The organism is Ideonella flava (genome assembly GCF_051857595.1).
In the GTDB taxonomy this organism is placed as follows: Bacteria; Pseudomonadota; Gammaproteobacteria; order Burkholderiales; family Burkholderiaceae_C; genus Ideonella.
On record NZ_JBPZHD010000002.1, the window covers coordinates 449,333 to 504,986 of the forward strand.

Genomic DNA, 55,654 nt, shown 5'->3' on the forward strand with positions numbered 1-55,654 from the left:
GAGTGGAGCAGGAGGGCCACGTGGCCGGCGGCGGCGAGGTGATCTACGTGGACACCGGTGCCGGGCCCGGCAGCCTGGTCGAGATCATCGAGCTGCCCGCGGCCACGCTGGACTTCTTCGCCGGCATGCGCGAGGCCTGCCGAGTGTGGGACGGCCGCGAGCCCGTCCGCAAGCTGGGTTGAGGGGCGCCGATGAACCCGACCGCACATCCGAAACGCATCGACTGCGTGCTGATCGCCTCCGGCAAGTACCACGACATCGACTTCGCCCGGCTCGAGCTGCTGAAGCTGCTGGGCGAGGACGAGCGCATCCGGGTGCGCGTGTTCGAGGACTACTGCCACCTTGAGGCCCTCCGCGCGGCCGACTTCCTCGTCACCTACACCTGCGACGTGGTGCCCAGCCTCGCCGAGCAGGAGGCGCTGCGGGCCTGGGTGGAGCAGGGCGGCCGCTGGTTCGCGCTGCACGGCACGAATTCCATCCTGCGCTTCCTGGACAACGGCCTGGTCGATTCGCCTGCCTGGGCGCCGCACTTCATGCAGATCCTGGGCACCCAGTTCATCGCCCACCCGCCGATCGCGCCGTACCGCGTGGAAGTGGCCGACCCGACGCACGAGCTGGTGCGAGGCATCGAGCCCTTCGAGACCACCGACGAGCTCTACCTCAGCGACACCCACGCCGACCTGCACGTGCTGCTGGACACCGAGTTCGAAGGCGACGCCACCGGCTTCGTGCGCTCGCGCTGGCGCCATGCGCGCCACCCGGTGATGTACCTGCGCGAGCTGGGCCAGGGCGCGGTGCTCTACCTCACGCTCGGCCACTGCCGCGGCCACTACGACCTGCAGCCGCTGATGGACCACTGGCCCACCGTCGACCGCTGCGCCTGGGACCTGCCCGTGTTCCATCGCCTGCTGCGGCGCGGCCTGGCCTGGGCACAGGCGTCTTCCAAGCCGGCGGGTTGATCCGCCGGCCCCTTCATTTCCCACAGGAGAGCCCCATGGACCTCGGACTACGCGGCAAGAAAGTCATCATCAACGGCGGCGGCCGCGGCATCGGCCGTGCGGCGCTGGAGCTCTACGCGGCCGAAGGCTGCGACATCGCCTTCTTCTCGCGCGATGCCAAGCGAGTGGACGAAACCATCACCACACTCTCGGCCAGCGGTGGCAAGGTCTACGGCGATGCGCTGGACATGAACGACAGCGCCGCCTACCAGGCCTGGCTGCTCAGTGCGGCCGATCGCCTAGGCGGCTGCGACGTCTTCATCCACAACGCCAGCTCGTCCGGCGCGCAAGGCACGACCGACTGGGACCTGACCTACCGACTCGACATGATGGGCGCCGTCAAGGGCTGCGAAACCCTGGAGCCCGCGCTCGAAGCCTCGGGTGGTGGTTCGGTGATCCTGATGAGCAGCACGGCGGCCGTCGAGACCTTCATCTACCCGCAGGCCTTCAACGCCATCAAGGCGGCCGTCATCACCTACGGCAAGCAGCTCTCGCAGCTGTGGGCACCGAAGAAGATCCGCGTCAACTGCATCAGCCCCGGCCCCACCGCCTACCCGGGCGGCAACTGGGAAATGATCCAGGGCGCGATGCCGGAGCTCTACTCGAAGACGCTCGGCGAGATCCCCCTGGGCCGCTTCGGCGCGCCGGCCGACATCGCGCAGGCCATGCTGTTCCTCTCCAGCCCCATGGCCTCTTACATCACCGGTGCCAACCTGGTGATCGACGGCGGCTACACCAAGCGCGTGCAGTTCTGAGGTGGGCCGTGCCATGAAGCTCTACACCTCCATCGGCCCCAACCCGCGGCTGGTGCGCATGTTCCTGGCCGAGAAGAAGGTCGAGCTGCCCGAGGTGCAGGTCGACATCCTCGCCGGCGAGAACCGGCGCGAGCCCTACCTGGGCCTGAACCCGGCCGGCGGCACGCCGCTGCTGATCCTGGAGACCGGCCAGGCGCTCGCCGAGACCACCGCCATCTGCGAGTACATCGAAGAGCTGCAACCCGGCCCGCCGCTGATCGGCGCCACGCCCGAGGCGCGTGCGCTCACCCGCATGTGGACGCGCCGCGTCGACCTGTTCATCGTCCAGCCCCTGACCCACGGCTTTCGCGGCGCCGAGGGCCTGGGCCTGTTCAAGGATCGCGTGCACTGCCTGCCCCAGGCTGCCGACGACCTCAAGGCCACCGCCCGCGAGGGCTTCGCCTGGCTGGACAAGCAGATGGCCGATGGTCGACCCTTCATTGCCGGCCTGGCGCTGACGCTGGCTGACTTGATGCTCTACAGCTTCGTGGAATTCGGTGCTCTCGTCGGACAGGGCCTGGACCCGGCGCTGCAGCACCTGGCCGCGTGGCATCAGCGCATGGCCGAGCGGCCCAGCGCACAGGCGACTGCATGATCTGGAGCGACGAACTGCTGCTCGGCCACCCGGCCATGGACGCCGAGCATCGCGAGCTGGTCGCGCTGATCGGTGCCTTGATGAGCTCCAGCGATGCGGCGCTGGGTGACCGGCTGCAGGCCTTCGTCGCGCACGCGAGTTCGCACTTCGCCGACGAGGACAGTCAGATGGCCGAGAGCGACTTCCCCGCCGCCGGCTGCCATGCGGACGAGCACGCCAAGGTGGTCGCGTCGGCGCGCGAAGTCATCGCGATGGTGGAACAGGGCGACGTGGCCATCGGCCGGCGCTTTGCGCAGGAGCTGGCGCGCTGGTTCCCCGGGCATGTGGCGCATCTGGATTCGGCGCTGGCGCATTGGCTGGTCAAGCGGCGGCATGGGGGTGCGCCGGTGGTGCTGCGACGGCATGTTTGCGCTGACCATGGGTAGTCAGCCGCCCGCCCAGGACCAGCTTCTTCATCGTGCCCGAGACCGTGCCCACGCGTGGCGACACGATCTCGGCAGAGGCCTGGATCGCCAGGGCTCAGGGCCGATCAAGCGGCCTGTCGCGTGCGTCGACCGCGAGCTTCGGTCGCATCGATGACGCTTGCGGACGCTTCCTCGACCTGGCGGGTCATCGCGGCCTGACCCTGGCTCCACATCGCCATGCCACTCTGGCTGAGTTCGGCGAGGAACTCGGTGTAGTTCTTGAGCATGCCCTGAAACAGATGCATGAAGGCACCCGACTGCATGAGCTTCATCGCCGACTCGCTGGCTTGCTGGAACAACTGGCTGGCGTTGGCGCTGGCCTGCGCGGTGACCTCGGGTGAAGTCGAGAATCGGGTCAGCAGCTCCATGTTGGCCTGTGCCAGCTTGACGAAGGGTTGGGCCTGGGTTTGCATGAGGGTGTCTTGCATGGTGCTTCCTGGAATGGGACGCAGGCAGGGTTGAACAACGGGATGTTGCGGACCTGCGTCTGAGGGGGTGCCATCGGTCTGCGAACGCCCTCATGGAGAGGCCGGACACGAGCTGGAAGGGCACCAGACGACAACTCGGGAGCCGAGTTGCCGGGCGATGGGTTGTCTGCGCACGGGCAAGACAATCGAGCTCAGTATGGCAGGTTGCATAGCCCTACGGGTATATGACTGCAATAGAGTGCAACCCGAGGCCGACGGGAAGTGCCCGTGCAGAATGCCCTGCATGAAAAGGCGATCACGCACGTCCTCCTGGGCCAAGAGCTTCGAGCGCAGTTTCGTGGCGATGACACGCACGGCCACTGCGTCCGGTGCCCAAGTACTCGCCAAGACCTTGAAGCCGGTGGTGGCCAGGCGCACACCGCCACCGGGGGCCGGTGCGTGGATCCCCGGCGTCGCGATGGGCGCGGCCGGGGTCAGGCGCTTCCGGCTCTATCGCCCGCCAGGGGTCCAGTTCGGCGAGCGGCTGCCGCTGATGGTGATGCTGCATGGGTGCGGCCAGGATGCCAACAGCTTCGCTGCGAGCACGCGCATGAACCGCCTTGCGATGCGCGAACGCTTCCTGGTGCTCTACCCCGAGCAGGACCGTCTGGCCAATGGGCAGGGCTGCTGGAACTGGTTCGACACGAGCAGCGGCCGTGCCTATGGAGAAGCCGCCTTGATCATGAGGGCGATCGACCAGGTCTGCCTGCTGCATCCGGCGGACAAGGCGCGCGTCGCCATCGCTGGCCTGTCGGCCGGTGCGAGCATGGCGGCCTTGCTGGTCACCCGCCACCCGGGGCGTTTCAAGGCGGTGGTGATGCATTCCGGCATCCCGCCCGGCACTGCGCATTCCACCCTGTCGGCGCTGGGCGCCATGCATGGCCTTCGCCCGACGAAGCCCCTGGTCGCCACGCCGGGCACCATGCACACCGATTGGCCCCCCCTGCTGGTGATCCACGGCGATGCGGACGCCGTGGTCTCGCCCCACAACGGCCATGCCGCGGCGCAGGCGTGGGCTCGCGCAGCAGGGGCACGGGCGGGCCAGGTTCGCAGCGTGCGCAGAGGCCGGCGCTACCCGATGTCGATCACCGATTTCAAGCGCCAGGGCAGCACGGTGGCCACGCTGGTCGCTGTGCAGGGCCTGGCCCACGCGTGGAGTGGTGGCGCCGCGAGCAAGGCTTTCAGTGACGGCCAAGGTCCGGATGCGTCGCGCATGGCGTGGGCCTTTGCGGCCAGGCAGTTTCGCGCCGAGGGGTGAGCCTGCGAAGCGCACCTGCTCGCCTCGGCTGTCGCCGGGGTGGCCAGCAAAACCGACTGATCTAGGGGTGCGAAGGGCCGTCGCACCCCCTGAGCTGGGGATATCGGGATGTTCCGATCGGTCGCAACGATCCGGCTCCCGTCAACCAGTGGGGGTAGATCATGTCCAGTCAAGGCTTGATGGTTCTTCGGCGCGCGGCGCGCGCCCTCCCGTGGATCTTCACGGCGGCCGGTGCAGCCCCTGCGCTTGCGCAGGACTCGGCACCTGCACAGCCCGACGAACTCGACTTCCAGCCGCCCATCCTGCAGAAGGTGGACGTCACCGGCAGCGTCAATGCGCAGGCCACCAACCAGTACATCACAGCGACGATCACGCTCACCGACAACCTCTCCGGCGTCGCTTCGTTCGTCGTCGACTTCAGGTCGCCGTCCGGCATGCATCACGTGACGCGCCAGAAGAGCATTCCCTTGCCGCGCACCAAGGTGCAGTCCGAGATCTCGATAGGCGCTTCGCCGTTCTCGGAGCCGCCGTTCCTCAGGTTTGCCGAACCCGGCACCTGGACCATCTACAGCCTGACCGCCTCGGATGCAGCGGGCAATTCGGTGTCGTACAACGAGTCGCAGTTGAACGCCATCGGCGGCTATCACCGGTTCCAGGTGAGCAACAGCGGCGGCTACGACATCGTCCCGCCGGCGCTCGCCAGCGGCACGATCCAGACGCCCATCGTGCGCCTGTCGAAGGAGCCGAAAGGCATGCCGCCAGGCACGCCGCCCTTCGTGAACGCGCGCATCAGCATGACCGACAGCGGCAATGGCGCCATCTCCGGTTCATACAGCGGGCGCCTCATGTTCTGCCTGGCGGGCAGCGGCAGCTGCATCGCCGGCAACACGAATACCTTCACCATGAGCGGCATCAGCAATCGCGCCGGCCTCACGGCCAGCACGCTGACCGTGGGCACTTCGCTGGCGACCAATCAGGTGCTGGGCAACTACCTGATCTATTCGCTCGAGATGGTCGATGCGGCGGGCAGCCACAGGAAGCTGATCAGCACCGACTTCGGCGGCGGCAACACCGATTTCCACCCCTATTTCCCACAGGGCGTGGCCGTCTTCGTCAACCAGTGATCGTCTCACCGCGCGCCCGCCTGGGAAGGCGGGCGCGTGATGCGTGCGCTGCGGGCGACGCCTCGCCCCGGCAGGTCCGGTCCACAGGAGGATTTCAAATGTCGCGGCTGTTTGCAGGCTTGATCGTCCTCTTCCTCAACTTGGCGGGCGCGGCCTTCGCCCAGCCACCGAACATCGTCTTCATCCTGACGGACGACCTCGATGCGGCTGCGGCGGCCACCATGGAGCAGGTGCAGGCCTTGATCACCGACCACGGCACGCGCTTCGATCGACATTACGTGAACGTGTCGTTGTGCTGCCCGTCCAGGGTCTCGACGCTGCGCGGCCAGTTCGCGCACAACTCCGGCATCATCAGCAACTATCCCCCGGACGGCGGCTTCGAAGGCGCCTATGCCAAGGGCGTCGAGTCCTCGACCATCGCGACCTGGCTGAAGGATGCCGGCTACCGTACCGCGCTGTTCGGCAAGTACCTCAACGGCTACCCGGACACGGCTCCTTCGCCGAACTACGTGCCACCCGGCTGGACGGAGTGGTACGCGGCCAATGGCGGGTTTCCGTACAAGGGCTTCAACTACACCCTGAACGAGAACGGACAGACCTTTGCCTACGGCGGCGCCGAAGCCGACTACATGACGGACGTACTCTCGGCCAAGGCCACGAGCTTCATCAGCCGCACGGTCCGGGAGCATGCCGGCCAGCCGTTCTTCGCCTATATCGCCACCTTCGCGCCCCACATGCCGGCCGTGCCGGCGCCGCGCCATGCGGATGCCTTCCCCGGCATCCACGTGCCGCACACGCCCTCGTTCAACGAAGCCGACGTGAGCGACAAGCCCGCCTGGGTGCGCCATCTCCCCGTGCTGAACAAGCAGCAGATCGCCGAGGTCGACCTCGCCTACCGCCATCGGCGGCAATCGCTGCTGGCGGTGGAAGACCTGGTCAAGAGCGTGATGGACACCCTGCAGGCCACCGGCCAGCTGGACAACACCTACGTGTTCTTCAGCTCCGACAACGGCTTTCACCAAGGGCAGCACCGCCTGCCCCAGGGGAAGATGTCCGGCTTCGAAGAGGACATCCACGTACCGCTGAGCGTGCGCGGGCCAGGCGTGCCGATAGGGCGTGTCGTCGATGCGTTCAGCGCCAATGTCGATTACGCCGCCACCTTCGCCGAACTGGCGGGCGTCGCCGTTCCGCCTTGGATCGACGGGCGGTCGCTGGTGCCTTTCCTGCGCGGCCAGACACCCGTTCCCTGGCGGCAGGTGATGCTGCTGGCCCACCAGGAGGTCACGACCACTCCCCCGTTCAGGGAAGGCCATCGCGAGCCGCCGGACGCACAGGAAATCGCCGCGGTCGCGGTCACCAACTTCACCGGCCTGCGCACCGCGGACGGCCACACCTACATCGAATACCGGACCGGCGAGTTCGAGCTCTACAACGACTTGGTCGACCCGGATCAATTGAAGAACCGCTATGCCGGTGCCAACGCGAAGCTCAAGGCTCGCATGGCTGCGTGGTTGGGCGCGTTGCGCAACGCTTCGGGGGATGCCCTGCGCAAGGCCGAGGAGCGTGCCCCCTGATCGGGTCTCACACGGATGCCGGCGTGAGGTCTTGCATCGGGCACGTCGCACATGGCGCTACAAACGGTCCTCCTACCCATCCGAGGCGATCGCCATGACCAACATCTACGACGAGCTGCGCGCCAGCCACGCGAAGCAGCGACGTCTGTGCAGCAGCATGGTGCGAACGCTGGCCGGCAACCCCGCCAAACGCGAGGCCCTGTTCCGCGAACTGCGCATCGAGCTGGCCGCGCACGCAGCGGCGGAGGAGCGATACCTCTACGTCCCGATCCTGATGTTCGACATGGGCCTGAACAGCGCCCGCCACGCCCTGGCCGAGCACCATGACATGGACGAACTGGTCGAAGACCTCCGCGCGCTCGATTCCTCCGGCGAGGCCTGGGGCCCCAAGGCCAGCGAGCTGGTGCACAAGGTGCGGCACCACCTGAAGGAAGAAGAGACCAAGTTCTTCCAGGTGTCGGGCAAGCTCCTCAGCGACGCGCAGAAGGTGCGGCTGGCGGCGCAGTACCGGAAGGACTACGAGAGGATGGTGGGGGTGGCGGCGCAGCGGTGAGCGCGGTGGAGGATCGAAGGCGGCCCTGGTCATCCTCGAAAGCCCAGCGCTGGTCCTGGCTAAGTGCTTCTCCTACTTAGTTCGTGCGACGCATGAACGAATAATTCGGGTCGCCACCGCGTTGAAGCTTTCGTTTGCGCAGAGGAGCCAGCCACCAGCCGCTGCTCCCCTCAACTCCGGTGACCTCCAGGTCAACGGCGCGGACGACCGACGGCAACCCGCTGCGAAAGGGGCGCGTCTCGTGGTGCTCGGGCCACTGGCTCTGCCCGTGACGTGGCCGATTCGAAGAATGCGTTGACGTTCTCCAGGCTCACCGCCAAGCGCTGATACGCCGCTCACCGCCAAGTCGAGGAGGGAAAGAGAGATGGAGGGGGAAGGCCTGATGCGAGTCGCTGGTGCGACCTTGGAGTCGCCACGAGCACGCGAAGAGGAGGCACTCCACTCGCAGGCCTCTCGAGACTCAGCGGTCCGCTTCTATCGCCCTGAACTGGACGTGCTCCGCTTCATGGCGTTCATGTTCGTCTTCGTGGCGCACCGAAACGATCTGGCGCCGTTTGGTCGCAAGGAGCACCCATGGCTCTACGCGATTTCGCAGATCGGTGTTTATGGCGTTCCGGTGTTCTTTCTCCTGAGCGCTTTCCTGATCACCGAGTTGCTGGAGCGCGAGCGGGTGATGACCGGTGGCATCCAGGTTCGCGCCTTCTACGTGAGGCGGATATTGAGGATCTGGCCGCTGTATTTTCTGGTGTTTTTCGGCCTGGTCTTTCTGAATAATTTCCTGCCCGGAGCCGGCGCCGATTCTGCGACAAAATGGCTCTTCTTCATGCTGTTTGCCGGGAATTGGTACATCACCTTCCACGGGTGGATCGAGTATCCCGTCAATCCGATGTGGAGCCTGTCGGTGGAGGAGCAGTTCTACATCGTCATCCCTTTCCTGGCCTTGCTCGGACGCCGGGCGCTGGTGGCGGTCAACCTGGCCGTGCTTGTCGTTTCGTACGGCGTCATCATCTACTACGCGCAAGGCTTTACCCCCACCTCCGGTTTCAGTGGGCAATGGACCAACAGCTTCGTTCAGTTCCAGTTCTTCGCCGGCGGCATGTTGCTGGCCCTGCTCCTGCGTGGCCGGCAGCCTGATTGGCATATCGCGGTCAGAGTCGGCCTGCTGGCCCTCGCGGTCGCCCTGTGGTTGGTCGCATTCCTTGTCTTCGGGATCAAGGCCGATTTTCCCAGGTCTACCGTGGCCCAGAGTCTGGCGGGCTGGCCCTTGGTCCTGGCCGGTGCGGCGCTGATGTTGATCAGCCTGCTGGGTACGCCAAGGCGGTTTCTGCCAACGCCGCTGATCTATCTCGGTCGTATCTCGTATGGCCTCTACCTGATCCATATTTTCTTCTTCTGGCTGGTGTACGACCAATTCAAGCCGCAGCTGACCGAAGCCGCCGACGCCCTGGGTATAGGTGGCTGGCGGGACCATTTCGGCGCGCTCGTCGCCTTTGCCGCCACGGTGTTCTTTGCCTCGCTGCTGTATCGTGGTTTTGAAGAACCGTTCTTGCGGGTGAAGCGGCGCTTCACCTTCGTTCGCTCCCGCGATTGAGAGCATGGTGCGATAAGTCAGTGCTTCCTTCCATGAAAAAGCCAGCCTCGTTGCTTCGTCTTGCGTTCTTCATCGCTGCCTTGCTGATGCCCTGCACCCAGGCCGCGGCACAGGATCTGCCCGGAACGCGCGATTCACTTTACTCGGGCCTGTTGAAAGAGGAGCGCGTCTTCCAGGTGCTTTTGCCGGAGAAATACCGGCCCGGCTCGGAAGAAAAATACGACGTGCTCTACATCCTGGATGGCGATTCGAACCTGAAATCCATCTCCGCGATACAGCAGTTTGCCCAGGCCGAAGCGCATCTGCCGCCGATGATCATGGTGGCTGTTTTCAACACCCACCGAGATCGCGACATGCTGCCCGCGACCGCGACCGCAGCCTCGAGCGGCGCGGCCCACTTCCTGTCGTTCTTCAAGAACGAACTCATCCCCTACGTCAACAGGTCGTATCCGTCCAACGGCAACAACATCTTGTTCGGACACTCCTTTGGCGGCGTGTTCGCCATGTATGCATTGCTTGCCGAGCCGCAACTGTTCAATGCCTACCTCGCCATCGACCCGAGTTTCTGGTGGGGGGATGGTTACATGAAGAAGTTCGCCAGCGACAAGCTGGGCGCCGTGTCTCAGCCCGGCAAATCGCTTTTCATCGCCGGGCGTGAGGGCGAGGGTCTCCAGCAGATGGGGATTGCCGACATGGAATCCCTCCTGAAGGCCAAGGCTCCCAAGGACCTGAATTGGAAGGTCGCGGCCTACTCAGGCGAGACCCACGGCTCCGTCAGGCTCAAGGGCATCTACGATGGCCTGAGGTATTTCTACGAGGGTTACAGCGACCAGGCGGTCGAGTTCCACCCGATGAACGGCATCGTCCTCAAGGATCAGCCCTACAAGATCTACTACGTGGGCTCCTCCGATTTGGTGCGCTATACGACCGACGGCAGCGAACCCACACCGGCGTCGGCGAAGATGCCGCAAGAAATCACGCTGACGAACAGCGCACAGGTCTCAGCCAAGGTGGTGGGCCGCCATGACCGGCACAACAGGACGACGGTCGGCCGGTTCGAACTCCGGAATGCGCCCCGCCCAGGTGCCCCGCCCCATGATGCCAAGCCGGGCGGTTTGCACTACTCGTATTTCGAGGGTCAATGGGACGCGCTGCCCGATTTCGGTGGGTTGACAGCCGTCCGATCCGGCGCGGCAGACAAGGATTTTGCCCTCGACAAGCTTCCGCGCCAAACCGACTTCGCCTGCCTCTTCGAGGGTTTCATTGAAATCCAGAATGCTGGCTATTATGTCTTTGCGCTGGACTCGGACGACGGATCGAAACTCTTCCTTGGCGACCAGTTGCTCATTTCGTACGACGGCTTGCATGGCGGCGGAAACTCCAAAAGCTACTTGATTCCCCTGGAGAAGGGCTTCTACCCGATCCGCATGGAGTATTTTCAGAAGGCGGGCGGCGCGCTCTTGAACTTGCGATATGTCGTTCCAACCGACGAAACAGAGAAAGTGGTCCCCGTGCCGCTTGAACGCCTGTATGGCAAGCGTTGACCTGCGCAGCGGCCAGCAAAGGCGTCCATGGGGGCGCGCCGTTGTCGAACAGGTACCCGCGAGAGCAAACTGCGGCCCGTATGCCTCATGGAGGTTCGCATGCCGCGACTCATTTCCAACGGCGGGTACTGGCGGCTCCTCGGCCGCTCGGTCCTCGGACTCGGCGCGCTGATGCTGGGGTCCGGCGTCTTGGCCGGAACGCTCAAGCTGGAGGTGCTGTTTTCGCTGGCGCACCCTTACGAAGATGCCCAGCGTACCGGGCGGGCTGCGCAGGGGGGCGATGACAGGATCTTCTTCTCGTTTTCCGCCACGTCCTCGCTGCCCTGTGGCGTCTTCCTGGTGTTCGACCCGCGCGACGGCAGCTTCACGCCGGTGAATGCCGGCGGTGCCATCGGCTGCCATCCGTCGACCTTGATGGTCGACGAGCAGGGCGTGCTGTGGGGCAAGACGGATTCGTATGGGGCGCACAACCGCGGGACCTTGTTCCGCATTCCTGTGGGCGGACAGCCCGAAGTCGTTCATGCCTTCACCGAAGCCGAAGGCTATGCCGGCTTCGTGCCGCCGGTGCCTTGGCCGGGCGGCGGGATCCGGGTGGCCCGGTACTTCACGCCGCAAAGCGACTACGGGCAGATGGAACGCTATGAAGCGCCGGATTACGCGGGCGAGATCTACGGCTGGTTCGACGGCATCTTCGCCTACCCTCAGGCCTTGGCCGCGCGAGGCGACGGCTTCGTCTATGGCCTGGCCCATCACCTCGTCGATCCGGTCGGCCAGGCGCTGTTCCGAATGGACGAGACCGGCAGGCTCGAGGTCCTGCAGGTCTTCAGCGATCGCGACGTGAACCTCGACATGGTCGTCGGCAGCGATGGCTACATCTACCTGACGAACCGATGGAAACGCCACCAGGGCACGGGCAGCGGAGACCGCGTGATCAGGGTCAGTCCGGGCGGGGAGGTGACGGACGTGCACCGGTTCTTCTGCCGCCTGGGCTGCTGGCCGGAGACGGCGCCCATCCTGGCCACCGATGGCTGGCTCTACGGGATGGCCTTTGGGGGCCAGGACGAGTTCGGCGTCATCTACCGCGTTCGCCCGGATGGGAGCCTCTACGAGAAGCTGTTCAATTTCGTGCGTCACAGCAAGCAGGGCAGCTTCCCGCGCGACGGCCTGTTCCAGGCGCGCGACGGCTACATCTACGGCCGCACGGCTGACGAAGGCCAGATCTTCCGCTTCGCGCCGCCGCCCTGATCAGCCCGCCTTCAGCAATCGCTGTCCAGCGATGACATCGGCGAGTTCCTGCAGCAAAGCGGCCTTCATGCCGGCTGACCGGTTCCACGGGATGGCGGTCGCGTCCTGGCCGGCATCGAGCCAGCGCAGCCCGCGTGCCCGAAGCGGCTGGGGGCAACCTCCAGCGGCATGGCCGGGCCCTGGCGCGGTTCAGCGGCCTTCCCGGGGGGCTGACTCCACCAGCGAAGTGATGGCCTGCGACTGGAAAGTCTCCGCCAAGGTGATCAGGCGCTCGGCGAACGAGGCGTAGCGCGCGTCAAGAGTCCTGAGCAACTCCGCGCGCTCTCGAAGCGACTGCATGTTGCCGATGGTGGCGAGTTCGCGCAGCGCCTGCATCTCTTCCGGGGGCGGGTACTCGAAGTTGTTGCGATCCTCTTCGCCATCGCCGGGCCTTCTCGTGGTGCTGTGCACGCCGTAAACCCACGAAAGGCCCATCAGGCGCCCCAAGGTCTCGAGCAGGATGGCCCGATCGATCGGCTTGGGGACGAAGGCGTCTGCGCCCGCCGTGTGAAAGCGTTTCTCGACCTCGCGGGTGGGGCTGGCCGAAGTGGCGATGATCCGGACGTGGGCCAGCGCCGGCAACTGCCTGAGGCGCCGGGTCGCCTCGAAGCCGTCCATCACCGGCATCATCGCGTCCAGCATGATGAGATCCGGCCGGGTTCTGCCGGCCACCTCGAGGCCCTCCTGGCCATCGCCGGCTTCGAGGACTTCGAATCCCACCGCATTCAGCAGATCGAACAGCATGGCGCGGTTCTGCGGCACGTCGTCGACGACCAGCACCCTCCTGCGTGGCCCTTCATAGCCCGTCGGCGTGCCGCGCCCCAGGGCCAAGGGGGCCCGCGGCTGCGCTGTCGGCAGCTCGAGCTCGAACGAGAAGATGCTGCCTTCGCCCGGCCGGCTTCGCACCTGCACATCGCCGCCCATCAGGCGCACGAGCTGCCGGCTGATGGCCAGGCCGAGGCCGGTGCCACCCTCGCGCCGCGGGCTGTCGCCGACCTGCTCGAAGGGCTGGAACAGGCGTGCCAGTTGCTCTTCGCTCATGCCTATGCCGCTGTCCTGCACCTCGAAGCGCAGCCGCACCGTCGCCGGCGCACTGTGGGCATCCCGCCGCAACCTCGAGCTTGTCCCCAGTGCGCGCACCTGCAGCGTGACCTCTCCGCTGTCGGTGAACTTGATGGCGTTGGACAGCAGGTTGAGCAGCACCTGGCGCAGGCGCTTCTCGTCGGCCCGCACGGCGGCCGGCAACCTGCCGGCGGTGCGGTAGTTGAACAGCAGGTTCTTCTGCTCGGCCCTCACGCGGACGATGTCGCACACCGCCTCCAGGAACCTCGGCAGGTCGATCTCGCTCGGGTTCAGGCTCAGCTTGGCGGCGTCTATGCGCGCCATGTCCAGCACGTCGTCGATGAGGCTGAGCAGGTGCAGTCCGCTCTCTTCGATGATCTTCACCGCCCGTGCCTGGCGCGGGTTGAGGGACTGGTCCCGCTGCAGGATCTGCGCGAAGCCCAGGATGCCGTTGAGCGGCGTGCGCAGCTCGTGGCTCATCTGCGCCAGGAACTCGCTGCGCATGCGAGCCAATCGCTGAGCCTCGGCCAGCGCGGTCTCGCGGGCGGCCTCGGCCGCCTTGCGCTCGCTGATGTCGCGGGCCACGCCGACCGTTCCCAGCACGGTGCCGTCCTCGTCGAGCACCGGGGCCTTGAAGGTCTCCAGCCAGAGGGTGCCGCCCGGCAGGCTGTGGGCTTCTTCCAGGGTCTTCTGGCGGCGCGAGCTCATGACCTCCAGGTCGTCCGCGCGGTAGGCGTCGGCCTGTTCGCGCGGCGACACATCGTGATCGGACTTGCCGACGAGTTCGTCCGGGCTCTTGCCGCGGGTCTGGGCCGCGGCCTGGTTGACGGCCAGGAAGCGGCCTTCGGTGTCCTTGAACCAGGCCCACATGGGCAGCATGTCGATCAGCGTGCGAAGGTAGCGCGCCTGCTGGCGCAGCTCGGCCGTGCGAGCCTGCACGCGCTGCTCCAGCGTCTCGAACGATTGCTGCAGCTCGCCGAGCATGTCGTTGAAGGCCCGGGCCAGCGCACCGACCTCGTCCGGGGCCTCGATGACGACGTGCTGCAGCCTCTCCAGCACCTGCTGCTGCGGGCCCTCTTCGAGCCGGTTGCGGGAGGTGATCTCCTTCACCGCGGAGGTCAGGTTGACGATGGGATCCATGAAGCGCTTCACCCACCACAGGCCCACCGCCACGCTCAGCAGCATGGTGGCGCCCGCCGCCAGCAGGATGGCCACGACCGTCTGCCGGATGTTGTCGAGCGTGCTGTCTCGCGGTGTGGCCAGGGCCAGCAGCAGACGCGGCTGGTTCTCGAACTGCCAAGGCAGCAAGGCGACGTAGAACGACTTTTCGCCGACAGTGACCGAGCGCTGCAGGGGGCCCGACGCCTGGGGAAAAAGCGTGGCCTGGGCTTGCTGCAGCATCTCCGGCGGGATGACGGGCTGGTCGTCCAACTGCTGCCTGTGATGGCCGTCCGGCGACAGCAGCACCGGCGACTTGCCGGTCTTCTGCGTCACGTTCTCCAGCATCGCGCGGCCGATCACCTTGCGAAAGACGACCACGGCCACGATGCGCGACGTTCTGCCTGGCGGGGGCGCGGCCTGGCTCGCCGCGGCGGGATGTTGCGGTCCCGGTTCACCGCCCACCGACAGTTCCGAGAAGAAGCGCACGACCGGGGCGTGCAGGGCATCGGTCAGCACATCGTCGACGTAGCCCTGCACCGGTACCGCGATCTCCATCACCGACTCCCCAGGCGCGGGAAAGACGAATGAAACGCCGGGCCGCCCGGGCGACGCGTCGAAACGAGCGTCCGCCATCGGGAATGGCGGCAAGGGCGCTTCGCTCCAGGCCGGCCAACCCTGGAACGGAATGTCGCCTTGGGCGTTGGCCGTCGCGGCGGTCCATGCCTGGCGACCGTCCTCCCGCGTGACGCTCATGCCCGCATCGACTGCCGAGATGACATGGCTCAGCTGCCCCCGGGTATAGACCGCGATGCTGGAGAAGCCGCCGGTGCGCAACGCCAGTTGCAGGCGATTCAGGGCCACTGTTTTCCGGTAGCCGAGAGTCCTCGCCATCTCTCGTCGCTCGGCGGCCCGGGCGGGGTCCGCGAGGTTGAACTCCAGCGAACTGAGCTCGCCGAGCTGGTTGAGAATCGCCGCGTCGCCGACCGTGGCGAGCGCAACGCCCTTCAGCTGCTGGGTCATGGCCTGCAGATCGCTCTGCCACGCCTGCAGATCGTTGCTGAGGCTTGCAAAGGCCGCCTGCTCGTTCTGCCGGTTCGTGAAGAAGGAGGCGAGCAGCGCGTTCAGCGCCGTGCTGAGCGCCAGAACGCCGACCAGCACGAGCAGTATCTTCTGCTTGATGCCGAACTTCATGACTCGGCCCGGGCGATGGCGATGACGATGACGATGGTGCTCCGCGCTGGCCGCGTCATTTCGAATACCCGCGGTTGGCCGCGATGTCTTCGTCGATCGTGTGAGCGGCACGGGTCAGCTCGGTCTGCACGTCAGCGCCGGCAATGATGGCGCCCACGGCCGTCGCAAACGCCTTGCTGATCGTGCCGTAGCCCGGCGTTGCCGGACGCGGGAATCCGTGACCCATGAAGAGCTGCTGCGCGAACACGTTCAGCGCGCCATGGCTGCCGGTGAGCTTGGACCGCGGGAGCACCGACTTGCGGGCGGGGACTGCACCGATGGCATCCGAAATGCGAAGCACTTCGTCCGCTGACATCAGATAGGAAAGAAACGCCCACGCGCCGGCCGGCTCCGGGCAGGTGCTCGTGATGCTCCAGCCCCACGAGCCCATGCCGGTCTTGAGCCCGTGCCCGAAGTCGGGCAAGGGCAGCAGGATCAGGTCGTCGCCCAATGCCGCGCGGAAGGGGGTGTACCGCCAATGCCCTGTCCATGCCAGGGCCGTCTTGCCCTTTTCAAAGTCGTCGTTGCGATCGACCGCACGAGCCCAACCCTCGCGGAACCAACCCTGCAGGCGTGTCATTGCCGCGACCGACTGCGGCCCGTCGAGCACGCCGCCGGCCTTGGGGTAGCTCGCGCGGTCGATGAAGTCGCCTCCGAAGCCGGCCAGTATCGGCAGGTAGGCGTAGGCAAAGAACTCGCTCGCTCCTGTGTAGACGGCGAGGTCGAGTGGATAGTCCACGCCATCGACCCGGGCGAGCTTGTCCATCGCCTGCTCGAACTCCGCCAATGTCCACGGCTGGGCGACGGTGGGGATGCGCACGCCGGCGGCCCTGAGGTAGCGGCGGTTCGCCCAGAGGCCGAGCCCGGAATCGCGTTGTGCGAGGCTGTACAGGTGTCCGTCGTAGGTTCCCTGGGCCAGGATGGATGGCAGCAAGTCGCTTCGCATTTCGGGCGAGACGAACTTGTCCAGCGCCTGCAGATAGCCTCGCCAGGCGAATCCGGCGACGAACGGCCCGTCGACTTCCAGCAGGCACGGCAGCGCTCCGGAGACGGCTACGCTCTGCACCCAGTCCGCATAGTTTTGGTAGTTGGCCGCATACAACTCGGCCCTGTAGTCCTGCTGCGCACTGTTGAAAGCAAGTGTCGCGGCCTTGAGCAAGCCTCGCTGGTCGGTACTGCCCGACCACACGGCAATCGTCTTCGGGGCGGCCACGGCGACGTTCACATCGGCGGCCATCAGCAGGGTGAACAGGAGGAGGCTGCGGCGCCATGGACGGAAAGGGAGGGTGTGAATCATTGCTTGCAAGCGACCACCGTCCCGGTCGGTGGCTACCGCGAATATAGAGCCGCGCAATGCACCAGGTTCTACTCGATCAGCGTGATGTCGCCATGGCGGTGGATGGACTTGTCCGGCGCCGCGGCCGTCATCCAGCCGGCAGGGCCTGCGCCCAGGATGACAACGCGGCCCTTCAGAACTCGTAGTTCAGACCCAGCACCACGGCGCGCCCGTTGAGGACACCGCCTGTGCCGACCGGCAGCCCATTGATGGTGCCGTTGGCCTGCAGGCTGGCGAGGCTGCTCTGGTTCAGATGGCCGTCGGCCAACAGCTTGTCGAACAGGTTGTGCACGTTCAGGTCCACGGTGGCGCCGGGCATGAATCTCCAGCTCATGTTCATGTTCACCAGCACCTCGGCCGGGGCAAAGTACTGCGAGCTGGTGTTGACGTTGCTGCGCCCGCGGCCGACGATCATCACGCCGCCCATGAAGTCGCCGATCCGGTAGCTCGGCGCGAGCATGTACATCAGGTCCGGCACGCCCGCGGGCCGGTTGCCGACGCCAGAGGAGACCAGGTTCTGCGGATCGGCGCCCTGGGCGTTGGCGGTGACCTTCGCGTCGGTCCAGGTCATGCTGGCCACCATCGCGAAGCCGCCCGACCTCAGCGAGCCCTCCAGTTCCACGCCGGTCGACTCGTAGGCGCTTTGGTAGTAGGTGCCGGTCGGGCCTTGCGTCAGGTCGAAGTTCGAGGATCCATAGCTGCTGTGGAACAGCGTGGCGTTCGCGCTGTAGGCCAGTTCGCCGAACTGCCCGCGGTTCTTCACGCCGATCTCCTGCTGCTTGACGTGGCTGACGACCTTCTGCCGGCCGGAGTCGTTGAGCGAGCCATCGGGGTTGGTGTAGCCGGACAGGATGTTGCGGTCGACGTTGAAGCGGCCGCCGCGGCTGACGCGGCCGAACACGCTGGTGTCGTTGTTCACCGCGTACAGGGCGCCCACCGAGTAGGAGCTGTAGCTCGCGTCGTAGTGCAGCGCCTCGCGGGTGGCCGGGTCCAGCACCGAACTCGACACGAGCGAGCCGTCGATCAGGCTGGTCTGCGTCGTTGCCGCGCTGGCGGACTCGGCCCAGCCGTTGACGCGCAGCATGTCGTGGCGCACCCCCGCGTCGAGCTGGAGGGCGCCGCTTTCCCAGTTGGCGGTCAGGTAGGGCGCGGTGTTCGCGGCGCTGAGGTCGTAGGTGCGGTTGACCCCAGGGCCCCGGGCCGTGTTGAAGCCGGACACGCCGTTCAGCGTCAGCAGCTGGCCCGTGGTGCTCAGCAGATCCAGGCCCGCCGGGTTCACCCCCTCGAGCGTCTGGTAGTGCGCGTTGATGTGCCAGTCCTGCGCGATGTGCTGGTCCATGTAGAAGAGGCCACCGGTGACGCTCGTCTTGCCGCCCGCAAGGTCGAAGGTCTTGCTCGCGTTCAGGTCGTTGGCCCTGCTACCCATGTCGCTCATGCGCGTGAAGGTCTGCGTGCCGGTGTTCAGGTAGCTGCCGGTGAACGCCTGGCCCTTGGACGGGCCGTTGGCGTAGACGATGCTGCCCACCGTCTGGCCGTTGACCGTCGATCCGATGATGCTCGACGGCATGGCCAGGCCCATCGTGTTGTTCGAGAAGGTGCCGCGCATCTGCGTGTAGCGGAACTTGTCGTCGATCGTGAAACCGCCCCCCGGTGTCAGGTGCAGCTGCAAGCCGTAGGCGTTGGCCACGGGATGCAGGCCGTCGGTCCTCCGCCGGGTCAACTGGCCCGTCGTGCTGTCGACGACGTTGATCACTTCGTTGTACACGCCTACCGTGGAGCCGGTGCGGGCATCGAAGCCCGGGAACGGAGACAGGCCGGTGAAGCCGCTCGAGCCGGCATGCACGAGCGACGGGTACGACGTGTAAAGCGGCTCGGTGTCGTCGAGCAGCTTCACGTTGAAGCGGACATAGCCGAGCGTGCCCAGGTCCTTGGTCAGGTTGGCCTTGATCTGGTAGCCCTTCTGCGCGTCGAACCCCGGGTCGCGCAGGCCGCGGCCTTGGATGACGAAGCCGTCGGCATGGAAGTGCAGGCCTTCAGCGAGCGCGCCAGCCGCGGTGAAGTAGCCCTTGGTCGCGTTGTAGTTCAACGCCGATTCCAGCCCGACGGAGCCGCCACCGACCGTGCCGGTGTCGGACACGAAGTTGATGACCGCGCCGGGGGCGCCCGACGCCAGCACCGAGGCCGAGCCTCCGCGCACCGCCTCGATGCTGTTCGAGCGGTTGAAGCGGATCCAGTAGTCGTTGTTGCCGAAGTTCATGTCGCCGAAGAGCACTGTCGGCAGGCCGTCTTCCTGGATCTGCACGAACGGCGAGCCGCCCGTGGTGACCGGCAGGCCGCGCACGCTGATGTTCGCGTTGCCGCCGGGGCCGTTGCCGCCTTGGTCGATCATGCCCGGGATGAGGCGCAGCACTTCGGCCTGCGTCTGCGGGTTCATCGCCCTGACGAGGTCGTCGTCGATGGTGGTCACCGACAGAGAACTCCTCAGCTTGGACCTGGCCATCGACGCGGTGGTCACAACGATGCGCTCGAGGTTCAACGAATCGGCCTGCCGGGCGGGCGTGGGCGGGGCCGCGGCGGTGTCCGGCATCGGCGCGGAGGCCGCAGCGGCAGCGGGCGCGGCCGCGGTTTGGGCGATCACGGGCCCTGCGAGGAGCGCCGCGAACGACGAGGCGGCGAGCCTGGCGGCCAGCGGGGTGAGACGGGGCTGCCGGAGCGAGCCGAGGAGAGCGTGATGCACAGTGCCTCCTCTCGAGGGGGCTTCAATACTCTGCCGTCCGTCGGGCCCGGTCAAGCTCCTCAACCCGCGTCAGCGATGTAACGCGGACGGTCTCCAGCGACTCCTCGGCCCGACCTCCTCGCCGGCGATGCGGTGGGGAAAGCGCCGTCGACCTTCATGCCGGCGCCCCTGGCGGGTACAGCCCGTGCACGCGGGCAAACAGCCGCGTCAGGCCCAGCAGCGCGTCGATGTTCGGGATGGCCAGGCCCAGCCGTTGGCCGATCTCCTGCACGGCGCCGACGATGGCATCGAGCTCGATCGGGCGACCGGCTTCGGCGTCCTGCAGCATCGAGGTCTTGAAGGCACCGAGCCTGGCGGTGACCAGGTGCCGGTCCTCCGGCGTCTGCGTGATCGGGCAGCCGACGCGCTCGCCGATGAGCGCCGCTTCCGCCATCGCGGCAGAGCAGAAGGCACGAACGAGCGGATCGGCGAGCACCTGGTCGATGGTGGCACCGGTCATCGCGGACACCGGGTTCATCGTCAGGTTGCCCCACAGCTTGAACCACATGTCGTCGCGGATACGCTCGGAGTGCGTGACGTCGAAGCCCGCTTGCTGCAGCAGCTCGCAGATCCGCCCGGCCCGGGCGCTGTGGCCGCCCAGGGGCTCGCCGACGATCAGCCCGCGGCCCATCCTGTGCTGCACGAGACCCGGCTCGGGCGACGAGGTGCTGGCATGAACGACCGCACCGACAACGCGCTCGAAGGCGATGCCCTGGGCGATGCGGCCCTCGGGATCCAGCGCCTTCAAGGGCGTGCCACTCAGGGCAGGAACGCCTTCCACGAACCACCACGGCACGCCGTTCATGGCGGGAAGCACCACGGTCTGCGGGCCGAGCAGAGCCCGGATCTGCTGCGCCACCTGGGCGAGCGCGGGGCCTTTCACGGCGATGATGACCAGGTCCTGCGGCCCCAGGTCGCTCGGCTCGTCGCTGGCCCTGGCCGGCGCGCGAACCAGGCCTTGCTCCGTCTGCAGGCGCCAGCCGTGTTGCTTCAGTGCCGCGAGCGTCTGGCCGCGCGCCAGGGCGGAAACGTGGACGTGTCCGGCCGCCGCCAGCCGCGTGCCGATGAAGCCGCCGATGGCGCCGGCGCCCACGATGCAGACCTTCTTCATGCCGCTTCGCCTTTCGCCTGGCGCAGGTTGCTCTTGAAGCGCTCGGGCACGCGTTCGTCGAAGCCCAGCGCGACGCGTCGAACCTCGGGCGAGTCGGTGGGCGCATGGCCCACGCCCAGCGCGCTCGCGCGCGGCGCCTCGATCGCGACCACCGTGCCGCTGAGGCGGCCCAGGCCGGTGATCTCGCATTCGACGGTGTGGCCCGGGTCGACGCTGCGCGAGTGGCAGGGCGTGCCCATCAGCAGCACGTCGCCCGCCAGCAGGGTGATGTGGCGCGCGAGGTCGGCGATGACGTAGTGCGGCCCCCAGATCGTCTCCTCGCCGATGTGAGCCTCCTGCACCACTCGGCCGTTGACGTAGGTGCGCAGCGTCTGCTCGAACAGGTTGATGCCGCGCACGATGCCGGGGCCTATGGGCAGCAGCGTGTCCGCCCCCTTGACGCGCAGCATGCTGCCCTGGTCGGTGTCGCGGAAATCCTGCAGCCCCATGTCCAGCGCCGGGCAGAAGCCCTCGATGTAGTCCCAGGCCTCGTCGGGCGTGACGTTGCGGCAGGTGCGGCCGATCACCACCGCGTACTCGCCCTCGTAGTTCAGGTACTGGCAGTCGGCCGGCTTGAGGATCTGGCCGCGGTGGCCGTTCAGCGACGTGGTCGGCTTGGTGAAGTAGGTGGGCGTTTCCGTCGGGCGCGGCCGGTTGCGTGTCTCGTGGCTGCGCGAGCTGTAGCTGATGTGGACGGCGATGATCTTGGAGGGGTCGACCGGCGGCAGGTACGCGGCGCCTTCGGCATCGACGGTGCGTCCGTCATCGAGCCTGAGCCGGCCCTGGTCCGGCCCGGACTCGACGAGCGTGCCCCAGAAGGCGCTGCCGCCCAGGAGGATGCGCCGGCGTTCGGTGCGCGGGCCGGTCATCACGGCCGGCAGGCGCTGGAGCGGGAAATCGAAGTTCATGGCGTTGTTGCCTCGCCCAGGGTGTCGAACCAGATGTGGACGTTGCCGGTGCCGCGGGCGTTCTCGTATTCCGACAGCACTTGACCTTCGGCGCGGCACTTCGCGCCGCCCATCGCGCCGAGCATCTGCAGGTAGTGGGCGCCGAAGGCCTCCCACGGCAGGCGCCGGTATTCGTCGTTCCAGCGCGCCAGGATCTCGTCGTGGCGGCCTTGCTCCATCAGCGCGATGGCGGCCTTGTCGCTCGCCATGTTCTCGGGCGAGGAGACGTTGGACTCGTGGAAGATCCGCGGGTGTCGGGGCTTCCAGTCGATCGGGTTGAACTTGTGGCTCAAGGCGCCCGAGGCCAGCAGCAGCACGCGCAGGCCGCTGCGCGAGATGGCCTCGCCTAGGGTCTCGCCGGAGTCGAGGAAGTGCTTCCATTCGCAGTTCTGGCAGGAGCTGACGGTCACGACGGGCAGGTCGCTGAGCTCGAGCCGCAGCTGCTTGACGAGGTTGACCGTCGCGTACTGCCGGCCCAGGTCGGGATGGGAGATGGCGCGGTTGTAGCCGCCGCGCTCGCGCGAGACCGTCTCGATCAGCGCCGCGAGCGCCGGGTGGCCGCGGTAGTCGTACGGCACGCCGTGCAGGTACCACGGCATCTCGTCCGAGATGTAGGTGCCCTGGTAGCGCTTGCCGCCGTCGACGAGGTGGTAGCCGGTGGTGAACCAGTGGCTGTCGAAGATCATCACCACGTCCGGCCTCGCGGCCTCCATGCGCTGCCGCAGGCGTGCATAGCCGGCGATGAGGTCGGAATCCGCGCCGGCGCCCATGGCGCGGCGGAACTCCTCGCACTGCATCAGGCCCGGGTGATGCGAAACCAGCGCCGCGCCAACGATCTGTCCCATCGATCTCTCCTTCAACGATGCGCGAAGCTGGCGCGGAAAGGCTTCTTCGGCAGCACGATGTCCTTGACGTCGCAGAAGAACTCGAAGCTCCACTCGCCGCCCTCGCGGCCTATGCCGCTGCGCTTGATGCCGCCGAAGGGGGCGGCCAGGTCGCGGATGCCGAAGCTGTTGACCCAGATGAAGCCGGTGCGAACGCGCTCGGCCACGGCGGTGGCGTGCGCGGTCTCGCCGTAGCAGACGCCGCCGAGTCCGTAATCGGTGCCGTTGGCCAGGGCCACCGCCTCGTCGTCGTGGCCGAAGGTCTGCAGGGTCAGCACGGGCCCGAAGACCTCGTTCTGCACGATCTCGTCGTCCTGCTGCAGGTTCGTCACCAGCGTCGGGCTGAAGTACAGGGCGCCGAACGCGTGCCGCCCGCCGCCCCACAGCAGCTTGGCGCCGCCGGCCACCGCACGGTCGACGAAGCCCTGGACGCGCTCGACCTGCCGCGGATGGATGATGGGGCCGACCTCGGTGGCCTCTTCGCGCGGGTCGCCGATCACCAGCTGGTCGACCAGCGGCCGCATGCGTGCCACGAACTCGTCGGCGACCTGCTCGTGCACCAGCAGGCGCGTGCCCGCCAGGCACACCTGGCCGGCGTTGCGGTACATCAGCGTGGCCGTGGCCGCCGCGGCGTCCAGGTCCGCGTCCTCGAGCACGATGAACGGGCTCTTGCCGCCGAGCTCCAGGCTGCAGGGCACCAGGTTCGCACCGGCTGCCTGGGCGATGCGCCTGGCGGTCGGGACGCTGCCGGTGAAGGAGACGCGGGCGACGCGCGGGTCGGCGACCAACCGGGCGCCGGTGGTCGCGCCGGTGCCCTGCACGACGTTGAACACACCGGGCGGCAGGCCCGCCGCATCGGCCGCGTCAGCCAGCAGCGAGCACGTCAGCGGTGCCCACTCGGGCGGCTTCAGCACGCAAGTGTTGCCCGCCGCCAGCGCCGGCCCGAGCTTCCAGGTGGACAGCATGAGCGGCGCATTCCATGGCGTGATGATCACGGTGACACCGGCCGGATCGTGCCGGACGATGTGGCGGGCCTGCTCCGTGTCGATGGGCCTGTCCTGCAGCTCCAGGGCATGTCGGGCGAACCAGCGGATGTTCAGCATGGCCCGCGGCACGACGCCGTGCTGCATGCGCGAGAGCAGCACGCCGGCATCGGTGCTCTCGACCGCGCACAGCGCCTGCGCCCGCCGTCCGATCTCGTCGGCGAAGCGCTCCAGGCAGGGCAGGCGCTGCGCCGCGGTGAGTGCGCTCCAGCTGGCGAAGGCGCGTTGTGCCGCCTGGATGGCGGCCTCGACATGCTCCTCGTCGCCTTCGGCCACGTGGCCCAGCACGCGTTGGTCTATCGGGCTGAAGAGCTCGAAGCTGCGCTGGCCGGGGACGCGGGCGCCGTCGATGTAGTGGTCGGGCGAGACGAGGTGGTCGCCGATCCGCAAGGGTTCTGTGCTCATGAGGTTTCGTTCGGATGTCGAAGGGGTGAGGCCTGCCGACGGGCGCTAGTCGCCTATCGATTTGCCGGGGTTCATCAGCCCGCGAGGGTCGAGCGCCTGCTTGATCGCGCGCATCAGCTGCAGCTCGATGGGCGACTTGTAGAGGGCCGCTTCTTCGCGGCGAAGCACGCCCAGACCGTGTTCGGCGGAGATGGAGCCCTCGTGGGCGATCACGGCGTCGTGCACCAGGCGGTTGATCGGTTCTTCGAGCGACTTGAACCGGTCCCGCCGTTCAGGCGTCGCGTCACCAGCCGCCGGGGACAGGTTGTAGTGGAGGTTCCCATCGCCCACGTGGCCGAAGACCACCAGGCGCGTTTCGGGGAAGGCCTGCGCCAGCGCCGCGTCCGTCGATTCGATGAAGTCGGCAATGCGCGAGATGGGCAGCGAGATGTCGTGCTTGATGGTCGGCCCTTCGGCGCCCTGCGATTCGGAGATGTCCTCGCGCAGGGCCCACAGCGACTGGAACTGCGCGAGGCTCGCGGAGAGCGCGGCGTCGGTCGCCAGGCCTTGATCGAAGGCCAGCTCCAGCAGGGCCTGCAGGCCCGCACTGGCCCGTTCGCCTTCCTGCGCCTCGCTCACCTCCATGAGCACGTACCAGGGCGAGCGCTCGGGCAGAGGCAGGCGGGCGGAGGGGACGTGCCGCTCCACCAGCGCCAGGCACGTGTCGCTCATCAGCTCGAAGGCGGTCAACGAGGACGACAGCTGCTCCTGCGCCAGCTGCAGCAGCTCGACAGCGGCACGCGGCGATGGCACGGCGACGAAGGCGACCGCCTGGGCCTTGGGCAGCGGAAACAGTTTCAGCACGGCGGCCGTGATGACGCCGAGGGTGCCTTCGCTGCCGATGTACAGATCGCGCAGGTCGTAGCCGGTGTTGTCCTTGCGCAGCCGGCGCAACGCGCTCCAGACGCTGCCATCGGCAGTGACGACCTCGAGGCCGAGGCAGAGTTCGCGCGCATTGCCGTAGCGCAGCACCTGCACGCCGCCGGCATTGGTGGCGAGGTTGCCGCCGAGGGTGCAACTGCCCTCGGCCGCCAGGCTCAACGGGAACAGGCGGCCCGCTTCGCGCGCGGCCTCCTGGACGCGCTGCAGCGTGGCGCCGGCCTCGACCTCGATCGTGTTCGTGACCGCATCGACCGAGCGGATCCGGTCCAGACGGACGAGCGACAGGACCAGGGCGCGGCCCGAGGCGTCGGGCGTGGCGCCGCCGGAGAGCCCGGTGTTGCCGCCCTGGGGCACGACCGGCACGCCGTGCGAGTGGCACCAGCGCACGATCGCGGCCACGCCCTCGGTGTCCCTGGGTTGCGCGACCGCGAGGGCCTGCCCCGTCCATTTGCCGCGCCAATCCGTGAGGAAGGGCGCCATGTCGGCGGCGTCGGTAAGCAGCCGGCCGGTGAACGACCCGCGTAGCGTTTCGATGTCCATGGCCTGCCAATCAGTACGAGGAGGTCGGCGCGGCGTTCGCCATCGGCGCATCGGGCTCCGGGGGCGACTTGAAGCGGCGCGCCAGCGAACGCGTCGCGGCCGCCAGCATCGTGGCCTCCACGCCCACCGCGACGAAGCGGGCGCCCAGCTCGATGTAGCGACGCGCCACCGCCTCTTCCACCGCCAGCACGCCCGGCGCCTTGCCGGCGCGCAGGATGCGGGCGATGGCCTGTTCCACCACCGACCGGACCTCGGGGTGCGAAGGCTGGCCGAGCAGGCCCATGGAAGCCGAGAGGTCGGATGGGCCGATGAAGACGCCATCCACCCCTACGACTGCGGCGATGTCATCCAACTGCTCCATCGCGGCCAGCGTCTCCACCTGCACCAGCAGGCACACGCCGTCGTTCGCCTGCGCCAGGTAGTCGGGGATGCCACCCCAGCGCGAAGAGCGCGCCAGGCCGCTGCCCACGCCGCGGATGCCTGCCGGCGGGTACTTCATCGCCCGCACGATCTCGCGGGCCTGCTGCGCGCTTTCGACCATGGGCACCAGCAGCGTCTTCGCGCCGATCTCGAGCACCTGCTTGATCAGGGCCGCATCGCCGTGCGGAACGCGCACCACCGGGTGCGGCGGATACGCCGCGATGGCCTGCAGGATGGCCAGCGTCGAGCGCAGGTCGTTCGGACCATGCTCGCCGTCCACCAGCAGCCAGTCGAAGCCGGCGGTCGCGCACAGCTCGGCCGAGTACGCATCCGCCAGCCCCAGCCACAGGCCGATCTGCGCCTGGGGCTGGCCGAGGGCGGCCTTGAAAGGGTTGTGGGTCGAAGCAGGCATCAGACGAACCTCATCGAGATGGAGCCGAGGGGGCCGTAGTCGGCATGGAAGGTGTCGCCGGCCGTGCACGCCACCGGGCGCGTGAAGGAGCCGCCCAGCACGATCTCGCCCGGCTCCAGCGCCTCGTCGTAGGCGGAGATCTTGTTGGCCAGCCAGGCCACGCCGTTGGCGGGGTGGTTGAGCACGGCCGCGCCGAGGCCCGATTCCTCGATCACGGCGTTCTTGAACAGCAGCGCGCCGGCCCAGCGCCAGTCGACCGCGTCCGGCTTGACCGGCCGGCCGCCCAGCACGATGCCGGCGTTGGCCGCGTTGTCGGCGATGGTGTCGCGCACGGTGCGGGGTGCCTGGGTGCTGCGGTCGAACTGCTCGATGCGCGCGTCTATGAGCTCCAGCGCAGGCACCACGTAGTCGGTGGCACGCAACACGTCGAAGATCGTGGCGCCGGGGCCCTGCAGTCGCCGGCCCAGGATGAAGGCGAACTCCACCTCGAAGCGAGGCACGATGAAACGCGCGGCCTCGACCTCGGAGCCGTCGCGCAGCACCATGCTGTCCAGCAGCACTCCGTGGTCGGGCTCGGTGATCTGTGCCGCGATCTGCATGGCGCGCGAGGTGAGGCCGATCTTGCGACCCACCGCCGTGCGACCCGCCGCACGCTGCAGGTTGATCCATTGCCGCTGGATGGCGTAGCTGTCGTCCAGCGTCAGCTCCGGATAGCGCTTCGAGAAATGCTCGACCTGCACCCGGCTGGCCTCGGCCTGCTGAAGCTCCAGAGCCAGCTGGCAGTGCACCGCTTCTTGCAACATGGGTTGGTCTCCGGTTCGGTCGACCACGGCAGGCGCGCCGCGGGTGATCGAGGCGGAGTTTTGCGCCGGCGCCGCCCAACCACAATCAGTCGATAGTGGTCAGTCCTCAAGCGCAGCTTGATAATCCGGCGATGCCCCTGACCCGCCTGACCCTGCGGCAGATCGAAGCCTTCGTCCTCGTGGCGGAGGTGCGCAGCTTCAGCGCCGCGGCGGGCAGGCTCGGCCTGAGCGTCCAGGCGGTCAGCCAGCTGGTGGCCGAGCTGGAGGCGACCGTCGGCTTTCGCCTGCTGGAGCGCACGACCCGCCGCGTGGACCTGAGCAACGCGGGCAAGGACTACCTGCCGGCGGCCAAGACCGTGCTGCGGCACGTCCAGGCGGCGGAGGTCGCGGCGGACGATCTGCGCAACCGGGCGTCCGGCCTGGTGCGCGTCGGCGCCCCGCTGGTGCTGGCCGCGACGGCGGTGCCGACGGCCGTCCACCGCTATGCGGAGCAGCTTCCTCAGGTGGTGGTGCGCGTGCGGGACGTGGCTGTGGACAGGCTCGTCGACACCGTCGCCTCCGGGGACATCGACATCGCGGTGGGGCCGGACAGGGCGCCCGGCGCCAACGACTCTTCGCAGCCGCTGTTCGACAGCCCCTGGGTGCTCTGGTGCGCGCCCCAGCACCCGTTGGCGGGGCGCCGGAAGGTCCGCTGGGCGGACCTGCGCGAGATGCCCCTCGTCGCGGCCGGGCGCGACCATGAGCTGGGCGTGGCGCCGATGCGACCGAGCACGCCGGAGGACGAAAGGGTGACGCCGGTGGACGTCGTCGACAACGTCACCACCGCGTTCGGGATCGCCGCCCAAGGGCGCGTGGCCATGCTGGCCCCGGCCTACGTGCGCGTGCTGGCGTCGACCTTCGGTCTCGTCATGGTGCGCGTCGTGGAGCCGGAGACGGTGCGAAAGGTCTGCCTCTACCGGCCCGTCGGTCGCTCGCTGTCGCCGGCCGCCGAAGGCTTCGCGGCCTTCCTGGCCGAGCAGCTCGCGTCCTGGGCGAGCAGCCGCAAGCGATCGTCCCTGCGGCCCGCTGCCAGCGCGTCGGCGGGCTGAGCAGCCCGGCCTTCAGGCCGCCTCGACCCTCGCGCAATAGTTCTCGATCGTGCGCTTCCATGCCGGGCGGGCCAGGCAGCGATCGCGGTAGCCGGCCACGCGGGCGTAGGGCTCGATCAGGCTCCGGTCCTTCACGACCCCCAGCACGTGCGCCATCAGGATGTCCGCCACGGTGAAACTGTCCGTAGCGATGAAGTCGCGGCCTTCGAGCCAGCGGTCCAGGTTGCCCAGGTGCCGGCGGGCCCAGCCGAGCACGAACTGGCGGTACTTCTGGCCGCCGTCGTCCTGGACCCAGTCGAGCATCTGCAGGCTCATGAGCGGCAGTTCGAGCGAATTCATGGCGGCGAAGCACCACCGCAGCACCTGCGATTCGCCGGCGAGATCGCCGGGGATCAGCCGGCCGCTCTTCTTCGCCAGATAGACCACGATGGCCGCCGACTCCGACAGCCGCAGCCCTTCGTCATCGATGGCGGGGATCTGCTCGAAAGGGCTGAGCTCGCGATACGCGGGCGTGTTCAGGTCGTGGGCGGGGTGGTCCATGCCGGCCAGCTCGAAGGGCAGCTGCATCTCCTCGAGTGCCCACAGCACCCGCAGGTCCCGCGTGTTGCCCCTGGCTCCTGCATTGACCTTCGAGAATCCATAGACCTTCAACATGCTGCTGCACCCTTTGCCGACGCTGAGGATCCGCGGCGTCGCTCGCCCGGCCGCGATGGCGGCAGGGGATCGGACCACGAATCCCGCGACCGATCAACCGTGTCCATGGCGGCGTCTGTACAGCGTCGGTTCGCGCGATCACTTATCCCAGGTTCTCCAGCACGAACTGCACGTCCCCCAGCGCGCGCTCGGCGAAGCCGCCCTCGCAATAGCAGAGGTAGAAGTCCCACATCCGCAGGAACGCCTCGGGGTATCCGAGGGCGCGGACCTGGGCGTGGTGGCGGTGCAGGTTGGCGCGCCACTCGGCCAGGGTGCGGGCGTAGTGGGGGCCGATGTCGACCAGGCCGGTGATGCGCAGGCCCGGCGAGCGCGCCACCGACGAGGCCAGCGCCGACACCGAGGGGATGCAGCAGCCGGGAAAGATGTGACGCTTGATGAAATCCACCGAATCGCGCGCGCTTTCGTACTGCTGGTCGGCGATGGTGATGGACTGCAGCAGCATCTTGCCGCCGGGCGCCAGCAGCGCGGCGCAGCGGGCGAAGAAGGTGTCGAAGTACTGGTGGCCTATGGCCTCGATCATCTCGATCGAGACGAGTTTGTCGTACCGGCCCTCCAGGTCGCGGTAATCCTGCAACAGCACGGTGATGCGGTCGGCCAGGCCGGCCGCCTGGATGCGCTCGGTCGCCAGCGCGTGCTGCTCGCGCGAGATGGTCGTCGTGGTCACCCGGCAGCCGTGGTGGCGGGCGGCATGCATCGCGAAGCCGCCCCAGCCGGTGCCGATTTCGAGCACGTGGTCGCCGGGCCCGAGCGCGAGTTCGCGGCACACGCGTTCGAGCTTGGCCACCGAGGCCTGTTCCAGCGTCATGCCCTCGTGCTCGAACCAGGCGCACGAGTACATCATCGTGGGGTCGAGGAAGAGGGCGAAGAAGTCGTTGCCGATGTCGTAGTGCGCGCCGATGTTGCGCCGGCTGCCCGCGCGGGTGTTGCGCGCCGCGGCATGCAGCAGGCGGCGCAGCGGCTCGGCCAGGCGCGCCGTGCCGCCATCCACTGCGTCCAGCACGTGGCGGTTGACGAGCAGGATGCGCACCAGCGCCGTCAGGTCGTCCACGTCCCAGTCGCCCGCCATGTAGGACTCTCCCGCGCCCACCGAGCCGCCGAAGGCGATCTCCGCGTAGCAGCGGGGCCGGCGCACGTGCAGCGTGCAGGCCAGCGGGCAGCGCGCGCTGCGCTGGCCGAAGCGCTCGCGCCGCGCGCCATCGACGAGCGTCAGTTCGCCGTGCTCCAGGCGCGCCAGCCGGCCGCGCAGCAGGCGCTCGGCCAGGCCGTCGAACAGGCCCGCGCGGTCCGCGCCGACGGGCCCGGCGGCGCTGCGTCGCACCCGCTCGGCCAGGGTGGTGGTCTCGCTCATCGTCATCCTCCTTGTGAACGGGTGGGGGCCACGCCCGCGGCGCGAGGGGCCGGGTGGTCATGGACCGGCGTGCGCTTGAGCCACAGCCGCAGGGCCTGCCAATGGATGGCCGCGATCACCTGCAGCGTCATCCAGGGAAAGCGGAGCAGCGCCCCGGCGAGGGACGCGGCGCTGATAGGCACGCGGTGCAGACGCAAGGTCGCCGAGAACAAGGGCGCTGCAGCGTCCTCGCCTGTGGTGCGTCGCAAGGCCATCGCCACGTCGAGCGCTTCGCCCGGGTGGCCGAGGTGCCAGGCGTAGCGCAGCTCCATTGGATGGAACGGCGACACGTGCATCGCCTTGTCGGTGTGCGCCCTCACCGCGCCACCGGCTTGCGCGGCACCCGGCAGCACGTAGCAGTGGCGCTCGCCCCACGGCGTGTTGTTGACCTCGGCCACCACCGCCTCGATCCGCTCGCCGCCGGCATCGAGGCAGTAGAAGAAGCTGACCGGGTTGAAGACGTAGCCCCAGTAGCGCAGGTGGGTGAGCAGGCGGATGGGGCCGGTCGGGCGGGTGCCCGTCTGCTCCTGCACCAGCCGCCGCACCGATTCGTCCAGGCTCAGCGCGGGGTCGCCGAAATGGTCGCGCCGGTCGAAGCGGGCGGGCGCCCGCCGCGTGGTGGACCACAGCCAGCGCCCGGCGAACACCCGGTCGAGCTCGGCCAGGTCCAGGCAGACCATGAACAGCCGGTAGCGGAAGGCGTGCGGCCGCGGCGCGAAGCGCCGATGCTCAAGCCACCCGCTGTAGATCGCGCTTTGCATGCTGGCCTTCTTCGAAGCGGCGCAGCGCCATCAGGGCACTGACGACGCCGTCCTCGTGGAAACCGTAGCGCCAGTAGGCGCCGCAGTAGTGGGTGCGGCGCACGCCGCTGATCTCGTGGTGGCGCCGCTGGGCGGCGATGCCTGCCGGGGTGAAGACCGGATGCTCGTAGACCATCGTCTTCAGCACGCAACGCGGGTCTATGCGCTCCAGCGCGTTCAGGCTGACCTGCAGGGGCTGATGGGTCGCCAGGCCCTGCAGGATGTTCATCTGGTAGGTCAGGGCCACCCGCCCGGCGGTGGGCCGGGCCGGCACGTGGTAGTTCCACGCCGCCCAGGCGCGGCGGGTGCGTGGCAGCAGCGACGTGTCGGTGTGCAGCACCGCCTCGTTGCGCTGGGTGGGCAGGGCGCCGAGGATCTCCCGCTCCTCGCGCGAGGCATCGGCCAGGGTGCGCAGCGCCTGGCCGGCATGGCAGGCCATGAAGACGTGGTCGAAGTGCTGCGGGGGCCGGCCTTGCGCCTGCACCAGCACGCCATCGGGCTGGCGGCGGATGCGCTCGACGGGGCAGTTCAGGTGGATGCGGTCGCGCCAGGGCGCCACCAGCCGCTCCACGTAGCGCGCCGAGCCGCCGGTGACCACGCGCCAGACCGGCCGGTCGTCGACGGTGAGCATGCCGTGGTTGTGCATGAAGCGCACCAGGAAGCGCGCCGGGAAGCCCATCATCAGCACCGGGTCGGTGGACCAGATCGAGGCCGCCATGGGGACGAGGTAGTCGTCGATGAAGGGCCGGCGGTAACGCCCTTCGGCGAGGAAGTCGCCCAGCGCGATTTCGCGGGCATCTTCGCCGTCTTCGAGCAGGCGCGGGGCCTCCCGGTGGAAGCGCAGGATGTCGGCCAGCATGCCGAGGAACGAGGGCCTCAGCACGTTGCGGCGCTGGGCGAACAAGGTGTTCAGCGAGGTGCCGTTGTATTCGAGTCCGCTGCCTTCGTTGCGCACCGAGAAGCTCATCGAGCTGGCCTGCGAGGCCACGCCCAGCTCCTGCAGCAGGGCCACGAAGTTCGGGTAGGTGCGGTCGTTGAAGACGATGAAGCCGGTGTCCACCTGGTGGACCTCGCCGCCCATCTCGATGCGGTGGGTGTGGGTGTGGCCGCCGATGTGGTCGCCCGCCTCGAAGACGGTGATGTCATGCTGCTTGTGCAGGTGGTGGGCGACCACGTTGCCCGCGATGCCGCTGCCGACGATGGCGATCTTCATGGCGTTTCCTCCCTTTGCGCACGGTCGCGCACCCCCGCGGGCACGCCGCGCAGGTCGTGCACCAGGCCCAGCGCTTCGAGCAGCCGCAGGCCGTAGTAGCTCAGGTCGATTTCCCACCAGTAGAGGCCCTGGCGCGCCGAGCCGGGGAAGCGATGGTGGTTGTTGTGCCACCCTTCGCCGAAGGTCGGCAGCGCCAGCCAGGCGTTGTTGCGCGAAGCATCGGCCGTGGCAAAGCGGCGCCGGCCCCAGCGGTGGGCGACCGAGTTGATGCTGAAGGTGGCGTGGTAGAGCAGCACGGTCGACACGCAGAAGCCCCAGGCCACGAGCTGCAGGCCACTCGTGCCCAGTGAAGGCATGAAGCGCTCGGCCATCGCGCCGCCGGCATAGAGCAGGGCGCACAGCAGCAGCGGCACCAGCGCATCCCAGCGGTCCAGGAAGCGCAGTTCCGGCAGCGAGGCACAGGCGGGCAGGCGATCGTGGCGGGGCGCGAAGTTGCCGCGCGCCATGAACCAGCCGAAGTGGCTCCACGCCAGGCCGTGCTGCAGGGCCGAGTGGCTGTCCTGCTCGCGGTCGGCATGGACGTGGTGATGGCGATGGTGCGAGGCCCACCACAGCGGTCCGCGCTGCGCCGCGGCCGCGCCTATCACGGCGAACATGAACTGCACGGCGCGCGAGGTGCGGAAGGCCTGGTGAGAGAAATAGCGGTGGTAGAACGCGGTGATGGCGAACATGCGCAGCCCGTAGAGCAGCGCGGCCACGGCGAGGGCGGTGGCGCTGATGCCGGTGAAGGGGGCGGCCACCGCGCCGAGGTGGATCAGCACGAACGGCACCTGGCGCAACGGGTCGATTCGGCGGGCGTCGTCGCCGACTTCCACCGCGGCGGCGCGGCCGTCGAACCAGGCGCGCAGGTCCTGCCACATTCGCGAGCGAGCAGTCATGACCTGGGCCTCCCCGGGATGAAGGCATTGGTGCGGCGCACGTACTCGGCATAGGCCGGGCGGCGCAGGCCGATGTCCTTCTCCAGCAGCGTGACGCCCGACACGCGCAGCAGCAGCCAGGTCATCAGCAGCGGCGAGACGATGGTCCACGCCGCGCCGCCCGCCGCCGCCATGGCCCACAGGCCCCACCACATCAGGCATTCGCCGAAGTAGTTGGGATGGCGCGAGTAGCGCCACAGGCCCTGGTCCATCACGCGGCCCCGCTGCGATGCATCCGCCTTGAAGCGGGCGAGCTGGGCGTCGGCGGTGGCTTCGATGGCCAGGCCGGCGGTGGCCAGGGCGAGGCCCAGCAGGTCCATCGTGCTCCACGGTTCCGTGCTCGCGGCGGCGGCCGCGACCGGCGCCGCCACCACAAAGCCGAGCACGACCTGCAGGGCGAAGACCAGGTACAGGCTCTTCAGCGCGAAGTGGGGCGAATGGCGCGCGCGCATCGCCTGGTAGCGATGGTCTTCGGGCTGGCCGCGGTGGCGCCACGCGATGTGCGCCGACAGGCGCAACGCCCAGGCCAGCACCACGGCGGTCACCGCCCAGCCGCGTGGCGTCATCGGAGCGAACTGCCAGGCGACGACGCAGGCCGGCAGCGCCACCAGCCAGCCCCAGGCGATGTCGACCAGGCTCACGTCGCGCCGCGCCACGCTGGCCAGCCACACCAGCAGCGCCAGCCCGGCCGACAGCGCGAGCCCGCGCCACGAGGCCTCGATGAACAGGCTCGTGCTCATCGCCTGCCCTCCGGCAGCCCGCGCCGCGCCAGGTGCAACAGCAGGGGCGTGGCGATGGCCCAGCCGACCGCCAGGCCGGCCAGGGCGGGCCCCCGCTCGACGAAGTTGATCGCGCCCAGGCGCTCGCCGCCCAGGTAGGCCAGCGGCCCGCCGAGCGCGCCCAGCAGCGCGGCCAGCGGCAGCCGCCCATGCAGCCAGCGCAGCGGCCCGCACAGCAGGGTGGCGAACAGCGCCCATTGCGCGACGATCCAGGCCGGGGGCCCTGCCGTCTGCATCGCGTGGTCGGCGTAGACCACCCAGCCGCTGCGCGCCAGGGCGCCATCGAACACCAGGCCCAGCACGATGGCCACGCCCAGCAGCGCCAGCTCGTGACGACGCCAGGCGCTCATCCACAGGTTCAGGGCGATCGCCGCGGCGACCACCGCCATGCCGAGGGGGGCCTCGCCTCTCGCCGCGCCGAACACGCCGGCGAACCAGGCCGCCTCGAACAGCACGAGGTGGCCCACGGTCCGCACGGGGCTGGACGGCAGGTCCAGGGCCAGCGGCCTCATTCGCGCGGCTCGAAGAGGTAGTGGCTCACCCACCACGCCTGGCCGCGCTCGTGGCCGAAGAGCTCGGCGCAGGCCATGAAGAACAGGCGCCAGCGCATCCACCACAGGCCCGCCTGCTCGCTGCCGTAGCAGCGCTCGAGGGCCGGCCAGGCCTGATCGCGGTGGGCATCCATGTTGGCCAGCCACGCCTCGGCGGTGCGGGCGTAGTGGGTGCCATCCCAGCGCCAGCGCTCGACGGCTCGCAGGTCGTCCTGGAAGCGCAGCGCGAGATCGTCGCTCGGCATCATTCCGCCGGAGAAGAAGTGGCGCGCCATCCAGTCGTTCGCATCCCGCTCGACGAAGGCATAGGGCGCCGACCGGTGCGCGAAGACATGCATGAAGAAGCGCCCGTCGGGCAGCAGCCAGCGGCGCACGCGGCGCAGCGCCTCGGGCCAGTTGCGCAGGTGCTCGAACATCTCCACCGACACGATGCGGTCGAAGCGCTGCGGGGTGTCGAAGGCGTTGATGTCGGCCGTCACCACGGTGACGTTGTCGAGGCCGCGCCGGTGGGCTTCGGCCTCGATGTAGGCGCGCTGCGAGGACGAGTTGGACAAGGCGGTGATGTGGCTGGCGCGGTAGCGCTCGGCCATCCACAGCGTCAGCGAGCCCCAGCCGCAGCCGAGCTCCAGCACGCGCTGGCCGTCGGCCAGGCAGGCGCGCTGGCAGGTGGCGGCCAGCGCCGCGGCCTCGGCCGCATCCAGGTCCGCGATCCCCGGGCCCCACCAGGCCGAGCTGTACTTGCGGTGGCGGCCCAGCACCGCGCCGAAGAACTCCGGCGGCAGCTCGTAGTGCTGCTCGTTGGCCTTGTGCGGCAACAGCGCGAGCGGCGAGTGGCGCATCGCGCTCACGAAGTCCTCGGCACGCGCCGCGATGCCCTGCGCGCCGCCGGCGTCCAGCTCCTCCTGGCGCTCGCGCACCAGGCGCCGGATGCCGGCACGCACCATGACATCCGGCACGACGCCGCGTTCGGTACAGGCCCAGGCCAGTCGAGAAAGGCTCACGTTCGGTCTCCTCCAAGGTTCCCGGCGAGTTGTACGCAGGCCGCCTATAGATGGATCACTCGCGCCTATCGTTTCGCGCCCCGTGATCCAATCCGCCGGGATCGCCGTAGAAGCCGCATGGACATCGCGCGACGACCCGTGCCGGCCGGCTGCCCACCCCCAGGGCGGCGGCTGACCAGTCTTTCCGTGGTGCAGCGCACCCCCGATGCCGCCCTGATGCCGACCAGCGACGAACTGACGACCCTGCTCCAGGCCGTGGCCGGCCAGGCCGACCGGCCGGCGTTCGCCGTGCTGTTCAAGCATTTCGCGCCGCGGGTGAAGTCCTACCTGATGCGCTCGGGCACGCCGGCCGAGCAGGCCGAGGAGCTGGCGCAGGAGACGCTGGCCTGCGTGTGGCGCAAGGCGGCGAGCTTCGACCCGAGCCGCGCCCAGGTCTCGACCTGGGTCTTCAGGATCGCGCGCAACCTCAGCATCGACAGCCACCGGCACCAGGGCGGCGCGGACCAGGTCGACCTCGACATCGACGAACTGCTCGACGACCAGGCGGCGGCCGAAGCAGGGCCCGACGAATGCGCCAGCGCCGCGCAGCGCGAGCAGGGCGTGCGCTGGGCCCTGACGCAGTTGCCGGCCGAACAGATCGCCGTGCTGCGGCTGTCGTTCTATGAAGACCAGCCCCATGCACGCATCGCCGACGAGCTCGGCATCCCGCTGGGCACCGTCAAGTCGCGCATCCGCTTGGCCGCAGGGCAGTTGCGCCGCCTGCTGGACGCATTCAGACCATGATCCACCACCACCCCGACGAAGAGCTGCTGCTGGCGCATGCCGGCGGCCACCTGGGCCGTGGCGCCGCCCTGCTGGTCGACGTCCACCTCGAAGGCTGCCTCCATTGCCGTGGCCGCCTGCAGCAGTACGAAGCCCTGGGCGGCGCGCTGCTGGAAGGCGAAGAGCCCGCGCTGATGGAGCCGGACGCCCTGGCCCGCACCCTGGCCCGGATCGACAGCACCCCGCCCCCGCCGGCGCGGGCACCGCAGCCTCGGCGGCCCGCCGCGCCGATCGACTGGCCCGCCGGCGTGCCGTGGCCTCGGGCGCTGGAGCGCTGCGATGTCTCGCGCTGGAGCTGGATGGGCCCGGGCATGCGCTGGACCCGCCTGACGCTGCGCGAGGATCCGGCTGCGCGCCTGTTCCTGCTGCGCATCGGTGCCGGCCGCAGCCTGGCGCGACACACGCACAGCGCCAACGAGTTGACGCAGGTGCTGTGCGGCGCCTTCGACGATGGCCGCGCCATCTTTGCATCGGGCGATTTCGACAGCGCGGATGGGCTCATCCATCACCAGCCTGCCGTGCTGCCGGGCAGCGAATGCATTTGCCTGGCGTCTGTCGAAGGGCCGTTGCGCTTCGATGGCCGCATCGCTGCCTTCGTCGGCGGCCTGATCGGGATGTGAGCGGGCGGGCGCTCAGCGGGCCCGCGTGAGCCACCAGCGCCCGATGGCCGCGGCGGCAGCGGTCGCGAAGGCGCCCCAGGCCAGGTCGGCCAGGGTCACGTGCCAGGGCCAGCCGCGAAGCGTGGCCTGGTTGGTGAGGTCGTAGGTGGCGTAGGCGACGAGGCCGAAGAGCGCGCCACGCCCGGCGGCGGCGCCGATGGCAGGAGCCCTCCCGGGCGCCAGCACCACGAACCACGCCACGCCGGTGAAGTACAGCAGGTAGAAGGCCAACGCCGCCAGCGGGTCGAAGCTCTCGGCCATCAGCTCGCCCAGCGCCGGCCGGTACAGCCGCGAAGCCATGGTCGACAGCCAGACGGCGTCCAGGGCGAGGAAGGGCAGGGCGGTGCCGGCCCACGCGCGCAGGAAGCGGCGCAGGTCCAGGGATGGCGGCGAAGTCAGGTCGGTGGTGTTCATGGTCGTGTCGTCGCGGTGGCGGGCAGGCGGTAGCTCAGGCGCTTGCCGCTGACGGTGGTGTCCAGGCCGATCCAGCGGCCTTCGGTGCTGTACCAGAGGTCGATCGGCGCGCCGGCGCCGGCCAGGCGCCAGCCCTGCGCGCTCACCGCGCCGCCTTCGACGTCGATCTCGCGCGAGGGCAGGGGCGAGAAGCTGACGCGCTCGAAGCGGCCGGTCTGCGGGTTGAGCAGCTGGCTGCGGGCGCGCAGGGCAGGGTTCCAGTAGGCGAAGCTCATCGCACAGCCGGCCGCGGAGTCTGGCCGCTCGCCGTTCGCAGCGCCTTCGGTGGAGGTGCGAACCTCGAAGCGATCCCCCTGGCGCTCGCCCTGCACCTGCGTGCGCTTGCCGTCGTCGGTGCTCGCCGACAGGGCGGCCAGGCAATCGCCCTCCCAGCGCTCCTCGGCGAGGTGTCGGTAGCGGTAGATCGGCACGCCGAGCAGCGTGACGCGGAACTCGGCGTCGCTGACCAGGCGGCGCGGGCCCGCGCCACCGCCTTCGAGCGAGAAGCGGTGCTCGCCTATCGGCTTGCCATCGAGCGCCGCCGTGAACCGCCATTCGGTCGACGGCCCCAAGGCTCGCGCCGGCGGCGTTTCGATGCCCATCGCCGGCGCAGCGGCGGCCGTGAGGGCCGCCAGCAGGCAGCCCGCGGTGCTTTTGGCAGTGAACGTCCTTTGCATCAACGCTTTTACGCGGCCGGTGCCGGGCCGGATCACCGCGACGCCAAGGAACGTCCGGCGACCCGGGCTACGAGCCGGCGGCCGGCTTGACGAACTTCAGGATGAACTCGTCCTTGGGCTGCGGCGGGTCGGGTGTTTCCTTGTCTCGCGGATCCGCCGGATTGCGCAGGAACTCGCCCGAGGCCACCAACTTGAAGCCTGCAGCTTCGACCTCGCTGCGCAGGAACGCCTCCTCGATCCTGTGCAGCGTGGTGGACTCCGAGATGCCGGTGCCGGGGCGCCCGGAATGGTCGGCGATGACGTAGAGGCCGCCCGGCTTGAGGGCCTGGAAGATGCTGCGATTCATCTGCGCGCGGCCTGCGCCGAGAAACCCGAGGTCGTGGTAGTTGAACATCAGGGTCACCAGGTCGAGCTGGCCCTGCGCGAGCGCCGCCGGCACCGGATCGGTCAGGGGCTGCAGCGCCACGGCGATCGGGGCGGCCGCCACCTGGGCACTGCGCAGGCGCTCGGCACGCTCGGCCACGGCCGCTCCCGGCGGGCGCGCGCCGGCGGGAGCGGAGCTGGCCGGGTCGCGCGGCCGGGCCTGGCCATGGACCATGCCGCCCGGCCCGATGGCCCGGGCCAGCAGCTCCGTCGTGTAGCCGCCCCCGGCCACCACGTCGAGCGCCACCATGCCAGGCCGCACCCCGATGAAGGCCAGGATCTGCGCGGGCTTGCGCCGGACGTCGTTCTCCCTGTCGGCCGCGCTGCGATCCGGGCTCGCGACGATCGCGTCGATCTGCGACATCGTCAAGGGCGCGGGCGACTTTGCTGCCGGCGCCAGGCTGCAGGCGCCGACGGCGCCCACCAGGCCGGCGCAGGCCGCGGCTTTCACCAGGCGGAGATCGAAGAGCTTCATGGGCTTCCCGTGAGAGTGGGCGCGGGGCACGTCGCCACCGCGGCGCTGACGATAGCCGTGTTCGTCGGCGAGCGCACCTGGGCGCCGGACGGGTCGCCGCACCCGCAGCGACGAGGGCTTCGCCGCATGGCGCGCGGCTTCGTCGTGATCTGGATCAAGAGGTGGCGGGGCCGGCGTGGCCTCCCTCCGACATGGCCGCGTCAAATCAGTGGGCAGCTCGACCTGCACTGCGTATCAGGGGGCCCGCCGGTCCCCTCTGTGAGGCAGCGGCGCCCCCGCGAAGCCGCTTTGCAATGGCCTGCGCAGGGCAGGCGCACCGCCATACAGCCACCCGTCAGGAGTCCTCATGGTCACCAAGCACCGCTTCGTCCACCGGGTCCGGACCGACCTCCGGCACATCGGCCTGCTGGCCCTCGCCGTGGCCTGCGGCCCTGCGCTGGCCGCGCGTCCGCCCATCGACCTGGGCGGGCTGCCGGGCGGCACCTATTCGTCGGCGCGTGTCATCAATGCCAGGGGCGAGATCATGGGCCTGGCGACCGACCCGCAGACCTTCGCCTACCTGCAGGTGATGTGGGTTGGCGGCGACATCAGCGTCCGCTCCGAGTGCTGTGGTGCGGGCCTGGGCGTGCCTCGGGCCCTCAACAGGAAGCGCGAAGCGGCCGGCTATGCCGACGAAGGCTACGAGGACGGGCATTGGTACTGGAACGCCGACGGCGTGCCCACGCGCCTGCCGGGCCTGCCCGGCGGCATCGACCGCGGATCGGCCTACGACATCAACGACGCCGGCCAGATCGTCGGCTACAGCGTCGACACGAACCTGCGCCGGCATGCCGTGGTCTGGAAGCGCACGACCTTGGCGAGGGACTTGAGCGACGAGCTGGGCGGGACGAACAGCGCGGCCACCGGCATCAACAACGCCGGCGACATCGTCGGCGATGCGGATGGCATCGTCTTCGTGCGGCGCAACGGGGTCATCGAAAGACTGGGTCCCGGCACGGCCCTCGACATCAACGACAGCGGCCTGATCGCCGGCTATGCACCGGGTCGGGTCCCCGTGCTGTGGCGCAACGGCGTGCGCGAGTACCTGCCCGGCCTGGACGGCCCCGTGGCCTACGGTCACACCATCACCAGCCTCAACAACGCCGGCGATCTGGTCGGCTTCACCTTTCCCAAGACCGGCCCCCTCTACAACACGGCGGTGCTCTGGCGAAACGGCCGCGCCATCGACCTGGGCCGCTACCCCGGCGGCACCGTCAGCGCCGCTTACGGCATCAACGACAAGGGCCAGATCGTCGGCGAAGGCAACGTCGAGCCGGGCGGGCCCATGCACGCGCTGCGCTGGACGGTCAAGGCCGGCGCGGCGCCGGTGGTCGAACTCGCCCAGGACTGAATCACCCGCGGGCCTCGCAGGCCGCGCTCACTGAAGGACACCCACGATGAAGATCCCGACGCGGCTTCTGGCCACGCTGGCGGCCCTGGCCGTCTCTCCGGCCGTCTGGAGCGCAGCGGGCACGCTGAGCCTCGAAGACCGCGTGGCCTGCCAGCGCGCCGTCGAGCAGGTGTACTGGCGCCACCGGACGGCCTCGTCCGATGCGACGCCGCGCCTGCCCTTCGAACAGGCCCTGCCCGAAGCCCTGTTGCGCCGCAGGGCCGAGGACGTGGTGCTCAAGTCAGCCGCGCTCAGCCAGCGGTGGCACACCGAGATCACCGCCCATCAGCTGCAGGCGGAGCTGGACCGCATGGCCCGCTCCAGCCAAGCGCCCCAGGTGCTGGCGGAGTTGTTCGCCGCGCTCGGCAACGACGCCCTGCTGGCCGCCGAGTGCATCGCCCGGCCGCTGCTGGCGGACCGCCTGATCCAGTCCTACTTCGCCTCGGACGACCGGCTCCACGGCGCCCTGCGGCGCCAGGCGCGCCGGGAGATGGCCGCGGGCCGGCCGGTCTCGGCCGAGCAGCGCGAGACGGTCCTGGTGCACGACCGGGCCGCCGCCTTGGCTACGCCTGGCGCGCTGCTGCTCTCGCCCGAGGCCTTCGACGAACGCGTCAAGGCCCTGCGGCTGGCAGAGGGCGGGCCCGGCGGCGCGCCGAGGCTGGGCCGGTTCGGGCCCCTGCGCGAGGACGCCCGCCGCGTCTACGCCCTCGCGATCGACCGGCTCGATGCCGACAGCGTCCACGTTCGCAGCGTCGCCTGGCCGAAGATGGATTTCGACCACTGGTGGGCCGGCCAGCGCCGGAGCCTGCCGACCCGGTTCGTGCAGCCCTCGGCCGCCTATCGCCTGCCCGCCTTGGCGCCCGATGCCAACTGCCGCGACGACAGCTGGAAGCCCACGCTGGCCGGACTGGATGGCCGCTACGAACACACGGCCGTGTGGACCGGCAGCGAGATGATCGTCTGGGGCGGCATGGAGGCGGTGGGCTTCGTCTACAACGACGGCAGCCGCTACAACCCCGCCACCGACACCTGGTCGCCGGTGAGCGGTGTCGGCGCACCGGGCCCGCGCCACGCCCACTCGGCGGCATGGACGGGCAGCGAGATGCTCGTCTTCGGCGGCGACGGCACGCCCTCGGGCGGCCGCTACGACCCGGTCACCGACACCTGGCGTGCCACCTCGATCGCCGGCGCGCCCATCGGTCAGCAGTGGGCCGCTTCGGTCTGGACCGGCAAGGAGTTCATCGTCTGGGGCGGCATCCTCGGCTCGCCCGTGGACACCGGTGGACGCTACAACCCGAAGACGGATACCTGGCAGCCCCTGCCGCAGTCGCCGCTGGCGCCGCGTGCCTACATGCAGGGCGCCTGGACCGGCAGCGAGATGCTGATCTGGTCCGGCTACGACGTGACTCGTGGCCAGCTGTTCCGCGACGGGGCCCGCTTCAATCCCCGGACGGGCACCTGGAAGCCCATGTCCACCCTGGGCGCACCCCAGGCCACCTACTGGAACACGGCGGTCTGGACCGGGCAGCAGATGGTGACCTGGGGCGGCGTGATGGGCGATGCCGGCAACGGGCGCTATGAGCCGGCCTCCGACACCTGGAGCACGGTCGCCACGGCCGGTGCGCCAGCCTGGCGCTACCAGCACAACGCGGTGTGGACGGGCACGGAGATGCTGGTCCATGGCGGTTGGCCCTCGCGCGCGGCGGGTGGACGGTACAACCCGGCGAGCGACAGCTGGTCGCTGATGAGCACGGTGAACGGGCCCACGACCGGCCAGGCCAGCACGATGGTGTGGACGGGCGACGAGGCGTTGCTGTGGGGGGGCCTGGACGAGGATTTCGCCTTCCGGGCCGACGGTGCGCGCTACAGCCCCGCCAACGATCAATGGCGACCGATGAGCACGATGAACGTGCCGGGCGCGCGTGCCATGCACTCGGCCGAGTGGACCGGCGCCGAGATGGTGTTGTGGGGTGGCTACGGGTATGCGCTGACCGACACGGGCGCGCGCTTCGACCCGGCGACCAACAGCTGGTCGCCCATCAGCACCGTGGGACAGCCGGCCCCCCGGGCCAGCGCGACCTCGGTGTGGACCGGCCAGGAGATCATCTTCTGGGGCGCCGGCCCGGGCGATCCTTTCACGCCGGATTCCGGCGGCCGCTACGACCCGGCCACCGACAGCTGGAAGGCCATGTCACGGAACAACGCGCCGCTCGTCACCTATGGCCACAGCGCCGTGTGGACCGGCAGCGAGATGATCACCTTCGGCGGCATCAGCTCCAACGAGGGGGCCAAGCGCTACCACCCGGCCACCAACAAGTGGACCAATGCCACCATGACCCGGGACCCGGGCCACCGCGACCACCACGGGGCGGTCTGGACCGGCAGCGAGATGATCATCTGGGGCGGCTCGATCGACAGCGGCGAGCTGGGCCCTCGAGGGGGCCGCTACAACCCCGCCACCAACACCTGGGTGCAGATCGACAAGTCGGCCGGACAGCCGGAGGCTCGCATGTGGCCGGTGTCGGTGTGGACCGGCAGCGAAGCGGTCTTCTGGGGGGGCTACGACCAGCTCTACGTCCGCTACTTCAACGATGGCGGGCGCTACGACCCGCTGACCGGCCAATGGAGCGCCACCTCGCTGAACGGAGCGCCCACGCCGCGCGTGGCCCAAGGCGTGTGGACCGGCTCGGAAATGGTCGTCTGGGGTGGCGACAACCAGCCCACCGGCGGCCGCCTGCACCTGGCCACCAACCAGTGGGCGCCCACGAGCACCCTGCGGGCCCCCGCGGCCCTGTGGGGCGGCCGATGGTCCACGGTCTGGACCGGCACGCAGATGATCGTCTGGGGCGGCTTCGGGCCGACGCAGAAGGGCGGGCTGTACTGCCTGTCCGGCCAGGCCAACCTGGCACCCCTGGCGGTGGCCGACGCCTACGGCACCCGGGCCGGCAAGCGCCTGACCGTGGGAGCGGACTCGGGCGTGCTGAGCAACGACAGCGACGGCAACGACGATCCGCTGAGCGCCCGGCTGGTCAGCAGCCCGGCGCATGGCAGCCTGCAGTTCAATCCCAACGGCTCGTTCAGCTATGTGCCGACGCCGGGCTACACCGGCGTCGACAAGTTCCGCTACGTCGCCAACGACGACCTGCTGGACAGCGCTGCGGTGACGGTGAAGATCAAGGTGAGGTGACTTCCATGCGCCACGCTGCCCAGCGAGGGTGATGCCAGCGGCCTTCGCAGCGGCTGATGCGCCGGCCAGGTCGGCACGGATGGACTTCGACATCCGGCAAGCGCAGTATCGCCTTCGCACCAGGGATGGCTGACTCGGCGAAGGCCTTCGATGGCCGGCAGGAGAAGGACATGGACGCTCTCTCCACGCGCATCTCGGCGGCCGCTCGGCGCCCGCGCTTGTCCACGATCGCCGCCTTGGCCATCGTGCTGGCCTGCCCGGCGGGGCGCGGCGTCGAATCCACGAGCGGCGCGGGCTATGACCCGCTGCTCAGCCAACCGGGCAATGTGTGCGCGCCGGCCCTGGCCGGACGACCGCCGCTGCTTCGGCACCTGATCCTGGCGCAGACCGAGACCAAGCCCTTCAAGCCGCAGCCGATGCAGGCCGCGGGCGGCGAGGTGCCCCTGTACGACAACCTGGGCAAGCTGTCCTTCAAGGTGGGGACGGGCAACGCGAAGGCGCAGGCCTACTTCGACCAGGGCATCCGCTGGGCCTTCGCCTTCAACCACGCCGAGGCGCAGCGCGCCTTCCAGGCGGCGCAAAAGGCGGATCCGAAACTGGCCATGGCCTGGTGGGGCGAGGCGCTGGTGCTCGGGCCGAACATCAACGCGCCGATGATGCCCGAGGCGGTGGCGCCGGCCCTGGCCGCGCTGGCCAAGGCCGTCGAGCTGGCGCCCGGCGCGCCGGCGAAGGATCGTGCTCTGATCGCGGCCCTGCAGAAGCGCTACTCGGCGGACCCGAAGGCCGAGCGCGCCCCGCTCGACGCGGCCTATGCCGACGCGATGAAGTCGGTGGCCGCGAAGTATCCGGCCGACGACACCATCCTCACGCTCTATGCCGAGTCCGTGATGGACACGCAGGCCTGGGACTATTGGGAGGCGGGCGGCGCCAAGCCGAAGGGTCGCGCTGCCGAGCTGCTCGCGGCGCTCGAGAAGGTGCTGGCGCGCAATCCGAACCATCCGGGAGCGGTGCACCTCTACATCCACGCCGTCGAGGCTTCCACCAAGCCGGAACGCGCGCTGCCACACGCGCGGCGGCTCGCCGAGATGATGCCGGGTGCGGGCCACGTCGTGCACATGCCGGCCCACATCTACTACCGCGTCGGCCTGTACAAGGAGTCGCTGGAGATCAACAAGCGCGCGATGGCCGTCGACGAGCAGTACTTCAAGACCTCGCCCTCGGACCCGATGTACAAGTCGGCCTACTACCCGCACAACATCCACTTCGTGCTGGTGTCGGCGCAGATGGGCGGCGACGGTCCCACGGCGATCGAGGCAGCGGGCAAGCTCGATGCATCGCTTTCCGACGCCGCGGTCGCTCAGCTCGCGGTCCTGGAGCCGGTCAAGGCGGCGCCCTACCTGGTCCACGCGCTTTTCAGCCCACCCGAGGCGATCCTCGCCTTGAAGACACCACCGAAGGAACAGGTGGTGGTGTCCGCGTTGGCGCACTACGCGCGAGCGCTCGCCTTGGCGGTGAAGAAGGACGCGGCCGGTGCCCAGCGCGAGATCGACGCCATCGCCGCGATCGAGCAGAAGGCCGATTTCAAGCCCTACACCGACTGGGCCGTGCCCGGCAAGGAGATCGTGCAGACCGCTCGCCTGGTCGCGAGCGCGCGCCTGGCCGACGCGCAGGGCGATCTCGCCGCAGCGGCGAAGGCCTACGAGGAGGCGATCGCGGTCGAGGATTCGCTCGCCTACATGGAGCCTCCCTACTGGTACTACCCGATCCGTCAGTCGCTGGGCTCGGTCTACCTGCGGCAGGGCAAGCTCGACGCGGCCGAGAAGGCGCTGCGTGATTCCTTAGCCCGCGTGCGCAGCAACGGCTGGGCGCTGGCCGGCCTGGCGGAGGTCTACAAGCGCAAGGGCGATGCCAAGGCCGAGGCCACGGCGCGCAAGGCCTACGCGCAGGCCTGGCTAGGGGGTGCGGCGCCGGACATTGCGCGGCTATAAGGCTCCACAGCGTCAGGAGCCCGCGACGCTATCGGCGCGCGAGCGTGGCCGCCTCCCGCGTCGCGCTGTGTTCCGGGCCCAGGGCGTCGGCCAACTCCGCGGCCGCGCGATCTGCCGCAGCGCGGGCTTCCTCGGCCTTGCCTTGCGCTGCCAGGGCGCGGGCGAGTTCGAGATAGGCCTGGCCGTGCAGCGTGGAGCGTCCGGTAGGAGGCGCGCGACGAACGGCTTCGGCGATCGCGGCGCGGGCAGCGGCCTCGGCCTGCACGGGCCGGCCCGCCATGTTGTGCGCGCGTGCTCGCAGCCAGAGGCTGTCCCATCGCAAGAGCAGCAGCTCAGGGCCGGCGTCAATCTCGTCGAGCGCCGCGATCGCACGATCCGCATCGTGCTTGGCCAACAGCGCGTTGGCCAGCGCCACGCGGTTGATGAGGTCGACCACGGGTTCTTCCTTGCCCCGGTTCTCGGCAAGATCCCGCTCGAGCACGGCGACCGCAGCGTCGGCATCGCCCCGCAGCTGGTACGTTGCCGCCACGAAGTTCCAGGCCCGCGGAAAGATCGGGACGAGGTGACCGTCACGCAACTGCTCGCTCTCCAGCCATCGCAGCGCTTCGTCCCTTCGATCCAGGTCCAGCAGCATCAGCGCCTTGAGCATCGTCATGAGGGGCGACGAGGCAGCCGATTTGCCACCGGGCCGGGCCAGCTCGGCCGCTTGTGCCACGAAGGCGAGCGCCTCGCGCGGCCGCCCCATGCGCCAGCGAAAGACGGCGCGCCAATCCAGGTCCTGCACCATCTTGATGGAGTGATCGCGCCCGGCAGCCCGCATGATCTCCGCCACTTGCGAGTAGGCCTGGTCGGCCGCGTACGGCCGCCCGAGTTCGTTGAGCAGGATGCCCCTGCCGCGCTGGTACGCGGCGGCCAGCATGCGTCGTTGCAGGGCCGGGGCGGCCTCGAACGAAGCATCGAGGTCGCGCAGGGCCTCGGCGTAATGGCCGGTGTCACGCAGGTGGGAGGCCCGGTGGAACAGGCATTTGGAACGCACGCCGCGGCTGCCTTCCCCCGCGGGCAGGATTTCCAGGCCGCGGTTGATCCGCGCCATGGACTGGGCATCGGACATTTCTCCCTCCGGCCCGCACCAGGCCTGCGCGCGCACGACGGGGTCGTCGACCTGCTGCGCCGCCGCCTGGATGGCCTCGACATTGCGCCGCATGGCGCCGTCGCGGCCCAGCGTGACGTTGAGGTTGTGGAACAGGGCATTCAACTGCACGAGCACTTCGGGCGCGTCGTAGAAGACCTGCTCGGCGCGGCGCTGCGCGAGCTCTATTCGATCGCCCGGGGCCGGCGGACGCCCGGGCTCGTCGATCTGTCCGAGCTCCTCCTCCAGGAAACTGGCCACCGCCTCGGTCGTCACCCGCTGCCGCGTCGCCAGGTCGCGTTCGCGCTCGGCCTCGCGGCGCTGCTGCTCGGCCACGCCCGCGGCGGTGACGACGGCCAGCAGCGCACCCGCCGCCAGTGCGACGCCCGCCTTGTGCCGGCCGACGAAGCGGCTCGCGCGGTAGGCCCACGAATCCGGCCGGGCGCTCACGGTCTGCCCCTCGAGATGTCGGCGCAGGTCGTCGGCGAAGGCGGCGGCGGTCGCATAGCGCTCGCCTGGTTCGTGGCGCAGGGCCTTGACGAGGATGTTGTCGAGGTCGCCCGCCAGTCCGTGCGCCAGCCGGGCCGGCGTGGTGTCTCGCGCTGAGGCTGCAGCCTGCAGCGCGTCGCTGCCACGGCGGGCGGGATCGACGACCACGCGGCTGGCCAGAGGCAACTCGTCCGTGCCCGGCGCGTGACGACCCTGAGCATCCACGCGCGGGTGCTGGCCGGTGAGCAGGACGTACAGCAGCAGGCCCAGCGCATAGACGTCGGTCGCCGTCGTCACCGTCTCGCCGCGGGCCTGTTCAGGGGCCGCATAGTGCGGGGTCAGCACGCGCCCGCCCTCGCGGGTGAGCTCGGTCGCTTCGCCCGGCGTGTCTTCGGCGTCCAGCAGCTTGGCGATGCCGAAGTCGAGCAGCTTGACCTTGCCCTGGCCGTCTACCAGCACGTTGCCCGGCTTCAGGTCGCGGTGCACGACAAGCTGCGCATGCGCATGCTGCACCGCCTGCAGTACCTGGTCGAAAAGTTCGACGCGAGCGCGAAGGCCCAGCCTGCGCTCGTCGCACCACGCGTCGATGCGCTCGCCCGCCACGTGCTCCAGCACGAGATAGGGCTGGCCGTCGTCGGTCAGGCCCGCGTCGACCAGCCGCGCGATGTGCGGATGCGACAGCCGCGCCAGGATCGCGCCCTCGCGGCGGAAGCGCGCCGCCAGCGAGCGCTGGATCAGGCCCGCATGCAACAGCTTGACGGCGGCCCGGCCCTCGAATCGGCCGTCGCTGCGCTCGGCCAGCCAGACGGTGCCCATGCCGCCCTCGCCGAGCGGCTCGATCAGGGTGTAGCCGCCGATGCGCCGGCCGGCCAGGGCCTGCAGGGCGACCGCCGGCGCGGCGTCCTGCAGGAGTCGCGCCGCCGCGCCCGCGGTGCCGCCTTCCAGCAGGGCGCGCAATTCGGCGGCGGTCCCGGCCTCGCGCTCGGCCAGCGCGTCGAGCCAGGCGGCGCGTTCGCCTGGCGGCAGATCGAGGACCTGGTCGAGCCAGGGGCTCAGCCGTTGCCAGGTTTCGGGGTCGAGGGTCATGTCCGGGCGAGGATCGGTTGACGTGCGGGCGGCGGCCCAGTGCAGGGCCCGTCCCCTGGAACAGCGGGAGCGCGAGGCGAAACCCGACATCCGGGCCGAACGATGGCCATGGCCCCGCGGCTCAATCCTGGATCGTGTTCTGCAGCCACAGGCGCGCCTTCTCCCAGTCGCGCTGCACCGTCCGCTCGGAAACCTCGCGCAGCGTGGCGATCTCGCCGAAGGTCAGGCCGCAGAAGAACTTGAGGTCGACCAGTTCGGCCAGCCGGGGCTCCACCCGCGCCAGCGCATCGAGCGACTCGCTGATGGCCTCGAGCGGCTCCACCCAAGGCGCCTGCTCGGCGATGCTCGTGTCGAGCTCGGTGAAATGCAGGTGGCCGCCGCGCTTGCTGGCCTGGCGGCGCCGCACGTGGTCTATGACCAGGCTGCGCATGGCCCGCGCGGCATAGGCCATGAACCTGGCCTTGTCAGGGAAGGTGGCCCCCTCGCCGCCGGCCAGGCTGAGATAGGCCTCGTGCAGCAGCGTCGTCGCCCCCAGGGTCAACGCGCCGCTGCTCAGGCGGACTTCGCGCCGGGCCAGCCGGTGCAGCTCGTCGTACAGCGCGGCGAACAGGGCCGAGCGCGCGGTGGCGTCGCCTTGCTGCGTGGCCGCCATCAGCTCCTTGATCGTCGCCATGCGGGGGCCCATCCTCGGCGGCGAGCATCGCGCGCGGGGCCGGCATGCGCAAGCGCTTGTCGTGTTCCGGCCGGCGATTGCGCTTGCCAGGAGTGAAGACGATGGCGCCTGCGCGGCCTTCGCTTCCTGCGCCGGGTTCGGGCCCGGCGTGGCTTCGCTGGCACCTTTACTGGAGATTCGAGATGAACGATCGTCACTCGCCGGCTCGCTCGAGCGGCAAGGCGCGCCCTGTGCGCTGGCTCATCCTCTGCGCGAGCCTCTTCGCGGCGGCGGGGGCGCAGGCCGACTGTGGCGGCCTGCGACCGGCCTCCTTCCGGCCGCAGGCCCCCGGCATGATGAATGCGGTCTACGTGGCCGGCGAGCCGGAGGCCGCGATGCCGCGGTGGCCGGTCATCGTGGGCCTGTGGAAGTTCAGCTTCGTGGCCATGGGGAACCCGCCGCCCGGGCCGCCCGATGGCACGGTGGTCGACTTCGGCTATGCCACCTGGCACGCGGACGGCACCGAGCTGATGAACTCGGGCGCCCGCCCGCCGCAGAGCAGCAACTTCTGCATGGGCGTTTGGAAGGAGACGGCGCCGGGCACCTTCCGGTTGAACCACTACGCCGCTTCGTGGACGCCGGACGGCAGTGCCTTCCTGGGCCCGGCCAACATCAAGGAGGAGGTCACCGTCAGCGACGGTGGGCGGCGCTACGCCGGCGTGTTCACGATCGACCAGTACGACGCCAGCGGCAAGACGCTGCTGGCGCACGTGCAGGGCAACGTCAGCGCCACCCGGATCACGATGGAGGGAGGCGGCCTGTAGAGGGCCGCCTCCGGGCAGCCGACGTTCCGGCTACGGATGGCTGGCGCGGTATGCGGCCCGCTTCTCGCGGTGGGCCGCGACCCGCTCCTTGGCACCGGGCAGGCCGCGCTTTTCGTCCCGCATGGCCCGCTTGAGGCGATCCCGCAGGACGTGGAGGCGCGTCCGGTGCTTGTGCGCTGCGATGGAGTTGGACACTTGATGGCTTTCGGAGCTGTTGAGGCCGTAGTGTGCGCTCATGGCCATCGCGGCCCCACCCGGCCCTGTCTTCGCCGTGCCCTTCGTGGCGTGATCCGATTTGCCCCGGAAAATGCAGGGCGCGATGGCCAAACCCAGGACTGCCCGACACCACCACCACGTCTACGTCGTGGAGCTGTCGGATCGCGTGTGGAACCTGCCCGCATTCCGCAGGGCCAACCCTGACCACATCATCGGCAAGCCGCTGGTCTATGTCGGCATGACCGGGCTCGACCCCGACCTTCGCTTCGACCGGCACAAGGCCGGCATCCAGTCGAATCGTTTCGTGTTCGAGTACGGTCTTCGGCTGATGCCGGAGCTCTATGAGGTCTACAACCCGATGCCTTACCAGGCTGCGCGCGACATGGAGGTCGAACTGGCCATCGGCCTGCGGGAAGCCGGCTACGGCGTCTGGCAGGCGTAGCGCTCGCTCGAGAGGGGCCACATCAGGCGCGGCCGCGCGGTGGGGTCTTCAGCCAGAATCGAACGCTGCGGCGGCGGCGCCGGGCCGACCGATCGGCTCCCGCCACCTGGACTGGAGGCCACCCCGGATGCGCATCGCGCCCTTGCTGACCCTGCTGTGCCTGCTCGGCGGTTGCGCGACGCGCGACGACCGCGTCGCCGCCGACCTCGAACCCGGCCGGCTGCCGCCGCCCGACACCACGCTGGCCATCGCCGGGCTCGGGCCTTGCACCGACAACCCGGATCGGCGATTGCACCTGGATTCGCACCAGCAGGTGACGGTGCTGGTGCACGGCTGCTATGGCTCGTCGGGGCAGTTCCGTGCGCTGGCGCAGGTGCTGGCCTTCCACGGCCAGCAGTCGGCCTGCTTCACCTACGACGACCGAGCGCGGCTCGCCGACACCGCCGCGGAACTGCGGCGTGCGCTGCAGGCGCTGGCCGACCAGTCGCACGTGCCGCGGATCGACGTGATCGGCCACAGCCAGGGTGCACTGGTGGCCCGCCGGGCGCTGACCGACACGCTGCCGGCGCCGCTGCCCGGCGCGCCGGTCGACCTGCGCCTGGTCACGGTGTCGGGCCCGTTCTCGGGCATCGAAGCGGCGCGCACCTGCGGCCGGCGCTGGCTCTACCCCTTGTCGCTGGGCCTTGTGCCGCTGAGCTGCCTGATTGCAACCGGGCCGAAATGGGCCGACATCACCTTCTCGTCGCCCTTCATCCTCGAGCCGGGTGCGTTGTCCGGCCGCGTCAGCCGGCACCTGAAGATCGACACCGACGAGCGCGGCAGCTGCCGGGCCCTTGCGGATGAACGCTGCGTCGACAGCGACGAGATCTTCTCGCTCGCCGAACAGCGCAGCCCGGCGCCTGACGCCGACCCGCGTGTCACCCGGATCGAGGTCGCGGCCGGGCATGTCGAGATCGTCGGTGACAAGCAAGTCGCGCCGAAGAAGCTGATCCAGGTGCTGCAGGAGCAGGGGGTGCTGCAGGCCACCTCGCCGCAGCGGCAGGCGGCCTTCGAGCGGCTGCTGGCGCAGTTGTACGGTCAGCCCTAGCCGTCCGCGCTGGCCTGCTCCTGCTCGCCGGCGCCGCCGATGCTTGGGCGGCCTCAGGCGCGGCCGAAGCAGGCGTTCTCGTCGATCCGGACTGACCCGCAACTGCTTGGGGACAGCGAGATCAGGGCAGCGGATGTCTCTGCAGGGTCGGCCCGCACCTGTCGGCTGACCAGCTGCTCGCCGCCTTCGCGACGTGTCGCCGAACATCCTTCATCCCTTGAGCGCGATCAACTCGAGCCTTGCGGCCGCCTGCTCACAATCAGACCGTCCTTCGGGCTTCCTCCGGCAGGCATGGCAGGGTGGTTCGCATGAGTCGACGCCAGCGTGGTGACGAATTGACCGGCGGGTTCGAGAGGAACGTCGGGACATTGGTTGACGACGCCGTTCAGGCCATGCGCCGCGACCGGCGGTCTGCGGCGGGCCAGGGTCTGTTCGACGCGATCCAGGTCGCCCTGCAGGAGCCGCCTGGCGCGCCGCGGCGCCACGAGCTTGCCAGCCTGGGCCGACTGTGCATGAGGGCCGGATTCGAGGATCTCGGCCTGATCGCCCTGATCGCAGTCGCCGGCGAGTTCGAAGCCGCGCAGGACCATGGCTCGGCCGAGTCGGTGATGCTCGACGTCGGCAGCATCTTCACCCAGCTCCTGGAGCTCGACGAGGCGGTCCATTGGAACCAGCGAGCGTTGACGCTCGCTGAAAAACACGAGCACCACGCCAACGCGGCATCCGCGTCGACCAACCTGGCAATCTGCGCGCTTCGGCTGGATGACCTCGCCCGCGCGCAAGGGCTGGCTTCGGCGAGCCTGCGCCACCTCGAGCACGCCGACTTCCCGCACACCGAGGCGGTCACGCGGGCGTTGCTCACCATGCTCGCCGATCGCCTCGACCGGCCAGCCGAAGAGGCGATCTCCGTGGCCCGGCCGCTGTTCGAGTCGCTGCGCGATGCCGAGAACGGCGAGCACCTTCGCGCCCAGGCGGCCGAGGCGCTCGAGAACCTGGTCCGTCGACACCTGGCGGCGCACCCGGACCTCGACGCCGCTGCGTGGAAGCGGATGCAACTGCCGCAGCTCTGGGGAGGTGGCGCATGAACCGGTTCGAGGACCTCGCGGCGTTCGAGACCACCGACCCGGTGCTGCTGGCCGTCGGGGAGCGGGCAGCGACGCTGCTGCAGTCGTCGTCCGTGGTCCAAGGCCTCGAAGCGCTACGCGTCGCGATCGTCGACTTCGAGCGCGCGCCGGTCGCGACGCGCGACGCGTACTTCACCTCGAACTGCATGGCTGTGGTCCCCGAGCACGGGATCGTCGTCAACGAGAACTTCCTGCGCGATGCCGAGATCGCGATCCGCGCATTCGGCCTGTCCGGCTCGGTCTTCGCCACACCGTTCCTGCGCCACGAGTCGGAGATGTTCGCCTTCGTGAGGCGCGTGCGCGCCCACCCGCGCGAGTACCTGGCCGCGCTGCGGACGCTTTCGACCCGAAACGAGGGCGAACAGTGCCGGCGTGACGAACTGGCCCTCGCCCTCGTGTTCTTTCTCGGCCATGAGGTCGGGCACCTGCGCGACCGCGGCGACCGCCGTACGTTCACCATCACGCTGCCCGAGGGCGCCCCGCTCGAGACCCAGCTGGCAGCGGCGACCGCCAAGTACTGCCGCCATGTCGACGAACTGCACAGCTTCGGTTTCGACTTGCCCGGCTTCGACCTGGCGTTCACGCGCGGCAGCGAGGTCCGGGCGGCGGCAGACGCGGTCCTGGCGACGTTGCCGCCCCACCACGCGGTCAACCACGATGCCTGGTTCCTGGCCGAGAACCGGGCCGATGACTGCGGGATCGAGGTCCTGGTGCAGGTGCTGAACGCCGCCGGGCCGTGGAGCGAGACGGCCGTCCCGGCGCCGGTCCTCGCGGTGCGGGCGCTGTTCGCGGTCGGGGTCCTCTCGTGGTTCCGTGATTTCCTGGGGCTGCTCGAGCAGCTGAGCCCGGAACCCGAGCGGGCGAACGTCGGGTCGCTGATCCTCGACATGATGAGCGACCGCCAGAACTACGTGCGTGCCTCGTCGGTATTCGGCCACGAGCATCGGTTCACGCTGCTGCGCGCCGCGGTGGCGATGGGGCGTGTGCTGAAGCAGTGTGCGATCGAGCCCGCCGACGAGCGCCTGCGCGCCGAGGTCACGCAACGCTGGTACCTCTGCCGCCTGCTGATGGACACCGCGGTCAAGCTCGCCTCGACGGGCGCATCAACCGCCTGGATGCTCGAGAAGGACAAGGAACGAGGCACGCCCCAGCTGTTCATGATGCAGTTCGAGTCGCTGGCGGGCGAGCTGAACCGCCTGCGCGGCATGGGAGCCTGACGCATGTTCGAGATCAAGAAGGGCGCGCGCACCGACGCCAGCACCGGCGAGCCAGCCTGGCGGCTCGCGCCCTCGGTCGCGCAGCGGGCGATGCCCGGCACGGTATTCGCCGTCGACGGCAACGGCAAGTCGTCAGTCGTCGGCCGCCTGGCGATGAAGGTGGCGAACTCGGGAGGGGTGAACGCGGTGCCGGTGCACGCCTCCGTTGGCGCCTGCCATCGGATGCTCGGGCTCGACCGGCCCGCCGGCGGGGCCGACAGCCCCTGTCTCTTCACGCTCGAACTGCCCGACAGCGAAGCCGAGACGATCGACGAGGAGGACCTCGAAGCCCGTCTGTCCGAGCTGCTCGAGAAGGTCCAGCCGATCTACCGCGCGGACCATCGTTACTTCGTCGTGCGCGGCTCCATCTCCGCGCCCTCGATCGTGATCCGGCGCGGCCCTTCGACTTCGCGCGGGAGGGGCCCGGCCGAAGCGGGCGTGGATGTCTCGCAGGTCCAGGCCCTCTCATTCGGGCGCATGACCCCCGTCGCGGTCCTGCTCGACGAGATCCGTACGGTCAAGTCCAACCTGGGCAGCGGGCCTCCGCAGCTGGGGCTGGCACAGCTCGACGAGCCCCTGGGCTGGGCTGAGGACATGACGGTGCCGTGGGTGACGTCGATCGTCGAGCCTGTCGAGACGGCTCGAACGCGCACGTTCGCTGTCGCACGGGCGGTCGAACTGAGGACGTCGATCGGCATCGCGGGCGACCCGGGCGAGCTGGCCTCGATCGGCATCTCGCCCGAGATGCTCGCGAACGCGGTGATCCGGTTCAAGGTGACGATCGAGGGCGCGCAAGTACGACCCAAGGGCGGCGCGGACGCGCTCGCAAGCTCCATCGTGAGCCCGGAACTGCGCTTCCAGGCCGACACGCCGGCGGCGTTCGTGTTCCTGATGCAGGCGGATGCCCCCGGGAGGGTGGCGCTGCACGTGACGCTCTACTTGAACGGCCGCCCGACGCTGCGCCAGGACATGGCGTTGACGGCGGAGCTGGCGGCGCCTGCGGCGACAGCGATGGCGACGGCATCGGCGACGTTCGGGGCTGCAGCACCGGCCGCGACGCCCGCGGACGCGCCGGCCGTCGCGACGGCGATCGACGGTCGCAACCTGATCACCTTGCCGGCCCCCCGCATCGCTCTGGAATTCGGCAGCTACGACCAGGAATATCCCATCGAGCTCACGGTCGACGGCCGCCGCGCGCTGGCCCCGGCGAAGCCGGCCATCAACCGCGCCGACCTGGCCCACAAGACGATCGAGTGGCGTCGGCGGCTGGTAGCGCTGTCGGATCAGTACGGCCGCGCCGAAGGCGGCGAGCTGAGCACTGCAGTGCCCGATGCGCTGCGTGCGTTCGCGCGGATCGGCGTCGAGATTCACCGCGCGCTGTTCGGGCGGC

Annotated in this window: 49 protein-coding genes (2 of these 49 cut by a window edge); 24 read left to right on the plus strand and 25 right to left on the minus strand. The window is 69.3% G+C overall.

What is annotated here, in order from left to right; all coding sequences use genetic code 11:
- The 5 genes in view from ACS5PM_RS05765 to ACS5PM_RS05785 are tightly spaced (at most 35 nt apart) and all read left to right on the plus strand, a layout consistent with a single transcriptional unit that may run on beyond the window.
- On the plus strand, nt 1–182 hold the 3' end of the coding sequence (locus tag ACS5PM_RS05765) for a VOC family protein (protein ID WP_439386419.1). Its footprint begins 355 nt before the window's first position; 182 of the gene's 537 nt are visible here — the last part of the coding sequence; its start codon lies beyond the left edge, outside the window; the stop codon is at nt 180–182.
- 9 nt (nt 183–191) lie between these two features.
- Nucleotides 192–959 (plus strand): ThuA domain-containing protein, encoded by a 768-nt coding sequence (locus tag ACS5PM_RS05770; protein WP_439386421.1) that lies wholly within the window; start codon nt 192–194, stop codon nt 957–959.
- 35 nt (nt 960–994) lie between these two features.
- On the plus strand, nt 995–1,753 hold the full coding sequence (locus ACS5PM_RS05775; RefSeq protein WP_439386424.1) for an SDR family NAD(P)-dependent oxidoreductase: 759 nt from the start codon (nt 995–997) through the stop codon (nt 1,751–1,753).
- 13 nt (nt 1,754–1,766) lie between these two features.
- Complete coding sequence (locus ACS5PM_RS05780) at nt 1,767–2,387, plus strand: glutathione S-transferase family protein (protein WP_439386426.1); 621 nt, start codon at nt 1,767–1,769, stop codon at nt 2,385–2,387.
- Nucleotides 2,384–2,812 carry a bacteriohemerythrin gene (locus ACS5PM_RS05785; protein WP_439386428.1) on the plus strand — a complete coding sequence of 143 codons (429 nt, stop codon included), beginning with the start codon at nt 2,384–2,386 and terminating at the stop codon, nt 2,810–2,812. Before ACS5PM_RS05780 ends, ACS5PM_RS05785 begins: the two co-directional genes overlap by 4 nt.
- Before the next feature lie 104 nt (nt 2,813–2,916).
- Here the strand turns inward: ACS5PM_RS05785 and ACS5PM_RS05790 are convergent, their stop codons facing one another.
- On the minus strand, nt 2,917–3,279 hold the full coding sequence (locus ACS5PM_RS05790) for a hypothetical protein (RefSeq protein ID WP_439386430.1): 363 nt from the start codon (nt 3,277–3,279) through the stop codon (nt 2,917–2,919).
- Between the two features lie 283 nt (nt 3,280–3,562).
- On the opposite strand from ACS5PM_RS05790, the gene ACS5PM_RS05795 reads away from it, so the two are divergent.
- From ACS5PM_RS05795 to ACS5PM_RS05825, 7 genes are all read left to right on the plus strand, one after another.
- A complete protein-coding gene (locus tag ACS5PM_RS05795) occupies nt 3,563–4,576 on the plus strand; it encodes an extracellular catalytic domain type 1 short-chain-length polyhydroxyalkanoate depolymerase (protein WP_439386432.1) in 1,014 nt (337 codons plus the stop codon).
- A gap of 161 nt (nt 4,577–4,737) precedes the next feature.
- Nucleotides 4,738–5,700 carry a hypothetical protein gene (locus tag ACS5PM_RS05800; protein ID WP_439386434.1) on the plus strand — a complete coding sequence of 321 codons (963 nt, stop codon included), beginning with the start codon at nt 4,738–4,740 and terminating at the stop codon, nt 5,698–5,700.
- Nucleotides 5,701–5,798: 98 nt separating this feature from the next.
- Nucleotides 5,799–7,274, plus strand: a complete 1,476-nt coding sequence (locus tag ACS5PM_RS05805) for a sulfatase family protein (protein WP_439386436.1) — start codon at nt 5,799–5,801, stop codon at nt 7,272–7,274.
- A gap of 94 nt (nt 7,275–7,368) precedes the next feature.
- Nucleotides 7,369–7,827 (plus strand): hemerythrin domain-containing protein, encoded by a 459-nt coding sequence (locus tag ACS5PM_RS05810; RefSeq protein WP_439386438.1) that lies wholly within the window; start codon nt 7,369–7,371, stop codon nt 7,825–7,827.
- A 382-nt stretch (nt 7,828–8,209) separates the two neighbouring features.
- The gene (locus ACS5PM_RS05815) at nt 8,210–9,418 is read left to right on the plus strand and encodes an acyltransferase family protein (RefSeq protein WP_439386440.1); all 1,209 of its coding nucleotides are present in this window, start codon (nt 8,210–8,212) and stop codon (nt 9,416–9,418) included.
- A 32-nt stretch (nt 9,419–9,450) separates the two neighbouring features.
- Nucleotides 9,451–10,962, plus strand: a complete 1,512-nt coding sequence (locus ACS5PM_RS05820) for an alpha/beta hydrolase-fold protein (RefSeq protein ID WP_439386442.1) — start codon at nt 9,451–9,453, stop codon at nt 10,960–10,962.
- A gap of 99 nt (nt 10,963–11,061) precedes the next feature.
- Nucleotides 11,062–12,207 carry a choice-of-anchor tandem repeat GloVer-containing protein gene (locus ACS5PM_RS05825; RefSeq protein WP_439386444.1) on the plus strand — a complete coding sequence of 382 codons (1,146 nt, stop codon included), beginning with the start codon at nt 11,062–11,064 and terminating at the stop codon, nt 12,205–12,207.
- Nucleotides 12,208–12,396: 189 nt separating this feature from the next.
- Here the strand turns inward: ACS5PM_RS05825 and ACS5PM_RS05830 are convergent, their stop codons facing one another.
- The 10 genes from ACS5PM_RS05830 to hpaH all read right to left on the minus strand — a co-directional run bounded on the left by ACS5PM_RS05830 (nt 12,397) and on the right by hpaH (nt 27,336).
- Nucleotides 12,397–15,660: an ATP-binding protein gene (locus ACS5PM_RS05830; protein ID WP_439386446.1), complete on the minus strand. Its 3,264-nt coding sequence runs from the start codon at nt 15,658–15,660 to the stop codon at nt 12,397–12,399.
- A 55-nt stretch (nt 15,661–15,715) separates the two neighbouring features.
- Nucleotides 15,716–16,996: an extracellular solute-binding protein gene (locus ACS5PM_RS05835; RefSeq protein WP_439386448.1), complete on the minus strand. Its 1,281-nt coding sequence runs from the start codon at nt 16,994–16,996 to the stop codon at nt 15,716–15,718.
- A 172-nt stretch (nt 16,997–17,168) separates the two neighbouring features.
- Nucleotides 17,169–19,673 (minus strand): TonB-dependent receptor domain-containing protein, encoded by a 2,505-nt coding sequence (locus ACS5PM_RS05840; RefSeq protein ID WP_439386450.1) that lies wholly within the window; start codon nt 19,671–19,673, stop codon nt 17,169–17,171.
- A gap of 253 nt (nt 19,674–19,926) precedes the next feature.
- Entirely contained in the window at nt 19,927–20,922 is a 996-nt protein-coding gene (locus ACS5PM_RS05845; protein WP_439386452.1) for a 2-dehydropantoate 2-reductase, read from the minus strand.
- Nucleotides 20,919–21,869, minus strand: coding sequence for a fumarylacetoacetate hydrolase family protein (locus ACS5PM_RS05850; protein WP_439386454.1), 951 nt, complete (start codon nt 21,867–21,869; stop codon nt 20,919–20,921). The genes ACS5PM_RS05845 and ACS5PM_RS05850 overlap by 4 nt, the downstream gene beginning before the upstream one ends.
- Nucleotides 21,866–22,753, minus strand: coding sequence for a DODA-type extradiol aromatic ring-opening family dioxygenase (locus ACS5PM_RS05855; RefSeq protein ID WP_439386456.1), 888 nt, complete (start codon nt 22,751–22,753; stop codon nt 21,866–21,868). The genes ACS5PM_RS05850 and ACS5PM_RS05855 overlap by 4 nt, the downstream gene beginning before the upstream one ends.
- 11 nt (nt 22,754–22,764) lie before the next feature.
- A complete protein-coding gene (locus ACS5PM_RS05860; RefSeq protein ID WP_439386458.1) occupies nt 22,765–24,240 on the minus strand; it encodes an aldehyde dehydrogenase family protein in 1,476 nt (491 codons plus the stop codon).
- Nucleotides 24,241–24,285: 45 nt separating this feature from the next.
- Entirely contained in the window at nt 24,286–25,701 is a 1,416-nt protein-coding gene (locus ACS5PM_RS05865) for an FAD-binding oxidoreductase (RefSeq protein ID WP_439386460.1), read from the minus strand.
- A 10-nt stretch (nt 25,702–25,711) separates the two neighbouring features.
- Complete coding sequence (gene hpaI, locus ACS5PM_RS05870) at nt 25,712–26,533, minus strand: 4-hydroxy-2-oxoheptanedioate aldolase (RefSeq protein ID WP_439386462.1); 822 nt, start codon at nt 26,531–26,533, stop codon at nt 25,712–25,714.
- Complete coding sequence (gene hpaH, locus ACS5PM_RS05875; protein ID WP_439386464.1) at nt 26,533–27,336, minus strand: 2-oxo-hept-4-ene-1,7-dioate hydratase; 804 nt, start codon at nt 27,334–27,336, stop codon at nt 26,533–26,535. The genes hpaI and hpaH overlap by 1 nt, the downstream gene beginning before the upstream one ends.
- A gap of 131 nt (nt 27,337–27,467) precedes the next feature.
- On the opposite strand from hpaH, the gene ACS5PM_RS05880 reads away from it, so the two are divergent.
- On the plus strand, nt 27,468–28,424 hold the full coding sequence (locus ACS5PM_RS05880) for a LysR family transcriptional regulator (protein WP_439386466.1): 957 nt from the start codon (nt 27,468–27,470) through the stop codon (nt 28,422–28,424).
- A gap of 12 nt (nt 28,425–28,436) precedes the next feature.
- Here the strand turns inward: ACS5PM_RS05880 and ACS5PM_RS05885 are convergent, their stop codons facing one another.
- From ACS5PM_RS05885 to ACS5PM_RS05920, 8 genes are all read right to left on the minus strand, one after another.
- Nucleotides 28,437–29,078, minus strand: a complete 642-nt coding sequence (locus ACS5PM_RS05885; RefSeq protein ID WP_439386468.1) for a glutathione S-transferase family protein — start codon at nt 29,076–29,078, stop codon at nt 28,437–28,439.
- Between the two features lie 142 nt (nt 29,079–29,220).
- Complete coding sequence (locus tag ACS5PM_RS05890) at nt 29,221–30,486, minus strand: class I SAM-dependent methyltransferase (RefSeq protein WP_439386470.1); 1,266 nt, start codon at nt 30,484–30,486, stop codon at nt 29,221–29,223.
- A 2-nt stretch (nt 30,487–30,488) separates the two neighbouring features.
- Nucleotides 30,489–31,286: a DUF1365 domain-containing protein gene (locus ACS5PM_RS05895; protein WP_439386472.1), complete on the minus strand. Its 798-nt coding sequence runs from the start codon at nt 31,284–31,286 to the stop codon at nt 30,489–30,491.
- Entirely contained in the window at nt 31,255–32,538 is a 1,284-nt protein-coding gene (locus ACS5PM_RS05900; protein ID WP_439386474.1) for an NAD(P)/FAD-dependent oxidoreductase, read from the minus strand. The genes ACS5PM_RS05895 and ACS5PM_RS05900 overlap by 32 nt, the downstream gene beginning before the upstream one ends.
- A complete protein-coding gene (locus ACS5PM_RS05905; RefSeq protein WP_439386476.1) occupies nt 32,535–33,476 on the minus strand; it encodes an acyl-CoA desaturase in 942 nt (313 codons plus the stop codon). Before ACS5PM_RS05905 ends, ACS5PM_RS05900 begins: the two co-directional genes overlap by 4 nt.
- On the minus strand, nt 33,473–34,255 hold the full coding sequence (locus tag ACS5PM_RS05910; RefSeq protein WP_439386478.1) for a DUF1295 domain-containing protein: 783 nt from the start codon (nt 34,253–34,255) through the stop codon (nt 33,473–33,475). The genes ACS5PM_RS05905 and ACS5PM_RS05910 overlap by 4 nt, the downstream gene beginning before the upstream one ends.
- Entirely contained in the window at nt 34,252–34,806 is a 555-nt protein-coding gene (locus ACS5PM_RS05915) for a DUF2878 domain-containing protein (protein ID WP_439386480.1), read from the minus strand. Before ACS5PM_RS05915 ends, ACS5PM_RS05910 begins: the two co-directional genes overlap by 4 nt.
- Complete coding sequence (locus ACS5PM_RS05920) at nt 34,803–35,846, minus strand: SAM-dependent methyltransferase (RefSeq protein ID WP_439386483.1); 1,044 nt, start codon at nt 35,844–35,846, stop codon at nt 34,803–34,805. Before ACS5PM_RS05920 ends, ACS5PM_RS05915 begins: the two co-directional genes overlap by 4 nt.
- A 117-nt stretch (nt 35,847–35,963) precedes the next feature.
- Here ACS5PM_RS05920 and ACS5PM_RS05925 point away from each other — a divergent pair, with 117 nt between their 5' ends.
- Both ACS5PM_RS05925 and ACS5PM_RS05930 read left to right on the plus strand, forming a co-directional pair.
- Nucleotides 35,964–36,629, plus strand: a complete 666-nt coding sequence (locus ACS5PM_RS05925; protein ID WP_439386485.1) for a sigma-70 family RNA polymerase sigma factor — start codon at nt 35,964–35,966, stop codon at nt 36,627–36,629.
- Complete coding sequence (locus tag ACS5PM_RS05930) at nt 36,626–37,288, plus strand: ChrR family anti-sigma-E factor (protein ID WP_439386487.1); 663 nt, start codon at nt 36,626–36,628, stop codon at nt 37,286–37,288. The genes ACS5PM_RS05925 and ACS5PM_RS05930 overlap by 4 nt, the downstream gene beginning before the upstream one ends.
- Nucleotides 37,289–37,300: 12 nt before the next feature.
- On the opposite strand, the gene ACS5PM_RS05935 is transcribed toward ACS5PM_RS05930, so the two are convergent.
- The 3 genes from ACS5PM_RS05935 to ACS5PM_RS05945 form a co-directional block, all read right to left on the minus strand.
- Nucleotides 37,301–37,741, minus strand: a complete 441-nt coding sequence (locus ACS5PM_RS05935) for a DUF2177 family protein (RefSeq protein ID WP_439386489.1) — start codon at nt 37,739–37,741, stop codon at nt 37,301–37,303.
- The gene (locus ACS5PM_RS05940; protein WP_439386491.1) at nt 37,738–38,457 is read right to left on the minus strand and encodes a DUF6134 family protein; all 720 of its coding nucleotides are present in this window, start codon (nt 38,455–38,457) and stop codon (nt 37,738–37,740) included. The genes ACS5PM_RS05935 and ACS5PM_RS05940 overlap by 4 nt, the downstream gene beginning before the upstream one ends.
- A 67-nt stretch (nt 38,458–38,524) precedes the next feature.
- Nucleotides 38,525–39,355: a class I SAM-dependent methyltransferase gene (locus ACS5PM_RS05945; protein WP_439386493.1), complete on the minus strand. Its 831-nt coding sequence runs from the start codon at nt 39,353–39,355 to the stop codon at nt 38,525–38,527.
- A gap of 346 nt (nt 39,356–39,701) precedes the next feature.
- On the opposite strand from ACS5PM_RS05945, the gene ACS5PM_RS05950 reads away from it, so the two are divergent.
- The 3 genes from ACS5PM_RS05950 (at nt 39,702) to ACS5PM_RS05960 (ending at nt 45,959) form a co-directional block, all read left to right on the plus strand.
- Nucleotides 39,702–40,745, plus strand: a complete 1,044-nt coding sequence (locus tag ACS5PM_RS05950) for a hypothetical protein (RefSeq protein ID WP_439386495.1) — start codon at nt 39,702–39,704, stop codon at nt 40,743–40,745.
- A gap of 46 nt (nt 40,746–40,791) precedes the next feature.
- A complete protein-coding gene (locus ACS5PM_RS05955; RefSeq protein ID WP_439386497.1) occupies nt 40,792–43,971 on the plus strand; it encodes a Kelch repeat-containing protein in 3,180 nt (1,059 codons plus the stop codon).
- A 170-nt stretch (nt 43,972–44,141) separates the two neighbouring features.
- The gene (locus ACS5PM_RS05960) at nt 44,142–45,959 is read left to right on the plus strand and encodes a tetratricopeptide repeat protein (protein WP_439386500.1); all 1,818 of its coding nucleotides are present in this window, start codon (nt 44,142–44,144) and stop codon (nt 45,957–45,959) included.
- A 28-nt stretch (nt 45,960–45,987) separates the two neighbouring features.
- Here the strand turns inward: ACS5PM_RS05960 and ACS5PM_RS05965 are convergent, their stop codons facing one another.
- A complete protein-coding gene (locus tag ACS5PM_RS05965) occupies nt 45,988–48,663 on the minus strand; it encodes a protein kinase domain-containing protein (protein ID WP_439386502.1) in 2,676 nt (891 codons plus the stop codon).
- 121 nt (nt 48,664–48,784) lie between these two features.
- Nucleotides 48,785–49,336 (minus strand): ECF-type sigma factor, encoded by a 552-nt coding sequence (locus ACS5PM_RS05970; protein WP_439386504.1) that lies wholly within the window; start codon nt 49,334–49,336, stop codon nt 48,785–48,787.
- Nucleotides 49,337–49,518: 182 nt separating this feature from the next.
- On the opposite strand from ACS5PM_RS05970, the gene ACS5PM_RS05975 reads away from it, so the two are divergent.
- Nucleotides 49,519–50,139, plus strand: coding sequence for a hypothetical protein (locus ACS5PM_RS05975; protein WP_439386506.1), 621 nt, complete (start codon nt 49,519–49,521; stop codon nt 50,137–50,139).
- 30 nt (nt 50,140–50,169) lie between these two features.
- On the opposite strand, the gene ACS5PM_RS05980 is transcribed toward ACS5PM_RS05975, so the two are convergent.
- Entirely contained in the window at nt 50,170–50,376 is a 207-nt protein-coding gene (locus ACS5PM_RS05980) for a hypothetical protein (protein ID WP_439386508.1), read from the minus strand.
- An 82-nt stretch (nt 50,377–50,458) separates the two neighbouring features.
- Here ACS5PM_RS05980 and ACS5PM_RS05985 point away from each other — a divergent pair, with 82 nt between their 5' ends.
- The 5 genes from ACS5PM_RS05985 to ACS5PM_RS06005 form a co-directional block, all read left to right on the plus strand.
- Nucleotides 50,459–50,797 carry a hypothetical protein gene (locus ACS5PM_RS05985; RefSeq protein WP_439386510.1) on the plus strand — a complete coding sequence of 113 codons (339 nt, stop codon included), beginning with the start codon at nt 50,459–50,461 and terminating at the stop codon, nt 50,795–50,797.
- Nucleotides 50,798–50,924: 127 nt separating this feature from the next.
- Nucleotides 50,925–51,884, plus strand: coding sequence for an esterase/lipase family protein (locus ACS5PM_RS05990; RefSeq protein ID WP_439386512.1), 960 nt, complete (start codon nt 50,925–50,927; stop codon nt 51,882–51,884).
- 308 nt (nt 51,885–52,192) lie between these two features.
- Complete coding sequence (locus ACS5PM_RS05995; RefSeq protein ID WP_439386514.1) at nt 52,193–52,969, plus strand: hypothetical protein; 777 nt, start codon at nt 52,193–52,195, stop codon at nt 52,967–52,969.
- Complete coding sequence (locus ACS5PM_RS06000) at nt 52,966–54,225, plus strand: hypothetical protein (protein ID WP_439386516.1); 1,260 nt, start codon at nt 52,966–52,968, stop codon at nt 54,223–54,225. Before ACS5PM_RS05995 ends, ACS5PM_RS06000 begins: the two co-directional genes overlap by 4 nt.
- A 3-nt stretch (nt 54,226–54,228) precedes the next feature.
- Nucleotides 54,229–55,654: the 5' portion of a CHAT domain-containing protein gene (locus tag ACS5PM_RS06005; protein WP_439386518.1), read on the plus strand. 926 nt of this gene lie beyond the right edge of the window; only the first 1,426 of its 2,352 coding nucleotides appear in the window; its start codon is at nt 54,229–54,231; its stop codon lies beyond the right edge, outside the window.

What these genes read in the sequence shown, in the direction of transcription:
- ACS5PM_RS05770 (WP_439386421.1), top strand. Translation starts at nt 192, where the DNA reads ATGAACCCGACCGCACATCCGAAACGCATCGACTGCGTGCTGATCGCC.
- ACS5PM_RS05775 (WP_439386424.1), top strand. Translation starts at nt 995, where the DNA reads ATGGACCTCGGACTACGCGGCAAGAAAGTCATCATCAACGGCGGCGGC.
- ACS5PM_RS05780 (WP_439386426.1), top strand. Translation starts at nt 1,767, where the DNA reads ATGAAGCTCTACACCTCCATCGGCCCCAACCCGCGGCTGGTGCGCATG.
- ACS5PM_RS05785 (WP_439386428.1), top strand. Translation starts at nt 2,384, where the DNA reads ATGATCTGGAGCGACGAACTGCTGCTCGGCCACCCGGCCATGGACGCC.
- ACS5PM_RS05790 (WP_439386430.1), bottom strand. Translation starts at nt 3,279, where the DNA reads ATGCAAGACACCCTCATGCAAACCCAGGCCCAACCCTTCGTCAAGCTG.
- ACS5PM_RS05795 (WP_439386432.1), top strand. Translation starts at nt 3,563, where the DNA reads ATGAAAAGGCGATCACGCACGTCCTCCTGGGCCAAGAGCTTCGAGCGC.
- ACS5PM_RS05800 (WP_439386434.1), top strand. Translation starts at nt 4,738, where the DNA reads ATGTCCAGTCAAGGCTTGATGGTTCTTCGGCGCGCGGCGCGCGCCCTC.
- ACS5PM_RS05805 (WP_439386436.1), top strand. Translation starts at nt 5,799, where the DNA reads ATGTCGCGGCTGTTTGCAGGCTTGATCGTCCTCTTCCTCAACTTGGCG.
- ACS5PM_RS05810 (WP_439386438.1), top strand. Translation starts at nt 7,369, where the DNA reads ATGACCAACATCTACGACGAGCTGCGCGCCAGCCACGCGAAGCAGCGA.
- ACS5PM_RS05815 (WP_439386440.1), top strand. Translation starts at nt 8,210, where the DNA reads ATGCGAGTCGCTGGTGCGACCTTGGAGTCGCCACGAGCACGCGAAGAG.
- ACS5PM_RS05820 (WP_439386442.1), top strand. Translation starts at nt 9,451, where the DNA reads ATGAAAAAGCCAGCCTCGTTGCTTCGTCTTGCGTTCTTCATCGCTGCC.
- ACS5PM_RS05825 (WP_439386444.1), top strand. Translation starts at nt 11,062, where the DNA reads ATGCCGCGACTCATTTCCAACGGCGGGTACTGGCGGCTCCTCGGCCGC.
- ACS5PM_RS05830 (WP_439386446.1), bottom strand. Translation starts at nt 15,660, where the DNA reads ATGAAGTTCGGCATCAAGCAGAAGATACTGCTCGTGCTGGTCGGCGTT.
- ACS5PM_RS05835 (WP_439386448.1), bottom strand. Translation starts at nt 16,996, where the DNA reads ATGATTCACACCCTCCCTTTCCGTCCATGGCGCCGCAGCCTCCTCCTG.
- ACS5PM_RS05845 (WP_439386452.1), bottom strand. Translation starts at nt 20,922, where the DNA reads ATGAAGAAGGTCTGCATCGTGGGCGCCGGCGCCATCGGCGGCTTCATC.
- ACS5PM_RS05850 (WP_439386454.1), bottom strand. Translation starts at nt 21,869, where the DNA reads ATGAACTTCGATTTCCCGCTCCAGCGCCTGCCGGCCGTGATGACCGGC.
- ACS5PM_RS05855 (WP_439386456.1), bottom strand. Translation starts at nt 22,753, where the DNA reads ATGGGACAGATCGTTGGCGCGGCGCTGGTTTCGCATCACCCGGGCCTG.
- ACS5PM_RS05860 (WP_439386458.1), bottom strand. Translation starts at nt 24,240, where the DNA reads ATGAGCACAGAACCCTTGCGGATCGGCGACCACCTCGTCTCGCCCGAC.
- ACS5PM_RS05865 (WP_439386460.1), bottom strand. Translation starts at nt 25,701, where the DNA reads ATGGACATCGAAACGCTACGCGGGTCGTTCACCGGCCGGCTGCTTACC.
- hpaI (WP_439386462.1), bottom strand. Translation starts at nt 26,533, where the DNA reads ATGCCTGCTTCGACCCACAACCCTTTCAAGGCCGCCCTCGGCCAGCCC.
- hpaH (WP_439386464.1), bottom strand. Translation starts at nt 27,336, where the DNA reads ATGTTGCAAGAAGCGGTGCACTGCCAGCTGGCTCTGGAGCTTCAGCAG.
- ACS5PM_RS05880 (WP_439386466.1), top strand. Translation starts at nt 27,468, where the DNA reads ATGCCCCTGACCCGCCTGACCCTGCGGCAGATCGAAGCCTTCGTCCTC.
- ACS5PM_RS05885 (WP_439386468.1), bottom strand. Translation starts at nt 29,078, where the DNA reads ATGTTGAAGGTCTATGGATTCTCGAAGGTCAATGCAGGAGCCAGGGGC.
- ACS5PM_RS05890 (WP_439386470.1), bottom strand. Translation starts at nt 30,486, where the DNA reads ATGAGCGAGACCACCACCCTGGCCGAGCGGGTGCGACGCAGCGCCGCC.
- ACS5PM_RS05895 (WP_439386472.1), bottom strand. Translation starts at nt 31,286, where the DNA reads ATGCAAAGCGCGATCTACAGCGGGTGGCTTGAGCATCGGCGCTTCGCG.
- ACS5PM_RS05900 (WP_439386474.1), bottom strand. Translation starts at nt 32,538, where the DNA reads ATGAAGATCGCCATCGTCGGCAGCGGCATCGCGGGCAACGTGGTCGCC.
- ACS5PM_RS05905 (WP_439386476.1), bottom strand. Translation starts at nt 33,476, where the DNA reads ATGACTGCTCGCTCGCGAATGTGGCAGGACCTGCGCGCCTGGTTCGAC.
- ACS5PM_RS05910 (WP_439386478.1), bottom strand. Translation starts at nt 34,255, where the DNA reads ATGAGCACGAGCCTGTTCATCGAGGCCTCGTGGCGCGGGCTCGCGCTG.
- ACS5PM_RS05915 (WP_439386480.1), bottom strand. Translation starts at nt 34,806, where the DNA reads ATGAGGCCGCTGGCCCTGGACCTGCCGTCCAGCCCCGTGCGGACCGTG.
- ACS5PM_RS05925 (WP_439386485.1), top strand. Translation starts at nt 35,964, where the DNA reads ATGGACATCGCGCGACGACCCGTGCCGGCCGGCTGCCCACCCCCAGGG.
- ACS5PM_RS05930 (WP_439386487.1), top strand. Translation starts at nt 36,626, where the DNA reads ATGATCCACCACCACCCCGACGAAGAGCTGCTGCTGGCGCATGCCGGC.
- ACS5PM_RS05935 (WP_439386489.1), bottom strand. Translation starts at nt 37,741, where the DNA reads ATGAACACCACCGACCTGACTTCGCCGCCATCCCTGGACCTGCGCCGC.
- ACS5PM_RS05940 (WP_439386491.1), bottom strand. Translation starts at nt 38,457, where the DNA reads ATGCAAAGGACGTTCACTGCCAAAAGCACCGCGGGCTGCCTGCTGGCG.
- ACS5PM_RS05945 (WP_439386493.1), bottom strand. Translation starts at nt 39,355, where the DNA reads ATGAAGCTCTTCGATCTCCGCCTGGTGAAAGCCGCGGCCTGCGCCGGC.
- ACS5PM_RS05950 (WP_439386495.1), top strand. Translation starts at nt 39,702, where the DNA reads ATGGTCACCAAGCACCGCTTCGTCCACCGGGTCCGGACCGACCTCCGG.
- ACS5PM_RS05955 (WP_439386497.1), top strand. Translation starts at nt 40,792, where the DNA reads ATGAAGATCCCGACGCGGCTTCTGGCCACGCTGGCGGCCCTGGCCGTC.
- ACS5PM_RS05960 (WP_439386500.1), top strand. Translation starts at nt 44,142, where the DNA reads ATGGACGCTCTCTCCACGCGCATCTCGGCGGCCGCTCGGCGCCCGCGC.
- ACS5PM_RS05965 (WP_439386502.1), bottom strand. Translation starts at nt 48,663, where the DNA reads ATGACCCTCGACCCCGAAACCTGGCAACGGCTGAGCCCCTGGCTCGAC.
- ACS5PM_RS05970 (WP_439386504.1), bottom strand. Translation starts at nt 49,336, where the DNA reads ATGGCGACGATCAAGGAGCTGATGGCGGCCACGCAGCAAGGCGACGCC.
- ACS5PM_RS05975 (WP_439386506.1), top strand. Translation starts at nt 49,519, where the DNA reads ATGAACGATCGTCACTCGCCGGCTCGCTCGAGCGGCAAGGCGCGCCCT.
- ACS5PM_RS05980 (WP_439386508.1), bottom strand. Translation starts at nt 50,376, where the DNA reads ATGAGCGCACACTACGGCCTCAACAGCTCCGAAAGCCATCAAGTGTCC.
- ACS5PM_RS05985 (WP_439386510.1), top strand. Translation starts at nt 50,459, where the DNA reads ATGGCCAAACCCAGGACTGCCCGACACCACCACCACGTCTACGTCGTG.
- ACS5PM_RS05990 (WP_439386512.1), top strand. Translation starts at nt 50,925, where the DNA reads ATGCGCATCGCGCCCTTGCTGACCCTGCTGTGCCTGCTCGGCGGTTGC.
- ACS5PM_RS05995 (WP_439386514.1), top strand. Translation starts at nt 52,193, where the DNA reads ATGAGTCGACGCCAGCGTGGTGACGAATTGACCGGCGGGTTCGAGAGG.
- ACS5PM_RS06000 (WP_439386516.1), top strand. Translation starts at nt 52,966, where the DNA reads ATGAACCGGTTCGAGGACCTCGCGGCGTTCGAGACCACCGACCCGGTG.